General features: G+C 69.9%; 59 protein-coding genes (2 of these 59 only partly in view). 41 read left to right on the top strand and 18 right to left on the bottom strand.

All coding sequences use genetic code 11. The annotated features are described in order from the left end of the window. From JMF97_RS24245 to JMF97_RS24185, 13 genes are all read left to right on the top strand, one after another. Positions 1–52 carry the end of an SRPBCC family protein gene (locus JMF97_RS24245; RefSeq protein ID WP_203223599.1) on the top strand. Its footprint begins 404 nt before the window's first position, so the window shows 52 of its 456 coding nt (coding positions 405–456); its start codon lies off the left edge, out of view; it ends in the stop codon at positions 50–52. A 1-nt stretch (position 53) separates the two neighbouring features. Then, complete coding sequence (locus tag JMF97_RS24240; protein ID WP_203223598.1) at positions 54–518, top strand: anthrone oxygenase family protein; 465 nt, start codon at positions 54–56, stop codon at positions 516–518. Between the two features lie 23 nt (positions 519–541). Beyond that, a complete protein-coding gene (locus JMF97_RS24235; RefSeq protein WP_203223597.1) occupies positions 542–859 on the top strand; it encodes an antibiotic biosynthesis monooxygenase family protein in 318 nt (105 codons plus the stop codon). A gap of 24 nt (positions 860–883) precedes the next feature. Further along, complete coding sequence (locus JMF97_RS24230; RefSeq protein ID WP_203223596.1) at positions 884–1,390, top strand: acetyl-CoA carboxylase biotin carboxyl carrier protein; 507 nt, start codon at positions 884–886, stop codon at positions 1,388–1,390. Beyond that, the gene (locus JMF97_RS24225; RefSeq protein WP_203223595.1) at positions 1,387–2,769 is read left to right on the top strand and encodes an acetyl-CoA carboxylase biotin carboxylase subunit; all 1,383 of its coding nucleotides are present in this window, start codon (positions 1,387–1,389) and stop codon (positions 2,767–2,769) included. The genes JMF97_RS24230 and JMF97_RS24225 overlap by 4 nt, the downstream gene beginning before the upstream one ends. Further along, a complete protein-coding gene (locus JMF97_RS24220; RefSeq protein WP_203223594.1) occupies positions 2,766–3,419 on the top strand; it encodes a class I SAM-dependent methyltransferase in 654 nt (217 codons plus the stop codon). Before JMF97_RS24225 ends, JMF97_RS24220 begins: the two co-directional genes overlap by 4 nt. 25 nt (positions 3,420–3,444) lie before the next feature. Next, a complete protein-coding gene (locus tag JMF97_RS24215; RefSeq protein WP_013733365.1) occupies positions 3,445–3,765 on the top strand; it encodes a TcmI family type II polyketide cyclase in 321 nt (106 codons plus the stop codon). After that, a complete protein-coding gene (locus JMF97_RS24210; RefSeq protein ID WP_013733364.1) occupies positions 3,762–4,073 on the top strand; it encodes an antibiotic biosynthesis monooxygenase family protein in 312 nt (103 codons plus the stop codon). Before JMF97_RS24215 ends, JMF97_RS24210 begins: the two co-directional genes overlap by 4 nt. Beyond that, on the top strand, positions 4,073–5,116 hold the full coding sequence (locus tag JMF97_RS24205) for a class I SAM-dependent methyltransferase (protein WP_203223593.1): 1,044 nt from the start codon (positions 4,073–4,075) through the stop codon (positions 5,114–5,116). The genes JMF97_RS24210 and JMF97_RS24205 overlap by 1 nt, the downstream gene beginning before the upstream one ends. Beyond that, positions 5,113–5,349 (top strand): hypothetical protein, encoded by a 237-nt coding sequence (locus JMF97_RS24200; protein ID WP_013733362.1) that lies wholly within the window; start codon positions 5,113–5,115, stop codon positions 5,347–5,349. Before JMF97_RS24205 ends, JMF97_RS24200 begins: the two co-directional genes overlap by 4 nt. A gap of 146 nt (positions 5,350–5,495) precedes the next feature. Beyond that, a complete protein-coding gene (gene metK, locus JMF97_RS24195; RefSeq protein ID WP_203223592.1) occupies positions 5,496–6,686 on the top strand; it encodes a methionine adenosyltransferase in 1,191 nt (396 codons plus the stop codon). 17 nt (positions 6,687–6,703) lie between these two features. Then, entirely contained in the window at positions 6,704–8,176 is a 1,473-nt protein-coding gene (ahcY, locus tag JMF97_RS24190; protein WP_412101217.1) for an adenosylhomocysteinase, read from the top strand. Positions 8,177–8,238: 62 nt separating this feature from the next. Beyond that, positions 8,239–9,189, top strand: coding sequence for a carbohydrate kinase family protein (locus tag JMF97_RS24185; protein ID WP_203223725.1), 951 nt, complete (start codon positions 8,239–8,241; stop codon positions 9,187–9,189). Positions 9,190–9,213: 24 nt separating this feature from the next. On the opposite strand, the gene JMF97_RS24180 is transcribed toward JMF97_RS24185, so the two are convergent. After that, on the bottom strand, positions 9,214–11,364 hold the full coding sequence (locus tag JMF97_RS24180) for an APC family permease (protein WP_203223590.1): 2,151 nt from the start codon (positions 11,362–11,364) through the stop codon (positions 9,214–9,216). A 117-nt stretch (positions 11,365–11,481) separates the two neighbouring features. Between JMF97_RS24180 and JMF97_RS24175 the strand changes: the two genes are divergently transcribed. The 7 genes from JMF97_RS24175 to JMF97_RS24145 all read left to right on the top strand — a co-directional run bounded on the left by JMF97_RS24175 (position 11,482) and on the right by JMF97_RS24145 (position 18,075). Beyond that, the gene (locus JMF97_RS24175; RefSeq protein WP_203223589.1) at positions 11,482–12,072 is read left to right on the top strand and encodes a DUF6624 domain-containing protein; all 591 of its coding nucleotides are present in this window, start codon (positions 11,482–11,484) and stop codon (positions 12,070–12,072) included. Further along, positions 12,065–12,406: a hypothetical protein gene (locus tag JMF97_RS24170; protein ID WP_203223588.1), complete on the top strand. Its 342-nt coding sequence runs from the start codon at positions 12,065–12,067 to the stop codon at positions 12,404–12,406. The genes JMF97_RS24175 and JMF97_RS24170 overlap by 8 nt, the downstream gene beginning before the upstream one ends. A gap of 18 nt (positions 12,407–12,424) precedes the next feature. Further along, the gene (locus JMF97_RS24165; protein WP_203223587.1) at positions 12,425–13,219 is read left to right on the top strand and encodes an AAC(3) family N-acetyltransferase; all 795 of its coding nucleotides are present in this window, start codon (positions 12,425–12,427) and stop codon (positions 13,217–13,219) included. A 169-nt stretch (positions 13,220–13,388) separates the two neighbouring features. Then, positions 13,389–14,405, top strand: coding sequence for a tetratricopeptide repeat protein (locus JMF97_RS24160; protein ID WP_238360027.1), 1,017 nt, complete (start codon positions 13,389–13,391; stop codon positions 14,403–14,405). 54 nt (positions 14,406–14,459) lie between these two features. Further along, positions 14,460–14,738 (top strand): effector-associated constant component EACC1, encoded by a 279-nt coding sequence (locus tag JMF97_RS24155; RefSeq protein WP_203223586.1) that lies wholly within the window; start codon positions 14,460–14,462, stop codon positions 14,736–14,738. Between the two features lie 23 nt (positions 14,739–14,761). Further along, on the top strand, positions 14,762–17,020 hold the full coding sequence (locus JMF97_RS24150; RefSeq protein ID WP_203223723.1) for a CHAT domain-containing protein: 2,259 nt from the start codon (positions 14,762–14,764) through the stop codon (positions 17,018–17,020). Then, a complete protein-coding gene (locus tag JMF97_RS24145) occupies positions 17,017–18,075 on the top strand; it encodes a tetratricopeptide repeat protein (RefSeq protein ID WP_203223585.1) in 1,059 nt (352 codons plus the stop codon). The genes JMF97_RS24150 and JMF97_RS24145 overlap by 4 nt, the downstream gene beginning before the upstream one ends. A gap of 52 nt (positions 18,076–18,127) precedes the next feature. Here JMF97_RS24145 and JMF97_RS24140 read toward each other — a convergent pair whose 3' ends face one another. From JMF97_RS24140 to JMF97_RS24130, 3 genes are all read right to left on the bottom strand, one after another. Further along, positions 18,128–18,535 (bottom strand): UTRA domain-containing protein, encoded by a 408-nt coding sequence (locus JMF97_RS24140; protein ID WP_203223730.1) that lies wholly within the window; start codon positions 18,533–18,535, stop codon positions 18,128–18,130. Continuing rightward, positions 18,532–18,966, bottom strand: coding sequence for a GntR family transcriptional regulator (locus JMF97_RS24135; protein WP_203223584.1), 435 nt, complete (start codon positions 18,964–18,966; stop codon positions 18,532–18,534). The genes JMF97_RS24140 and JMF97_RS24135 overlap by 4 nt, the downstream gene beginning before the upstream one ends. 235 nt (positions 18,967–19,201) lie before the next feature. After that, positions 19,202–19,945 carry a helix-turn-helix domain-containing protein gene (locus JMF97_RS24130; protein WP_238360026.1) on the bottom strand — a complete coding sequence of 248 codons (744 nt, stop codon included), beginning with the start codon at positions 19,943–19,945 and terminating at the stop codon, positions 19,202–19,204. 247 nt (positions 19,946–20,192) lie between these two features. Between JMF97_RS24130 and JMF97_RS24125 the strand changes: the two genes are divergently transcribed. The 7 genes from JMF97_RS24125 (at position 20,193) to JMF97_RS24095 (ending at position 29,780) form a co-directional block, all read left to right on the top strand. Next, positions 20,193–21,389 (top strand): helix-turn-helix domain-containing protein, encoded by a 1,197-nt coding sequence (locus JMF97_RS24125; protein WP_307817092.1) that lies wholly within the window; start codon positions 20,193–20,195, stop codon positions 21,387–21,389. A gap of 88 nt (positions 21,390–21,477) precedes the next feature. Further along, the gene (locus JMF97_RS24120; RefSeq protein ID WP_203223583.1) at positions 21,478–22,365 is read left to right on the top strand and encodes a class I SAM-dependent methyltransferase; all 888 of its coding nucleotides are present in this window, start codon (positions 21,478–21,480) and stop codon (positions 22,363–22,365) included. A gap of 228 nt (positions 22,366–22,593) precedes the next feature. Beyond that, complete coding sequence (locus JMF97_RS24115; protein WP_203223720.1) at positions 22,594–23,061, top strand: hypothetical protein; 468 nt, start codon at positions 22,594–22,596, stop codon at positions 23,059–23,061. Further along, entirely contained in the window at positions 23,061–24,458 is a 1,398-nt protein-coding gene (locus JMF97_RS24110; protein ID WP_203223582.1) for a hypothetical protein, read from the top strand. The genes JMF97_RS24115 and JMF97_RS24110 overlap by 1 nt, the downstream gene beginning before the upstream one ends. Continuing rightward, entirely contained in the window at positions 24,455–25,819 is a 1,365-nt protein-coding gene (locus tag JMF97_RS24105; protein WP_203223581.1) for a VWA domain-containing protein, read from the top strand. The genes JMF97_RS24110 and JMF97_RS24105 overlap by 4 nt, the downstream gene beginning before the upstream one ends. A 14-nt stretch (positions 25,820–25,833) precedes the next feature. Then, the gene (locus tag JMF97_RS24100) at positions 25,834–26,946 is read left to right on the top strand and encodes an ATP-binding protein (protein WP_203223580.1); all 1,113 of its coding nucleotides are present in this window, start codon (positions 25,834–25,836) and stop codon (positions 26,944–26,946) included. A gap of 56 nt (positions 26,947–27,002) precedes the next feature. Then, positions 27,003–29,780, top strand: a complete 2,778-nt coding sequence (locus JMF97_RS24095) for a DUF5682 family protein (RefSeq protein WP_203223719.1) — start codon at positions 27,003–27,005, stop codon at positions 29,778–29,780. Between the two features lie 56 nt (positions 29,781–29,836). On the opposite strand, the gene JMF97_RS24090 is transcribed toward JMF97_RS24095, so the two are convergent. The 4 genes from JMF97_RS24090 to JMF97_RS24075 form a co-directional block, all read right to left on the bottom strand. Next, positions 29,837–31,048, bottom strand: a complete 1,212-nt coding sequence (locus JMF97_RS24090; RefSeq protein WP_203223579.1) for a PP2C family protein-serine/threonine phosphatase — start codon at positions 31,046–31,048, stop codon at positions 29,837–29,839. A 99-nt stretch (positions 31,049–31,147) separates the two neighbouring features. Next, the gene (locus JMF97_RS24085) at positions 31,148–31,576 is read right to left on the bottom strand and encodes an ATP-binding protein (RefSeq protein ID WP_203223578.1); all 429 of its coding nucleotides are present in this window, start codon (positions 31,574–31,576) and stop codon (positions 31,148–31,150) included. 136 nt (positions 31,577–31,712) lie between these two features. Next, positions 31,713–32,705 (bottom strand): DUF1700 domain-containing protein, encoded by a 993-nt coding sequence (locus JMF97_RS24080; RefSeq protein ID WP_203223577.1) that lies wholly within the window; start codon positions 32,703–32,705, stop codon positions 31,713–31,715. Further along, positions 32,702–33,040, bottom strand: coding sequence for a PadR family transcriptional regulator (locus JMF97_RS24075; RefSeq protein WP_102658937.1), 339 nt, complete (start codon positions 33,038–33,040; stop codon positions 32,702–32,704). Before JMF97_RS24075 ends, JMF97_RS24080 begins: the two co-directional genes overlap by 4 nt. 127 nt (positions 33,041–33,167) lie before the next feature. Here JMF97_RS24075 and JMF97_RS24070 point away from each other — a divergent pair, with 127 nt between their 5' ends. From JMF97_RS24070 to JMF97_RS31535, 3 genes are read left to right on the top strand one after another with little or no spacing between them, the layout of a single operon-like run. After that, positions 33,168–33,515, top strand: coding sequence for an ArsR/SmtB family transcription factor (locus JMF97_RS24070; protein WP_203223576.1), 348 nt, complete (start codon positions 33,168–33,170; stop codon positions 33,513–33,515). Continuing rightward, positions 33,512–33,979: an SRPBCC family protein gene (locus JMF97_RS24065; RefSeq protein ID WP_238360025.1), complete on the top strand. Its 468-nt coding sequence runs from the start codon at positions 33,512–33,514 to the stop codon at positions 33,977–33,979. The genes JMF97_RS24070 and JMF97_RS24065 overlap by 4 nt, the downstream gene beginning before the upstream one ends. Continuing rightward, positions 33,976–34,332, top strand: coding sequence for a nuclear transport factor 2 family protein (locus tag JMF97_RS31535; RefSeq protein ID WP_238360024.1), 357 nt, complete (start codon positions 33,976–33,978; stop codon positions 34,330–34,332). Before JMF97_RS24065 ends, JMF97_RS31535 begins: the two co-directional genes overlap by 4 nt. A gap of 45 nt (positions 34,333–34,377) precedes the next feature. On the opposite strand, the gene JMF97_RS24060 is transcribed toward JMF97_RS31535, so the two are convergent. From JMF97_RS24060 to JMF97_RS24050, 3 genes are all read right to left on the bottom strand, one after another. After that, positions 34,378–35,517, bottom strand: a complete 1,140-nt coding sequence (locus JMF97_RS24060; RefSeq protein WP_203223575.1) for a caspase family protein — start codon at positions 35,515–35,517, stop codon at positions 34,378–34,380. Then, positions 35,517–35,906, bottom strand: coding sequence for a hypothetical protein (locus tag JMF97_RS24055; protein ID WP_203223574.1), 390 nt, complete (start codon positions 35,904–35,906; stop codon positions 35,517–35,519). Before JMF97_RS24055 ends, JMF97_RS24060 begins: the two co-directional genes overlap by 1 nt. Positions 35,907–36,065: 159 nt before the next feature. Further along, positions 36,066–36,197, bottom strand: coding sequence for a GMC oxidoreductase (locus JMF97_RS24050; protein ID WP_307817091.1), 132 nt, complete (start codon positions 36,195–36,197; stop codon positions 36,066–36,068). Between the two features lie 212 nt (positions 36,198–36,409). On the opposite strand from JMF97_RS24050, the gene JMF97_RS24045 reads away from it, so the two are divergent. Beyond that, positions 36,410–37,120 (top strand): sigma-70 family RNA polymerase sigma factor, encoded by a 711-nt coding sequence (locus JMF97_RS24045; RefSeq protein WP_203223573.1) that lies wholly within the window; start codon positions 36,410–36,412, stop codon positions 37,118–37,120. A 218-nt stretch (positions 37,121–37,338) separates the two neighbouring features. Here the strand turns inward: JMF97_RS24045 and JMF97_RS32080 are convergent, their stop codons facing one another. Beyond that, the gene (locus JMF97_RS32080) at positions 37,339–38,691 is read right to left on the bottom strand and encodes a cytochrome P450 family protein (RefSeq protein WP_203223572.1); all 1,353 of its coding nucleotides are present in this window, start codon (positions 38,689–38,691) and stop codon (positions 37,339–37,341) included. A gap of 177 nt (positions 38,692–38,868) precedes the next feature. On the opposite strand from JMF97_RS32080, the gene JMF97_RS24035 reads away from it, so the two are divergent. After that, positions 38,869–39,462, top strand: coding sequence for a sigma-70 family RNA polymerase sigma factor (locus tag JMF97_RS24035; RefSeq protein WP_203223571.1), 594 nt, complete (start codon positions 38,869–38,871; stop codon positions 39,460–39,462). 7 nt (positions 39,463–39,469) lie between these two features. Further along, a complete protein-coding gene (locus JMF97_RS24030; RefSeq protein WP_203223570.1) occupies positions 39,470–39,964 on the top strand; it encodes an alpha/beta fold hydrolase in 495 nt (164 codons plus the stop codon). Positions 39,965–40,000: 36 nt separating this feature from the next. Here the strand turns inward: JMF97_RS24030 and JMF97_RS24025 are convergent, their stop codons facing one another. Continuing rightward, positions 40,001–41,404: a BTAD domain-containing putative transcriptional regulator gene (locus JMF97_RS24025; protein ID WP_203223569.1), complete on the bottom strand. Its 1,404-nt coding sequence runs from the start codon at positions 41,402–41,404 to the stop codon at positions 40,001–40,003. 477 nt (positions 41,405–41,881) lie between these two features. Here JMF97_RS24025 and JMF97_RS24020 point away from each other — a divergent pair, with 477 nt between their 5' ends. After that, positions 41,882–42,343 (top strand): acyl-CoA thioesterase, encoded by a 462-nt coding sequence (locus tag JMF97_RS24020; RefSeq protein WP_203223568.1) that lies wholly within the window; start codon positions 41,882–41,884, stop codon positions 42,341–42,343. 506 nt (positions 42,344–42,849) lie between these two features. Here the strand turns inward: JMF97_RS24020 and JMF97_RS24015 are convergent. Beyond that, the gene (locus JMF97_RS24015; RefSeq protein ID WP_203223567.1) at positions 42,850–43,473 is read right to left on the bottom strand and encodes a response regulator transcription factor; all 624 of its coding nucleotides are present in this window, start codon (positions 43,471–43,473) and stop codon (positions 42,850–42,852) included. A gap of 226 nt (positions 43,474–43,699) precedes the next feature. On the opposite strand from JMF97_RS24015, the gene JMF97_RS24010 reads away from it, so the two are divergent. Continuing rightward, complete coding sequence (locus tag JMF97_RS24010) at positions 43,700–44,146, top strand: MMPL family transporter (protein ID WP_203223566.1); 447 nt, start codon at positions 43,700–43,702, stop codon at positions 44,144–44,146. 11 nt (positions 44,147–44,157) lie between these two features. Here the strand turns inward: JMF97_RS24010 and JMF97_RS24005 are convergent, their stop codons facing one another. Continuing rightward, on the bottom strand, positions 44,158–47,514 hold the full coding sequence (locus JMF97_RS24005) for a serine/threonine-protein kinase (protein WP_203223565.1): 3,357 nt from the start codon (positions 47,512–47,514) through the stop codon (positions 44,158–44,160). Further along, positions 47,515–48,165 carry a DUF7019 family protein gene (locus JMF97_RS24000; protein ID WP_203223564.1) on the bottom strand — a complete coding sequence of 217 codons (651 nt, stop codon included), beginning with the start codon at positions 48,163–48,165 and terminating at the stop codon, positions 47,515–47,517. It abuts the gene before it with no gap. Between the two features lie 173 nt (positions 48,166–48,338). Here JMF97_RS24000 and JMF97_RS23995 point away from each other — a divergent pair, with 173 nt between their 5' ends. Next, on the top strand, positions 48,339–48,941 hold the full coding sequence (locus JMF97_RS23995; RefSeq protein ID WP_203223563.1) for a DUF998 domain-containing protein: 603 nt from the start codon (positions 48,339–48,341) through the stop codon (positions 48,939–48,941). Between the two features lie 72 nt (positions 48,942–49,013). Here JMF97_RS23995 and JMF97_RS23990 read toward each other — a convergent pair whose 3' ends face one another. Both JMF97_RS23990 and JMF97_RS23985 read right to left on the bottom strand, forming a co-directional pair. After that, positions 49,014–49,787 carry a hypothetical protein gene (locus tag JMF97_RS23990; RefSeq protein ID WP_203223562.1) on the bottom strand — a complete coding sequence of 258 codons (774 nt, stop codon included), beginning with the start codon at positions 49,785–49,787 and terminating at the stop codon, positions 49,014–49,016. Positions 49,788–49,927: 140 nt separating this feature from the next. Beyond that, positions 49,928–50,791, bottom strand: a complete 864-nt coding sequence (locus JMF97_RS23985; RefSeq protein ID WP_203223561.1) for a MaoC family dehydratase — start codon at positions 50,789–50,791, stop codon at positions 49,928–49,930. Between the two features lie 142 nt (positions 50,792–50,933). Here JMF97_RS23985 and JMF97_RS23980 point away from each other — a divergent pair, with 142 nt between their 5' ends. The 5 genes in view from JMF97_RS23980 to JMF97_RS23960 are tightly spaced (at most 59 nt apart) and all read left to right on the top strand, a layout consistent with a single transcriptional unit that may run on beyond the window. Next, positions 50,934–51,896, top strand: coding sequence for an ABC transporter substrate-binding protein (locus tag JMF97_RS23980; RefSeq protein WP_203223560.1), 963 nt, complete (start codon positions 50,934–50,936; stop codon positions 51,894–51,896). Then, a complete protein-coding gene (locus tag JMF97_RS23975) occupies positions 51,893–52,777 on the top strand; it encodes an ABC transporter ATP-binding protein (protein ID WP_203223559.1) in 885 nt (294 codons plus the stop codon). The genes JMF97_RS23980 and JMF97_RS23975 overlap by 4 nt, the downstream gene beginning before the upstream one ends. Next, positions 52,774–53,604: an ABC transporter permease gene (locus tag JMF97_RS23970; RefSeq protein WP_013733330.1), complete on the top strand. Its 831-nt coding sequence runs from the start codon at positions 52,774–52,776 to the stop codon at positions 53,602–53,604. Before JMF97_RS23975 ends, JMF97_RS23970 begins: the two co-directional genes overlap by 4 nt. A gap of 59 nt (positions 53,605–53,663) precedes the next feature. Further along, positions 53,664–55,673 carry a hydantoinase/oxoprolinase family protein gene (locus JMF97_RS23965; protein ID WP_126713251.1) on the top strand — a complete coding sequence of 670 codons (2,010 nt, stop codon included), beginning with the start codon at positions 53,664–53,666 and terminating at the stop codon, positions 55,671–55,673. 2 nt (positions 55,674–55,675) lie between these two features. Continuing rightward, positions 55,676–56,062: the 5' portion of a class I adenylate-forming enzyme family protein gene (locus JMF97_RS23960; protein WP_203223558.1), read on the top strand. The gene runs 1,179 nt beyond the window's last position; the window shows 387 of its 1,566 coding nt (coding positions 1–387); it begins with the start codon at positions 55,676–55,678; its stop codon lies off the right edge, out of view.

The following is a 56,062-nucleotide window of genomic DNA, read 5'->3' as shown; positions in this document are numbered from 1 at the left end:
GCAGATGGAGCGCATCCGTACGCTGGTCGAGTCCGCCGCACGGGCGGCCTGACGTGGCGCTGCTGCTGCCGATCGCCCTGTTCACCGGGGGTCTGGTCGCCGGGATGCTGCTCTGGTCGGCGATCGGCGGTGTGCCGTGGATGCGGCGACTGAGCGGGGCCGAGTACGTGCGGCTGCACCGCTTCTGGTCGCCGCGCTTCGATCCGCTCGGACCGATCGCCGTCGTGGTCACCGCCGCAGCCGATCTCGCCCTGCTCACCGCCGGGACGGCCCGGGAGGCCCGCCCCGCGCTGACCGTCGCCGTCGCCGCGCTGACCGGCGTGATCATCGTCTCGGCGGCCCGGGCGGCGCCACTCAAGCGGCGGGTGACCGCGCTCGATCCGGACCGGCTACCGGACGACTTTGCCGCCCGCGACCCGCGCGCCGCCTGGCAGCGTTGGAACCTGATCCGCACCGTGCTGGCGGTCGGCGCGTTCGCCGCGAACACCGTCGCCGTCGGCCTGCTGTTGCCCGCCTGAGCGGACGAGAGACGAGGAAGAAGATGACGATCGACACGACCACCGCTATCCGGGTGATCCTCTGGTACCGGACCCCGGAGCGCGACGTGGCGGGCCTGGCCGAGACGTACCGCCAGATCGGTGAACACCTTGCCGGCACCCCCGGCATGGTCAGCAGCGAACTGCTCGTCTCGCGCGACGAGCCCGGGGTGCTGATGGTGACCAGCCGCTGGCGCACCGCGGAGGACCTGCAGCGCTGGGTGCACTCCGACACCCACCGGCACACCACGCCACTGCGTCCATACCTGGACACCGGCCGCGCCCGGCCCTGGGAGACGTTCAGCGTCGTCTCCGAGACCTGATCCGCCGCCTGCGAAGGGAGTGCCGTGAACGACCAGGAAGCCTCGCTCGACCAGTTGCGCCGCACCGCCGCGGCCCTGCTCGAACTCTCTCCGCACCCACCATCCGGGCTGCGCCTGCGGACCGGGGACCTCAGCGTCGAGGTCGACTGGGCACAGCCGGCGGGTCCGGCCGGCACACCCGCTATTGCGACGAACGGCGTCGCGCCCGCCGCGGTGGCTGCGCTCTCCGCCGTCCGCGACGCGGTGGCGGCCGTGCGGGCACCCCTGCTGGGAACGTTCTACCGGGCGTCCGCCCCAGAGGCGCCGCCGTTCGTGGCACTGGGCGACCGGGTGGAGGTCGGCCAGCAGATCGGCATCGTCGAGTCGATGAAGCTGATGAATCCGGTGGAGTCGGACGTGGCTGGCGAGGTGCTGGAGGTACTGGTCGCGGACGGCGCCCCGGTCGAGTACGACCAGGTGCTGCTCACGGTCACCACCGATCGCGCCGTCGACGGCTGCGCACAGAGTTTCGGCGGGAAGGATTCGTCATGAGGTTCCGATCCGTCCTGGTCGCCAATCGTGGCGAGATCGCGGTACGCATCGTGCGAGCGTGTCGGGAGCTCGGCATCCGGACCGTCGCCGTCTACTCCAGCGCCGACCGAGACGCGGTCCGTGACCGGCTGGGTGACGAGCAGGTCCACATCGGACCGGCACCGGCCCGGCGCAGCTATCTGAACGCCGCCGCGATCATCGAGGCGGCCCTGCAACGCGGAGCGGAGGCCGTCCATCCGGGGTACGGCTTCCTCTCGGAGGACCCGGACTTCGCCGCTGTCTGCGCAGCGAACGGACTGACATTCGTGGGACCTCCCCCGGACGTGATCGGCCAGTTCGGCGACAAGGCAGCGGCACGTACCGCGATGGCCGACGCCGGGCTGCCGGTCCTACCCGGAACCGGCGCGGCCGTCGAGGAGGCCGAGGCGCGTGCCACTGCGGACGGCCTCGGCTACCCGGTGATCATCAAGGCGGTAGCCGGCGGCGGCGGACGTGGCATGGAGATTGTCACTGCGCCGGAGGCGTTCGTCGCGGCGTACCGGCGAACCCGGGACAGCGCCCGCCTGCTCTTCGGCGACGACCGGGTCTGTGTCGAACGGTTCCTGGTCGCCGCGCACCACGTCGAGGTGCAGATCCTCTGCGACGACCACGGCAACGCCGTGCACCTGGGGCTGCGGGACTGCTCCGTACAGCGGCGGCGGCAGAAGCTCGTCGAGGAGAGCCCGTCGCCGGTGGTCAGTGCGGAGCTGGCCGAGCGGATCGCCGCCGCAGCACTACGCGGTGCCCGAGCGGTCGGTTACCGGGGCGCCGGGACCTTCGAGTTCCTACTCGACGCCGACCGCCGCGACTTCTACTTCATCGAGGCCAACTGCCGTATTCAGGTCGAACATCCGGTGACCGAGATGGTGACCGGCGTGGACCTGGTCCGCGAGCAGCTGCTCATCGCGGCCGGTCATCCGCTCTCGATACGCCAGGAAGAAGTGCGCCCGCAGGGTGTCGCGGTCGAGTGCCGGATCAACGCCGAGGACCCGGACCGGAACTTCACGCCCTCACCCGGACCGCTCGCCGAGTTCGTCCCGCCCGGCGGCCCGTTCGTGCGGGTGGACACCCACGCGTACCCGGGGTTGACGATCACACCACACTACGATCCGCTGATCGCCAAGGTCATCTGCTGGGGGCCAGACCGGGAGGTCGCCCTGAACCGCATGGACCGGGCGCTCGCCGAGCTGCGCGTCGCCGGTCCCGGCGTCCGCACCACCACCGACTTTCTCCGCGAGCTGATCGCCCACCCGCTATTTCGCAAGGGCGTGCACACCACATCTCTGGTCGACCGGGTCGTCGCCGAGCGGCAGCCCCAACTCACCGGGAGCACCACATGACCTCGACACCCGACATCTCGCTGGTCCACGACGCGAACGGCGGGGTGACCCTGCTCATCGACGGCGTTCAGGCGATGCAGGGCTGGGAGGCGGAGCTGATGTGGCGCTCGGCGGACCTGCTGTGCGCCGACGGCGGGGACTTCCTCGAAGTCGGGCTCGGCCTGGGCTACTCCGCGCTCCGCATCGCCGGCCACCCCGGGACCCGTCGGCACACCGTGATCGAGAAGCATGCTGACGTCATCGATCTGTTCCGGACCGGGCACCCGGCGGTGCCAGGCAACCTGGAAATCGTCCACGCGGACTTCTTCGACCACCTGGAGCGCCTGCCGCAGGCGGCTTACGACGGCATCTTCTTCGACCCGGAGCTGCCACGTGACCTCTTCGAGGACCGCGCCCTGCTGGACGAGTTCATGCCCCGGCTGATCAATGCGCTGCGGCCGGGAGGCCGGTTCGTGCCGATGTTCGCGCTCGACGGCGCGGTGCCGGACGCCGCCACCTGCACCACCACCCCGGCCGCGATGCTCGACCGCTACCTGCGCTACTTCGACCGGGTGGAGATGGTGCGTCACTCGTACCGGGCGTACGTCGGCACCGAATACACCCCGTCGGACAGCGGCGACGCATTCATCCTCTGCTTCGGCAGGGCCTGAAGCCTCGATCTTCGGAGGAACCAAGATGGCACAACGCACCCTGATCATCGCGCGGATGGATGAGGCCGACAAGCAGGCGGTCGCCGACATCTTCGCCGAGTCCGACGCCACCGACCTGCCGGTCCTGCTCGGCGCCTCTCGGCGCACCCTGTTCTTCTACCGCGGCCTCTACCTGCACCTCATTGAGGCCCAGGACGGCCTGACCGAACGGCTGTACGACGCGCGCCGGCACCGCCTGTTCGACGATGTCAACACCAAGCTCAGCGCTCACATCTCGCCGTACGACCCGGGCTGGAAGGAGCCCCGGGACGCGATGGCGGAGCCGTTCTACACCTGGGCCCGGTGATCGGCGTGTTCCGCGTCCTGCTGACCATGCAGGTCGACCCCGACCGCAGTACGGAGTTCGAACAGGTCTGGGGCGAGGTGGCCCGATCGATCGGGCAGGAGTCCGCGAACCTCGCGCAGGAGCTGTACCGCGAGCCCGGGTCGGTATACCACGTTGTCACGGACTGGACCGACGAGGAGTCGTTCCGCCGATTCGAGACCAGCGAGTCCCACCGGGGGCACCGGGCGCGGCTCGATCCGTTCCGTTGCGCCGTACGCATGACGACCATGCGCCTGGTCCACCGCCTACCAGCCGATAGGAGCGCCTGATGCCGGCGACCACCACCCCGCCCGTCACCCGTGAACGTCTGAACGGCCTGATGCAGGCCTACAAGTCCACCAGCCTGCTTCGTACGGCCGTCGAGCTGGGCGTCTTCGATGCGCTTGCCGATGGGCCGGCGACGGCCGACGCGCTGGCCACGCGGCTCGGCGCGCATCCGCGAGGCATGCGGATCCTGCTCGACGCGATGGTCGCGATCTCGCTGGCCGGCGTCGAGGACGCCACCTACCGTCTGCCGCCCGGCGCCGACCAGTTTCTGGTCAGCAAGAGCCCGTACTACCTCGGCGACATGGCCAAGGTGATCTCCAGCGACTGGGAGTGGGACGCGTTGAAGCGGCTCGCCGACGCGGTCCGGCACGGCGGTACGGTCATGGACGAGCACGCCGAGACGGCCGAGTACGAGTACTGGGTGGACTTCGCGTCGTTCGCCTCGGCGATCGCCACGCCCACGGCACGGGTGATGACCAACGCCCTGCAGGAGTTCGCGGCGGCCCGCCCGTCGTTGCGGGTGCTCGACCTGGCCTGCGGGCACGGCATCTACGGCTACACCTTCGCGCAGCGCCACACGCAGGCCACCGTGACGAGCCTCGACTGGGAGAACGTCGTACCGGTCGCCGCCCGCCACGCAGAACGGCTCGGCGTGGCGGACCGGGTCGAGTACCGCACCGGTGACATGTTCACCGCTCCGCTCGGCGGGCCCTACGACGTGGTCATGCTGACGAATGTGCTGCACCACTTCTCCGAGGAGCGCGGCACCGACCTGCTGCGCCGCGCGCGGGAGGCGCTCAAGCCGGACGGCCGCCTCGCGCTGGTCGGCTTCACCACCGGCGACGGCACCCCGGCCGCGGACCCTGCCCCGTACCTCTTCTCCATCCTGATGCTGGTCTGGACCTCGGAGGGCGAGGTGCACTCCCGGGCGGCGTACGACCGGATGCTGACCGAGAGCGGCTTCGTCGAGCCGGAGCTACACAGCGTGGCACACCTGCCGCTGCGGGTTCTGATCGCGTCACCGGCCGAGGCTTCCCCACGATGAGCGGGCGGCTCCGCCGGCTCATCGTCGCCGTGGCCGGCACCACTTGGCGCGGCCTGGTCCTCTACGGCTCATCGATGACCGGGGTGCCGCTGGACGAGACCGGGCAGTGGCCAGGGCCTTGGACGCAGACGACCGGGCGGCTCCCCACCGCGTCACCGCCCGACCGGCCGCTCACCGCGCAGGAGCAGATGGCCTGGACGCAGCTCGAAAACCGGATCGCCCCGCCCAGCTAGGCCATGCACCACCACCGCCACGCCGGCGGCCCCCTGACCGGACGCGGGCGGGCCCGGAGGTGGACGCCGTCGCGAGACGAACGAGAGCCACGCTCCAACTGCCCCTTCTACTGTCGGCGCGCGAATCAACTGATGGGAGTCCTGGCATGCCACGCCGTCTGTTCACGTCCGAGTCCGTCACCGAGGGCCATCCGGACAAGATCGCGGACCAGATCAGCGACGCGATCCTCGATGCCCTGCTCGGGCAGGACCCGGGCAGCCGGGTCGCCGTGGAGACCCTCATCACGACCGGCCAGGTGCACGTGGCCGGCGAAGTGACCACCACGGCGTACGCGGACATCCCGACGATCGTGCGCGAGACGATCCTCAGCATCGGTTACGACTCGTCGGCAAAGGGATTCGACGGTGCGTCGTGCGGCGTCAACGTGTCGATCGGGTCGCAGTCGCCGGACATCGCCCGGGGTGTCGACGCCGCGCTGGAGCTGCATACCGACGGGTCGACCAACGTCCTGGACCGGCAGGGTGCCGGTGATCAGGGCATGATGTTCGGCTTCGCCTGCTTCGAGACGCCTGAGCTGATGCCGCTGCCGATCGCTCTCGCGCACCGGCTGGCTCGCCGGCTCGCGGCCGCCCGCAAGGACGGCACGATCCCGTACCTGCGGCCGGACGGCAAGACGCAGGTGACGGTCGAATACGACGGGCTGCGGCCGGTGCGGCTCGACACGGTGGTGATCTCGTCGCAACACGCCTCGGGCATCTCGCTGGAGACGTTGCTGACTCCGGACGTGCGCGAACAGGTCGTCACCCCGGAGCTGGAGGGCCTGGGTCTGGATACGGAGGGCTACCGGCTGCTGGTCAACCCGACCGGTCGCTTCGAGATCGGCGGACCGATGGGCGACGCCGGCCTGACCGGCCGCAAGATCGTCATCGACACCTACGGCGGCTATGCCCGCCACGGTGGCGGGGCCTTCTCCGGCAAGGATCCATCCAAGGTGGACCGATCGGCCTCGTACGCGATGCGATGGGTCGCCAAGAACGTGGTGGCCGCCGGGCTCGCCGAGCGGTGCGAGACGCAGGTGGCGTACGCGATCGGCAAGGCGCAGCCGGTCAGCCTCCTCGTGGAGACGTTCGGTACCGAGACCGTGCCGGTCGAGCGGATCGACAAGGCGATCCGGGAGGTATTCGACCTGCGGCCGGCGGCGATCGTCCGGGACCTCGACCTGTTGCGACCGATATACCGGCAGACCGCGGCGTACGGCCACTTCGGTCGGGAGCTGCCGGAGCTCACGTGGGAGATCACCGACCGCGCCGCCGACCTCAAGTCAGCCGCCGCATGACCGCCCCGGGAGGCCCCATGCCGTCGCCCCGTACCTCCAATCGCCCAACCAACGTCAGGGAGGGCGACTACCGGGTGGCCGATCTGTCACTGGCGGTGCTCGGCCGTCAGGAGATCCGACTCGCCGAGCACGAGATGCCCGGCCTGATGGCGATCCGGCGGGAACTGACCGCGGCGAAACCACTCCGCGGAGCCCGGATCACCGGTTCGCTGCACATGACGATCCAGACCGCCGTCCTGATCGAGACCCTGGTAGCACTCGGTGCCGAGGTCCGCTGGGCCTCCTGCAACATCTACTCCACCCAGGACCATGCGGCCGCGGCGGTGGTAGTGGGCCAGGGCACCGTCGGACAGCCCGCCGGCGTGCCGGTGTACGCCTGGAAGGGCGAGAGCCTACGCGAGTACTGGTGGTGCACGGAGCAGGTACTGCGCTGGCCCGACGGCGCCGGGCCGGACATGCTCCTCGACGACGGTGGAGACGCCACCCTCCTGGTGCACAGGGGCGCCGAGTTCGAGCGCGCCGGTGCGGTGCCGCCGACAGCGTCGGCCGACAGCGAGGAGTACGCGGTCGTGCTGGAGATGCTGCACACCTCCCGGACCGAGGACGACAGCCGGTGGACCCGCATCGCCGCCGGGATCAGGGGTGTCACCGAGGAGACCACCACCGGTGTGCATCGGCTCGACCAGATGCAGCGGGCCGGGAAGTTGTTGTTCCCCGCGATCAACGTCAACGACAGCGTGACCAAGAGCAAGTTCGACAACAGGTACGGCTGTCGGCACTCGCTGATCGACGGCCTGAACCGGGCCACCGACGTGCTGATCGGTGGGAAGGTGGCGGTGGTGTGCGGCTACGGTGACGTGGGCAAGGGCTGCGCGGAGTCGCTGCGCGGTCAGGGCGCACGGGTGATCGTCACCGAGATCGACCCGATCTGCGCGCTTCAGGCCGCGATGGACGGCTACCAGGTCGCCGTCCTGGACGACGTGGTCGAGCAGGCCGACTTCGTCATCACCGCCACCGGCTGCCGCGACGTCGTCACCGCCGAGCACATGTCCCGGATGAAGCACCAGGCGGTGGTGGGCAACATCGGGCACTTCGACAACGAGATCGACATGGCCGGTCTGGCCAAGCAGGACGGGGTTACCCGGATCGGCATCAAGCCGCAGGTCGACGAGTGGCGCTTCGCCGAGGGCCACTCGATCATCGTGTTGTCCGAGGGGCGGCTGCTGAACCTGGGCAACGCGACCGGCCATCCGTCGTTCGTCATGTCCACCAGCTTCGCCAATCAGACGCTTGCGCAGATCGAGCTGTTCACCAAGACAGACCAGTACCCGGTCGGTGTCCACACACTGCCCAAGCATCTCGACGAGCGCATCGCCCGGCTCCACCTCGACGCTCTCGGCGCCGGCCTCACCGCCCTGACCGAGGACCAGGCGGCCTACCTCGGCGTTCCGGTCGAGGGTCCGTACAAGCCCGAGCACTACCGCTACTGAGCTTCGAAGGGCACCCCGTGACCCGCATCCTCGTGTCCGGTTCCATCGCCACCGACCACTTGATGACATTTCCCGGCCGGTTCGCTGAGCAGCTCATCGCCGACCGGTTGCACACCGTGTCGCTGTCGTTCCTCGTCGACGGGCTCGTCGTCCGCGACGGTGGCGTGGCGGCCAACATCGCGTACGGGATGGCACAGCTCGGGATGCCGCCGACCCTCGTGGGCGCGGTGGGTCCCGACTTCGCCGACTACCGGTCCCGGCTGGAACGGCACGGGGTGGACTGCGAGTCGGTCCTGATGAGTCGGTCGTCGTACACCGCCCGGTTCGTCTGCACCACCGACCAGGACTCGTGCCAGATCGCCTCCTTCTATCCGGGCGCGATGGCGGAGGCAGCCGACATCGACCTGGCCGCCGTGATCGGCTCCGAGCCGGTCGACCTGGCCGTCATCGGACCCGATGACCCGGTGGCGATGCGGCGGCATGCCGCCGCCTGCCGTCGTCTCGGCGTGCCCTTCGCCGCCGATCCGTCCCAGCAGCTGGCCCGCATGTCCGGGCCGGACATCGCCGACTTCGTCACCGGCGCGCGGTACCTGCTGACCAACGAGTACGAGTACGACCTGCTGCGCGGCAAGCTCGGCGGAGCCGGCGCCACGGTGCTCGACGCGGTCGACGTCGTGGTGACCACGCTGGCCGAGGACGGGGTCCGAATCCGGGCCGGCGGCGGCATCACCCGGATCCCGGCGGTCACCGGAGCCAGCGTCGTCGACCCGACCGGAGGTGGTGACGCCTTCCGCGCCGGATTCCTGTACGGGGTGACCCACGGGCTGCTGCTCGACGTGGCGGCGGCACTCGGCTGCCAGATGGGGGCGTACGCGATAGGCGCACCAGGTACGCAGGAGTACCGCGTCGTGCCCGACCGGCTCGTCGCGAACCTCTCCGACACCTACGGTCACCGCGTGTCGGTGGCCGTGGCAGAGGTGTTGACGTCGTGCGCCGCAGCGGCGGCCGGGTGACCATGCCCACTGCCTTCGTGGCGCTCAGCGGGTCAGGTGGGTGGGCAGGCTGGTCACGACAATGCCGGGGTGTCGGCGCAGGGCCCGCCGCAGGCGCTGTTCGGTGCGGTAGTGCAGCATCCGCTGCCAGGGATGGTCGACCACCACGTCCGGTACGACGACGGTGATGGTCAGGTCGGGGTGGGTCAGGCCGAGTGCGCTGGCGTACCCGGCGAGCGGCTGGATGATCACGCGGTGCGGCGACAGGATGGTCTCCAGCGGGATGTGGTCGCCCCAGGTGTTCCACTGTTCGCGGAAGTGGTCGGCTTCCGTCCGTTCGGGGCTGACGTGCAGCGCCAGCGCCGGTTGGCCGAGCGAGCCGACGTAGGCGAGGGTGCGCAGCGCCGCCTGGTTGAGGCGGGCCACCGGGACGAGGAAGAGGTGTCGTACCTGCTGCGGGACGACGGCGGGTGGCGCGTCCTCGGCCGGTTCCACGCCAGCCGGATGGTCGGGGTGCAGACCGAGGGCCTGCTGGACGTGGTCGTAGTGGCGGCGTACCCGGCGGAACAGGTAGATCAGCAACGGTACGGCGAGCACCACCGCCCAGGCACCCTCGACGAACTTCGTGACCGCGGCGGTCACCAGCACGACGGCCGACAGCACCGCACCGACGCCGTTGATGCTGGCGCGTCGCCGCCAGCCGGGGTCGCGGTGGTGCCGCCAGTGGTTGACCATCCCGGTCTGGGACAGGGTGAAAGCGAGGAAGACACCTACCGCGTAGAGCGGGATCAGGGAGTGCGTGTCGCCACCGAAGGCCACCAGGATCGCTGCGGCGGCGACCGCGAGCGCGATCAGCCCGTTGCTCAGGGCCAGCCGGTCGCCCAGGTGCAGGAAGCGGCGGGGCACGTACCCGTCGCGGGCCATGAAGTACAGCAGACGGGGCAGGTCATTGAAGGCGGTGTTCGCCGCCAGCAGCAGGACCAACGCCGTCGCGGCCTGGATGATCGCGTACCAGGGGCCGGTGGGGAAGGTCAGCCGGGCCAACTGCGACAGCAGGGTCTGGTCGGCGCGCGGCACCAGACCGTTGAGGTGGAACAACAGGGTCAGCCCGACGAACAGCAGAATCAGGATGCTGATCATCCAGGTCAGCACCGTACGGGCGTTGCGCCACGCGGTGGGGCGGAACACCGGCACCGCGTTGGAGACCGCCTCGACGCCGGTCATCGAGGTCGCGCCGGAGGCGAAGGCGCGCAGCACGACCAGCAGACCGAGCCCTTCCACCGCGGGCGTCGGCGGCGGGGCCACGACGGTGAATCCGCCGGTCGCGGCCCGGACGAACCCGACGGCGATCAACCCGAGCACGGCGACGAGGAAGACGTACGTGGGCACGGCGAAGGCGTTGCCGGCGACCCGGATGCCGCGCAGGTTGCCGATCAGCAGCACACCGATGACCGCCAGCGCGAACGGCACCCGGTACGCGGCGAGGGAAGGCAGCGCCGAGGTGATCGCGGCGACGCCGGCCGACACCGAGACCGACACGGTGAGCACGTAGTCGAGGACCAGCCCGGCCGCGGCAGCCAGGCCGGCGCGCGGCCCCAGGCTGTCGCTGGCCACCAGGTACGACCCGGCGCCGTGCGGATAGGCCCGGACGGTCTGCCGGTACGAGGTGCCGACGGCGACCATCAGCACCACCAGGGCCGCCGCGATCGGCAACGACAGCCCGAGGGCGCCGCTGCCGGCCAGCACCAGCACGGCCAGCATCGCCTCCGGCCCGTACGCGACCGAGGAGAGCAGGTCGGAGGCGAGCACCGGCAACGCGACGATCTTCGACATCCGCTCGCGCAGGATCGACGCGCTGGTCAGCGGCCGACCGAGCAGCAGCCGGCGCAGACCACCGGCGACCCGCCCCTGGGCGGTGTCGGGCCGTTCCACGACCGGGGTGGCGGTGAGCTGACCCGGGGCGTCCGGCAGGAAGAGCATGGCGGCGCGGTGCGCTCCGCCGACCGCCGACGAGCGGATCTCCCCCGCCTGCGGATCCACCGGCAACGCCCGTACCGTGTCAGGGATCTGCCATCGCGCGCCGACCTGCCGCAACACGCCGAGGTCGGCCGGGGACAGCGGCGGCAGCTCGGCGGACGGGCTGAAGGTCGGCGACCCCGCGTCCTCTCCCGGGTCGTGCCCCGACCTGCCCACCATGCCTCCGCCCCGTCGGTGGCGCCAACACCGCGAAACGAGCTGGCCATGTCAGGATGGTGGATGTGACGCACGAGGCTGTCGACATTGCGGAAAAATTGTCCCGCTTCTCGCAGTACGATGCCTCCCTGCTCTGACCGCAGCCTGCCGGCCGATGTCGCCGCCGAACTGGTCGAGCGGATGGACCGGGACCAGGAGGCACGCTCCGGGGTGCCGGGCCGGGCCCTCGACGACGCCTTCTGGGCCTGGGCGTGCCAGGTCGACGCCGACAACACGGCGTGGCTCAAACAGGTCATCGACCGGTACGGCTGGCCCCGGCGGAGCGACGTCGGGCCGGAGGCGGCCACCGCCGCCTGGCTGCTCGCCCAGCACGCCGACCACGACCCGGACTTCCAACGCCGCTGCCTGGCCCTGCTCGATGAGGCGGTCCGCGACGGCGAGGCCAGACCCCGCCACCTGGCCTACCTCACCGACCGGGTGCTGCGCGCCGAGGGCAGACCCCAGCGGTTCGGCACCCAGTTCTGGTACGGCCCCGACAACGCCGGTCCGCTGCAACCCCAGCCGATCGAGGACCCGGAGCAGGTGGACGAGCGCCGCCACAGCGTCGGACTGGACACCCTCGCCGAGTACACCGAACGCCTGCGCCAGCGGGAGTCCGGACCTCAGCCGAGTCCTGAGAGCGGCGAACGATACCCTTGCCGAGGTGAGTGAAGTCCAGGTTGGAGTGCCCTCACGCGCCCGATCATGGCTCGCGGCGGCGACGGTCACCGGCACCGCGGTGGCGGCGTGGGCAGGCTACTGGTGGCTGGCGGTGCCACGCCACGACATCTGCGCGGCAGTCCTACCCGCGTCGGCCGGTTGCCGGATCGCCGACCGGGTGCCCACAGCAACGCTCTGGACGGTGATCGTCGCGGTCCTCTGGTCGGCGACCGTCGTCCTGGCCTTCGCCCGCCCGCGCGGCAGCCGGTGGCCGTTCGTCGCCGGAACCACGGTGCTGATCATTGCGGCGTTGGTCGGCTATCGGAGCGTGCTGTACCAGTCCTGACGGGTGTAGGTTCTGTCGATGATCAACACCGACCTGCCCGCCACCCGCGCCGCACTCGCCGACAACCTGGCGTCGCTCGGGGTACGGCGCGGTTCGGTGCTGCTCGTCCACTCGTCGCTGAAGGCGCTCGGCTGGGTCTGCGGTGGCCCGGTCGCGGTGGTCCAGGCGCTGCTCGACGCGGTAGGCCCCGACGGCACGCTCGTGGTACCAACCCACACCCCGTGCAACACCGACCCCGGCGGTTGGCAGAACCCGCCCGTGCCGGAGTCCTGGTGGCCGGTGATCCGGGAACACATGCCGGCGTTCGATCCGGCGGTGACCCCCAGCCAGTGGATGGGCGTGATCGCGGAGACCGTTCGCACCTGGCCGGGGGCGCGGCGCAGCGACCATCCGCAGGTGTCCTTCGCAGCCCTCGGCCCGGCCGCCGAAGCCGTGGTGACCGGGCACCAACTCGACGACATGCTGGGCGAGCGCTCTCCCCTGGGTGCGGTGTACCGGCTCGACGGTGACGTCCTGCTGCTCGGCGTGGGACACCGCAACAACACCTCACTGCACCTGGCCGAATACCGGGTGCCGGACCCGCCGCGCCGGCAGGAAAGCTCAGCCGTACGCACCGACACCGGCCAGAGGTGGGCACACTGGGAGGACGTCGCCACCGACGAGGGCGACTTCGACCAGTTGGGTGCCGCCTTCGAGGCGACCGGCCGGGCGCGCATCGGGCAGGTGGGCGCGGCCGAGTCCCGCCTGATGCGCCAACGCGAACTTGTCGACTTCGCCGTGGACTGGCTCGCCACCCACCGCCCGCACCGCTGACCGGGCGCCCTCGCCCGGCCCCGGTCGCAGGCGCAGAGACGTGATGGACAAGGGCAATACTCTGCCGTCGTCCGTGGACCTCCGGGTGGCCGGGGTGCCCAACTGCCAACTTTCGTGATCAGGGCGTCCAGGAGAACGATCCGGTGCACGCCGTCCCTGGTGTCGGATCTTGGTCGTTGCCGCCTGTCCGAACGATGTCGGCAGTATCGTGCTGGCCGATGTGGAGGGTCCTTTGATTCATGTTCCGTCGGCTGCCAGGGTCAAGCAGTGGACAGAGGTACACCGGTTGGCGGTGGCTGGCCGAGAGCCGGAGATCGCCCGGGACGTCGCTGCACGGTTAGCGAAGGCATGGCTGCGCAGGTCCATGTTCGCGGATGTCGCAGCCCTCGCGACCGCCACCCTGTCTCTCGGCCCGGACGCCGGCGCTTACTACGACCTGGGCTGGGCCCAATCCTCCACCGGTCAACCCCAACAAGCGCGGCGGAACTTCGACGAGGCTCTACGCCTGTATCGCGAGGCTGGCAACCGCGCCAACGAAGCCGCCACCCTCAACAACCTCGGCCACGCGTGCCACAGCCTCCGCGACACACAACAAGCCCTTACCCACTACCACCAGGCACTCACCATCGCCCGCGACATCGGCGACCGCACCGGAGAAGCCACCACCCTCAACAACATCGGCAGTGTGTACCACGAGCTCGGCGACCGACAACAAGCCCTCACCCACTACCACCAAGCCCTCCCGATTCGCCGGGAAGTCGGCGACCGCGCCGGCGAAGCCACCACCCTCAACAACATCGGCGGCGTGTACCACCGGCTCGGAGACCCACAACAAGCCCTCACCCACTACCACCAAGCCCTCCCCATCCACCGCGAAACCGGCAACCGCACCGGAGAAGCCACCACCCTCAACAACATCTCCGCAGTGCAGTTTCAAGATGGTGATTTCACTGAGGCGAAGCATGCGCTTGGTGAAGCTCTTGAGGTCTTCCGCGTCATCGGCGATCACGCGTCGGAGGCATCGGCGACGTTCAATATGGCCGCTCTGCTCTCCCGGATGAAGCGCCTGGATGAGGCCGTTGAATTCCAGCGTCGGGCGGTGGGTCTGGCCGAGCAGACCAGCCATCCAGGGCTGAATCAGATGCAAGCATTCCTCGTTCAGCTTGAGCAAACGAAGAAGGGATAACCGTTGGGAACTGCCGTACTTGAAGTCTCGGGGCCGAACGCCGCGCGGTGGGCTATGGAGCTGCGCGCCGCTCTCGCCGCGAACGCGGGGCCTGGCGATGAGGTCGGCCCGGTCGAGGTGCAGCGATCCGCCGAGATGGCGATCGCGGTCATCGGGCTGGTGTTCGCCGGGGTCGGCACCGCGAAGACGATCTGGGACTGGTGGCGCTCCCGCCGTACACAGGGGGTCACCGTCACGGTGCTGCTCGGCGACGGTACCCGGGTCGAGGTGTCGAATCTCAACGAGGGGCAGTTGGAGATCGCCTTCCAGCAGGCCGAGTCGCGGGAACGCTGAGAGCGGAGAACAGCGTGACTGAGATGCGCACGTACGAGCTGGAGATTTTCGACCAGACCTCCGACTACTCCGAGCTGCGCCTGTCGACAGGTGTGGGCGCGCCGAAGACCCGTGGGGTGGACCGGGCCGCCATCGGTCGGCTGATCGGGTTGGTGGAGCGTGACTACAGCCAACATGCGGTCGTGCAGCGGGTGTTCGGTGCGCCGCAGCTGCGTGATCTCGGCACGAAGCTGGCTGAATTCCTCGACGGGGATGAGCGGTGGCTGACAGCGGTCCTGGGTCGTCCGCCCGGCACCACGCTGCGTATCACCGCGACCGAGGATTTCCGGCACCTGCCGTGGGAGTTGCTCGCCGCAGACGATGGGTATCTGGCCGTGTCCGGTCACGCGCCGCTGCTTCCGGTACGGGCCATCGGCACCCATACGGCCCTCTCTGCCTCGGTCGAGCCCTCGAACCGGCCGTTGCGGGTGCTGTTCATGGCGACCTCTCCCGAGGGCGTCGAGCCGGTGCTCAGCTTCGAGGCAGAGGAAGCGGCCATCCTGGACGCCACCCGCCGCACCGGCACCGAACTGGCCGTGGAGGAAAGCGGAACCCTGGACGGGCTTCGCTTCCTCAACCTCGACTACGGCGCGGGATACTTCGACATCCTGCATCTCAGCGGCCACGCCAACATCAGCGCAGACGGTCAACCCGTCTTCCTGGTGGAGAACGAGTTCGGTGGGCTCGCCTACGCCACCGCCGACCAGATCGCCCAGGCCTTGTCCGGGCGCTGGCCTCGCCTGGTCTTCGTCTCCGGCTGCCTCACCGGTAACTCCCCCGGCGCCGGGGCGTTCCCCTCGATGAGTGAGAGCCTGGTCCGCGCCGGGGCACCTGCGGTGCTGGGGTGGGCGCTGCCGGTCGGTGACGTGTCCGCGACCGAGTTCGCCGCCAAGCTCTACCAATCACTGGCCGACGGGCAGGCCCTCGACCGGGCCATCGTCGAGGCCCGTCAGCACCTGTACGCGAACCAGCGCGCCAACTGGCACCTGCTGCGCGTGTATGCCGACAAATCTCCACTCGCCCCCATGGTTACGCCCCTGCGCACGAAGGAGCGTGCCCGCATCCAGATCCGGGCCGCCGACCAGGAGTTCCTGGATCCGGAGACTCAAACGTCCCGAGTCGCCTCCCGCGCCACCTTCGTCGGACGGCGGCGGGCCATCCAGCGGTGCCTGCGTACTCTCAAACAACCGCACGGTGACGACGGTGCGGCCGATGCCCTGGTTTTGCAGGGCATGGGTGGTCTCGGCAAGAGCAGCCTCGCCTCCCGGCTGCTGGAGCGGATGCCCACCCACCAGCGTGCCGTCTGGTACGGCCGCGTCGACCTGACCAAGTTCCGGGAACTCACCGAAAAGGTCGATTTCCCCACCAGGGATCAGCAGGTCGAAGCGAATGAGTTGCTGGAGGACCATCGGCTCTCCCTGGCCGTCCGGCTGCGCCGTCTGCTGCATGTCGACGGGCCGCTCGGGCAGACGCCCTGCCTGTTCGTGTTCGACGACTTCGAGGACGGCAACCTCGACGAACGCGACGGCGGCCATGTGCTCGCCCCGGAGATGGCCGACATTCTCCCGGCCCTACTCAAAGCGATCCGTGACACCGACAGCCCCAGCCGGGTCATCATCACCAGCCGCTACCGCTTCCCCACACCCACCGGGACCAGCGTTCGCTTCGAGTCACTGGAAACCCTCACCGACATCGAACAGGCCAAGAAGCTCACCAACCTGCCGAACCTGCGCCCCGGCTCCCCCGTCGACCCCGACATCCGGGAACGCGCCATCGAGGCCGCCGCCGGCAACCCCCGCCTGCTCGACTGGCTCGACCTGATCGTCGCCGCTCCCGATCTCGACATCGACGCCCTCATCACCGCCATCGAAGCGGAAGCCGACCGGTTCCGCCGGGAGACCATCCTCGCCAAGAACCTCCTCGACTCCCAGGCTCCTGAGCTACAGAAGATGCTCGCCAAGGTCAACGTCGTGGAACTCCCCATCCCCGCCGACACCGTCCACGCCCTCCACGACCACCCCGATGCCACCGCCCACATCAAACGCGCCGTCCAACTCGGCCTGATGGAAGAAGGCACCGACCCGGAGACCAACCAGCCCCGCTACTACGTCTCCAACGTCCTGCGTCCCCTCATCCGCCCCCTGCTCAACGACGACGAATACACCCAAGCCTGCGCCGCCGCCGCCCGATCCCTCTACAAACTCTGGATCACCGATCCTGACACGGCCGGGTCCGTGTCATGACCACCCTCGCTCAAGGGGTAGAGGTGCACCGGCTGGCGGTGGCGGGCCGGGAGCCGGAGATCGCCCGGGACGTCGGTAATCGGGTGGCGAGGGTGTGGCTGTCTACGTCCCGATTCGCGGATGTCGAGGCCCTCGCGACCGCCACCCTTTCCCTCGGCCCGGACGCCAGCGCCTTCTACAACCTGGCCGGGGCCCAGTCATTTACCGGTCAACCCCACCATCCCCTGGAGAACTACGACAAGGCCCTACGCCTGTACCGCGAGGCCGGCAACCGCGCTGGCGAAGCCGCCACCCTCGCCAGCATCGGCCACGTGTACAGCCGGCTCGGCGACCCACAACAGGCCCTCGCCCACTACCACCAAGCCCTCCCCATCCAACGAGACCTCGGCGACCGCGCCAACGAAGCCACCACCCTCAGCAGCATCGGTCGCGTGTACAACGGGCTCGGTTACCAACAACAAGCCCTCAACCGCTACCACCAAGCCCTCCCCATCCAACGAGACCTCGGCGACCGCGCCGGTGAAGCCACCACTCTCAATAACATCGGCAGCGCGTACCACGGGCTCGGCGACCCACAACAGGCCCTCGCCCACTACCACCAAGCCCTCCCCATCCAACGAGAGATCGGCAACCGCACCGGCGAAGCCGCCGCTCTCACCAACATCGGCGGCGTGTACCACGAGCTCGGCGACCTGCAACAAGCCCTCACCCACTACCACCAAGCCCTCCCCATCACCCGCGACATCGGCGACCGCACCTGCGAAGCCGCAGCCCTCAACAACATCGGCGGCGTGTACCGCCTGCTCGGCGACCCACAACAGGCCATCTCCCACTACCGCCAAGCCCTCCCCATCCGCCAGCAAGTCGGCGACCGCGCCGGCGAAGCAGTCACCCGGTACAACATTGCGATGATTTATCGGGATGAGGGGGATCTCGACGAGGCGATCGGCGAGCTTGAGATCGTTGTCGACCTCGACCGCCAAGTAGGCCACCCGGACCTCGCATCCGACACGGCCATGCTCGAGCAACTACGTCAAGAGCGAGATAGGGAGTAGCCATTTCACCCCTGGTAGCTGACTCGGAGCTGTCCGAAACCGCGACTACAGCTCAGCGTCGATCACCGTCTCTGAGGTTGCTCTCGCCGGATGGGGACCAGGGCTCGATGGGCATTTCGTAGACGAGGCGGTATCGGTCGCCGGGGAAGACGATGTCGGCGGTCTCGACTGCGGCCGGCCCGGCGTAGTAGGTGCGCTCGATCGCGATCACCCACCTGCCGTCACGCGGGTCGAGGTCGAGTGCGGTGATCTCTTCGGGCATTGCCGGTCGGGTGGTGACCTCTTCGACGAATCGGTCGATGGCCACGCCGATGAAGTCCATCCGGGCGACCACGCCGACAACCGGCCCGCGCTCGGGATATTCGACCTGCGTGCCACCGGTGACGGCGATCGGCTCGTACGAGTCCGCGAGCTGGATCGGGTTGTCGTCCGCGAGGTACCGGCAGCTGGTGTGCATCACGGTGTCGCCAGGCAGGATGCCGAGTCGTTCAGCGATGTGCGGGGGTGCTGGATCCTCACGCTCTCCGACTCCCAGGTCGGTCGTCTTCCGGCCGCTTCGCTGTCGCGGGCGAATGGAGAGGTGCTGCCGAGGCGTCTGCGCATGTCTCGGGAGTGGGCGCGGCGCACAAGCTGGGTACGGTCGCGCACGTAGTTGCCGGAACCGCGTCGCCCCTCGATGAGTCCTTCGCTGCGCAGCAGAGTGAGGGCGTGCTTGACGATCGTCGTGGAATAACCCCACCACTGCTGTAGCTCCTTCTCGGTGGGGAGCTTGTCGCCCGGGGCCAGTTCACCAGAGAGGAACCGCGAGCGCAGGTCGTCCACGACGCGCTGATAGTTCGGCGGTTCCTTGTTGGTCATGAACAGCCCTTCCGGATCGGTGCAGGTGTCCACGTCAAGTCGACCATGCACCCGAGGACTCAGCAGCGAAGGCTGTGGGGACTCATCGCCATTGGCCGATTGTGGCAGCGCAGCTGGCTCCGGCCCGGCGTGTAGGACAGGAGCGCTGCCACGCAAACGGCACAGGCGCAAAGCAGCCCCGCCAGCCCTCTTCTCGGTGCCTCATTCACGGACCTCGACGCACTGGTCGTCGCCTTTGAGGACAAGGCAAGCGGTTGTGGGCCGTCCCTCAATTTTGTGGATCGGCGGGTCTGCTGTCGGCCCAGAGCGACTCGAAGTGCTCCACGTACCGGTCGAACACTCCGCCGTCCTGCGCACGCCGCAGGTGCAGCGTCACCGAGTCCTGGCCGAGCCCAGAACCGATATGCGTGGCAACGATGGCCTCGTCGTCGAAGACCCACACGGACATGGCGATATGGCGATCTGACAGCCGGACCGGAACCGTCGCATCGACCTTGCTGATCTCCGCGCGCGTCATCGCGATGCGCGTCGCCAGCGTGAGCGGAGTCGCTTCCAGCCGGTCGCGCTCGGCGGTGACGGGACTGTCCGGGTCGCCGAGCAGGAAGCGCAGGTCGGCCCCGGCGTTGGCCTTGGCGGCGAGAGTAGTGGCCGCGTCGGGTATTTCCAGCCACAGGAAGTAGCTGGTGTATCCGCCAAACCACATTCGTGAGTTGGCGCGCTCGATCGCCTCGCGGAAAACCGCTCGGGGCAGGTCTGCGCGGCGCGGGTACATGCCGACCAGTTCCCGGTCGGTCCCTACCTTCGCAGCGCGTCGGATGATCTCAGGCCACAGCACACCTACATCTTTGCCCAGCACCGCGGCCGCACGCACCCTTGAGCGGGGGTGCGGCACGCGCCCTCGACTGACCCACCTTTCCACGGTCTTTGCGTCCACTTCGCAGCGTTCGGCCAGTTCAGCAGCGGTGAGTCCGGCTGTCGCCATCGCTTGCCTGAGGCCATCGTTGCGTGCCATGGCAGGGGGACCTTTCGTAGACGTCCCTTAATGGTCACACGCCAGCGGTGCAACCGTCCGTGACGCACCGGCAACCTTTTGCATATGTCGCGAGCTGCCACGAGCGGGCATCGATGCAGCAAGTCCGGTCCCTCGACCCCCATTACGAGATGAGAGAGATCGTGCTTCACATGGTCGTGTCGGTTGTACTCGGCGGGCTGTTACCGGGTTTCCTGCTTGGGCTGCTCGCGTTCAAGGTGAAGTCGCGGTGGTGTCCGCGGTGTGGGGAGTCCACTCACACGATGCCGCCCGCCGGGGGCAGTCGATGACCCACCGGCGGGACCACAGCTCTGTACCGCTCGGGCGGCGGGTGGCCGAGTTGCGGGCTCACCGGGGCATGAGCCAGCAGGCCTTCGCCGATCGGCTCGGCAAGTCGAAGAGCTGGGTCGACAAGGTCGAACGCGGCGTACGTCGACTCGACCGGTACTCCGTGATCCGAGACATCGCCGAGGTGCTGCGTCTCGACCCGCAGATGCTGCTCGGCCCCCGCCGACCACCGGCCCCCGCGCCCGCCGAGAACGGGATCGACGCGGTCCGGGCCGCCCTGGCCTGCAATCACCACCGACCCCAGCGCACGGTTACCGGGCAGCAGGCCGGCGGCCAGGTCGCGTACGCCTGGATGGCCTACCAGCACGCCCGCTACCCGCAACTGCTCGGCGTGCTGCCCGACCTGCTCGACGCGACCCACGGCACCCGGAGCCTGCTGGTTTCCGCGTACCGGCTGACCGCCAGCGTGTTGGTCAAGCTCGACCACGCCGACCTTGCCTGGCTCGCCGCCGACCGGGCCGTCGCCGCCTCCGCCGGTGACCCCACCCGCACCGCCAGCGCGACCATCGCTGTCGCCCAGGCCCTGCGCGCCCTGGGCCACCACCGGATCGCCCTCACCGCTGCCCTGGCGGCGGCGGACCCCGCAGACGACGACGTCGTACGCGGCAGCCTGTACGTCCAGGCCGGGCTCGCCGCCGCCGGCTACGGGGACCGCCGCAACGCTCACGACCTGCTCGATCATGCTGCCGCTCTCGCCGACCGACGGGGCAGCGACACCGACCCGCACCACACCGGCTTCGGATCGGCTGCCGTCCAGACGGCTCGGTCCCTGGCCGCGCACCGTCTCGGCGACACCGCCGAGGCGATCCTGCGCCACGAACGTGTCATCCGCAGCGACGCCTGGTCGCGCCTGCCGCCCGAGCATCGCGCCGCCCACCTCATCGATGCCGGCCGTGCCTACCTCGACGCCAGCCGCCACAGCCGAGCCGGGCAGGCGCTACTGGCGGCTGACTGCATCGCGCCCGCCGAGGTCCGCAACCGTCCGGCCGCCCGTACGCTGCTCGCCGAGATCATCCGGGGCGGACCGGCGGCGGCCGACGTCGCGCGACTGGCCACGGTCGTCGGCCTCACCCATTGAATGTCAGCTATCCGCTTGGATCGAAATGCGCGACGGAACCATTACTCTCCGCGTAACTGGTGCTCATCTGCCGTGCTAGCTTGCGTCGATGAGTTCGTCACCTGAACGCGTCTTTGTCTCCGGCCACGTTGATCGCGTCGCTGACTACTATGACGACAACACGCGTCGGTTTCTTCTGGTTGCCGAGAGCCCTGGCGGTGACGCTATCCACCGGGGTGTGTGGACGCCGGATGTCGTGAACGCGGCGCAGGCAATGGACACGGTCAATCGCCTGATGATCGAGCGTTTGCGCGGGCACATTCCGTCGGGCACCGCACAGGTGCTTGACCTTGGCTGTGGCGTCGGCGGGACGATGGTGCGCCTGGCCCAGGAGGTGGACGGGTTCATTTCCGGGGTGACCATCAGCCGTGTGCAGGCCGAGATCGCCGCGAAACGGTTCGCCCGCGAAGGATTGACCGACCGCTGCCAGGTGATCTGCGCCGATTTCGCCGAGCTTCCTGCGGAGCCGCATTACGACGCCATGGTCGCTGTCGAGGCGGTCGTTCATTCGCCGTCGTTGGAGAAGCTGCTTCCGTCGCTGGTGGATCGTCTGCGTCCTGGCGGTCGCCTCATTCTGTGCGACGACTGGATGACCGACAAGGATCGCGGGCTGGCCGCTCGTGAGCGTTGTCTGGACCAGTTCCGCGCCGGGTGGCGGGTCGGAAGTCTGCACACTGTCGGCGAGTTGGTCGCCATGTCTGAGCGCGCCGGCTTGCGCCTGGTCGAGGATCTGGACCTGACCGCATATCTGCATCTCGGTCGGCCACGCGACCGCCTCATCAAGGTGGCGGTGGGCGCCACCGCGGTAGTCCCTCGGCTTCGCGACCGTCTTGTGGAGATGCCGTTCTGGGCCAACATGATCGGCGGATCGGCGTTGCAGACCGGATTGTCGCGGCGGTGGCTGGAGTATCGCCTGATCGTGCTGGAGAAGGCCTGAGTGTTCGTCCGGGGCGTCGCCGCCGGGCCGCAACCCTGGTCGCCCCGGTAAACGTCCCGCGACTCGGACGGCGGCGCTGAAGTGTCGTAGCCATCCGTCATGATCCTCCCGTCATGGCGGTGCCGACATCGGTCGGTGCGGCTTCACCACGCGCGGACGGTGTCCGCGACGGGGGCGGGGAGGACACAGGTGACGGACGCTGACGGGACGGCCTGGCGGCGCAGTAGCGTGCTGGCGGTGGTGCCGCCCGCCCGGCCGCGCAAGTTGGCGAAGGTGCCCTTCGTCGAGTTGGCCGACGGGCGGCTACAGGGTGTGGTCTCCAGCGGTTCGGACATCGAACGGGTCTATGTCTCGTCCGTGGCCGCCGGCAGCCACGCCTACCACTGCAGCACCAACAACAACCGGCCCTGCGGTGGGCTGCGCGGCGCGCCCTGCAAGCATCTCGAAGCCCTCGCCGAGGAGGCCGTCCTTCAGTACGGCGTGGACCGGGTCGCCCGCTATCTGCGGGTCGACGCCGGTGAGGGGGTACGCGGCGGAGCCGACCTGCTGGCCCGGATGGACACCCGGCACGAGCCGACCCCGGCCGCGGTGGTGTTCAGCCGGTTCCTGCGTCACCTGGCGTACCTCGAACTGCCGGACAGCACCACCGTGCTGCCCGAGTTGCACTGGTTCCCGGCCACCGGGGCGGTGCGCTGATGCTGAGCACACAGCTGGCGCAGTTGCAGGAGAACGTGCCGGTGGGGCTGGCCGACGCCGATGCGGTGGTCGCCGGGTTCGACGACGCCCTGGTCGGTGGGTTCGCGCGGGTCGGTGACGAGGCTGCTGCCGCGCTGGCGGCCCTGGCCGGAGCGGTCGCCGGCACCCCGCTGCACGACCGGGTGGCCGAGGCGGTGGCCAAGGTGACCGCCGGGTCGTTCAGCCAGGAGGATCTGGCCGCCCTGGCTGGTGCCCGGTCGGCCCTGCTGGGTGCGGCCCACGACGCGCTGCTGGGCCAGTTCGACGCCGCCGTCGGGCGCGAGCGGACGCCGTGGTCGGCGTCGGTGGGCGTACCGGCGGAGGTGTCTGCGCCTCGTGGCGCGGCGCGGGCCTGGTTGCACGAGGCGGCCGTGGCGGGGTGGCGGGGGGTCGACCACGACCTGCTGTCGGCGGTCGGGACGCCGGTCGAGGCGGCCCTGGCCGAGCCGGGGCTGCGCCGGTTGGCGGTGCTGCTCGACGGTCTCGCCGCCGAACTGCGGGCCAGCCTTCCGGTGGCGATGATGGCGCAGGTGCCGGCGCGGCGCTGGGCGGATCTGTGGTCCCGGGCCGTGCTGCTGGCCCAGGACTGGTCGGTGCCGGACGGCGACGTCGAGACGATCACCGGTCGTCTGTTGCCGCTCGGCGTGGACATCCGCGAGCACGGCACGGCCATCGGGGTGCAGGTGCACGGTGTTCTCGAACCGGCCGAGGGCGGAGCGGCCCGGCTGGTGCGTACGACGGTGGTGGCGGCGAAGGTCGAGACAATCACCGGGCCGGCGGTGTGGCGGCTGTTGCAGGCACATCCGGTCCTGCTGGCCGCGTTGGCGCAACGCCGCGCGGTGACCGTGACCGACCTGCCGATGCACGGCGGTGACCTGCGGTGGATCGACGCTCAGGCCCGCGTCGGTGAGCCAGCCGACCCGTTCGCCACCGCCCGGTTGCTGCTCGCTCCGGCGGTCGCGGCGGCCACCGCGCCGTTGGACCGGCACCCGACGGCGATCGCCGAACCGGTGCTGTTGGAGGGCTACACGGTGCGGCAGGACGACGACGGGCTCACCGTCGAGTGGGACGGCCAGCAACTTCCGGTCGCCGTCGACCGGCTGCCGGCGGCCGGTCCGCTCACGCCCGCGCTGGTGGCCGCCTCCTCGTGCTGCCTCGGGTTGCTGCGCTTCGACGGGGGTCGCTGGCTGGTGCAGCCGTTGGCGGTGCAGGCCACCGTCAAACGCAAGCCCGTCGAGGCGCACAACGGTGACTGGTCCGAAGGGATCACCGACCCGAAGGTGGCGAAGGTCGAGGCCAAGGCGGGCGACGCGGTGGCGGTGCTGCGCGAGCGGGCGGGACGGTTGCTGCGCCGATGACCGACTCCGACCTCTCCCCCGACGACATCAGCCCCGGCGACCTGGCCGCCGCCAACCGCCGCCAGGTGCTCTACTGGCGGCTGCTGGGCCGTATCTTCGACCCGGACGAGCAGCCCGCCCTGGAATCGGCGAGCATGGCCGTGGTCGAGGACCTGGGTCTGCCCGCCATGCTGCTGGACCCGACGGTCTCGGTGGACAACGTGGTCCAGCGGTTCCCGCAGCTCGCCGACGAACTACGCGGCCTGCTCGCGGACACCGAAGCCGACCCCGCCGACGAGGCCGCCGGGCCGCACCGGCCGGGCGAGGCCGAGGTACGCCGGGCTGCGCTGGTGTCGAAGCTGCTGCTCAACGTCTTCGCCACCGGTGCGGGGCCGGTCAGCGCCGGGCAGTTGGCCCGGTGGCAGTCCGACGCGGGCTGGTTCGAGCAGGCCCTCGGTGGCGAACCCGGCGAGTTGCGTCGGCAGGGCACCGGGCTGGGCTCCACCCTCGCCGGGATCGAGGGTGACCTGGTGAACCGGATGCATCTGCGGGAGGTGCTGGCGGATCCGGCGTTGGCCCGGCAGCTCACCCCGAGCATGTCGCTGATCGAGCAGCTGCTGCGGGACAAGGCCAACCTGTCCGGGGTGGCGCTGGCCAACGCCAAGTCGCTGATCCGGCGCTTCGTCGACGAGGTCGCGCAGGTGCTGCGTACTCAGGTGGAGCAGACCACGGTCGGGGCGATCGACAGGTCCGTGCCGCCGAAGCGGGTGTTCCGCAACCTGGACCTGGACCGCACCATCTGGAAGAACCTGCCGAACTGGAGTCCGGAGGACGAACGGCTCTACGTCGACCGGCTCTACTACCGGCAGACGGCCCGCAAGACCACGCCGTCGCGGCTGATCGTGGTGGTGGACCAGTCCGGGTCGATGGTCGACTCGATGGTCAACTGCACCATCCTGGCGTCGATCTTCGCCGGCCTGCCCAAGGTCGACGTGCACCTGATCGCGTACGACACTCGGGCGCTGGATCTGACCCCGTGGGTGCACGACCCGTTCGAGGTGCTGCTGCGCACCAACCTGGGTGGTGGCAACGACGGGCCGGTGGCGATGGCGATGGCCCGCCCGAAGATCGTCGAGCCGAGGAACACCGTGATGGTGTGGATCTCGGACTTCTACGAGTTCGACCGCTCCCAGCCGCTGTTCGACGGCATCGAGGCGGTGCACCGGTCGGGGGTCAGGTTCATCCCGGTCGGCTCGGTCAGCAGCTCCGGTCAGCAGAGCGTCAACCCGTGGTTCCGGCAACGCCTCAAGGACCTGGGCACCCCGGTCATCTCCGGCCACATCCGCAAACTCGTCTTCGAGCTCAAGAGCTTCCTCACCTAGGAGAGACACCCCTCATGTCCGAGATGTTGCGTGCCCCCGCCGAGGTCAAGTACGCCGACGAACTCGCCTACCTGGAGTCGGTGGACACCGGCCCCAAGCCGTACTCGTGGCGGTTGAGCCCGCGCATGGTCCGGTTGTTCGTGCTGGGTTCGGAGCGCGCCGACGGCCTGGACCGGGACATCCCGCAGAAGTGGTTCGGTGACCGCAGCTTCGTCGAGCGCAGCATCGTCACGCTGGCCTCGGATCGGGGTCTGCTGCTCATCGGTGACCCGGGCACCGGCAAGAGCTGGCTGGCCGAGCTGCTGGCCGCGGCGATCTGCCGTAACTCGACCCTGGTGGTGCAGGGCACCGCCGGCACCACCGAGGACCACATCAAGTACTCGTGGAACGTCTCGATGGTCATCGCCAAGGGGCAGTCCCGTGAGTCGATGATCCCGTCGCCGATCATGACGGCGATGGAGCAGGGGGTGATCGGCCGGTTCGAGGAGCTGACCCGCTCCACGAGCGACGTGCAGGACGCCCTGATCTCGATCCTGTCGGAGAAGTACGTCTCCATCCCCGAGCTCAACGACGACAACATCGTCTTCGCCAAGCCCGGTTTCTCCATCATCGCCACCGCGAACAGCCGGGACCGGGGCGTCAACGACCTGTCCTCGGCGTTGAAGCGGCGGTTCAACTTCGTCCGCATTCCGGTGGTCACCAACAAGCGCAGCGAGGCGGAGATCGTCCGATTCCGTACGGAGGAATTGCTGCGCCGCCACCACGTCGAGCTGGACGTACCGCCGACCCTGCTGGACATCCTGTTGCAGAGCTTCGCCGACCTGCGGGCCGCCGCCACCTCCGCCACCAGCGACGACGAGAAGCTGGAGTCGGCGCTGTCCACCGCCGAGCAGATCGGTGTGCTGGAGGACGCCATCCTGCACAGCCAGTTCTTCGGTGACCGCACCCTGCGGGCCGCAACGCTGGCCGGGTCGCTCGTAGGGTCGCTGGCCCGGCGCAGCCCGGAGGACCTGGCGATCCTCAACAAGTACCTGCACGCGGTGGTGGAGCCGCGGGCCAAGCAGGACGGCGGCGAGTGGAACGATTTCCTCGACGGTGGCCGCCAGACGATCGCCGCCCTGTCGTGACCGCCCCCACCACCGCCTCCGCCGCCACTGCGGCACCGGCCTCCGCTGACGCCTCCGTGGGCGCGTTCGCTGCGTTGCGGGAGCAGCTCACCGACGCCGCCGCCGCGTTCGCCGGTGGCCCGGACGCCCTCGCCGACATCCTCACCGGGATCGTCGACGACGTCGACCGGGCCCTGGGCGAACGGCTGGAGATCTTCCCGGTGTGCCATCACTCGCCGGCCTCCGCGCTGGCGATGGTGCGCCGGCTGCGGCAGAAGCAGCCCCGGGTGATCTACCTGGAGCTCTGCGAGGATCTCCAGCCGGTGCTGACGGAACTGCGCAACTGCCGGCTGCCGGTGGCGGTGCAGGCGTTCGCCTCGGAACTCGACGGCTTTCCGGCCGCGTGGGCGCCGCTGAGCGTGATCGCGCCGGTCACCGAGGCGTCGGCGGAATACCAGGCCATCGCGTACGCGCTGGAGACGCCGGGCGTGGAACTGGTGCTGGTGGACCGCTCCACCGACCACGTCTTCCAGTGGTCGCCGCGTGACGAGTCCCCGGCGTCGGAGGAGTCCACTGCCGACGGGGCCGACGACCAGGCCGCGCTGCACGGCGACGCGGTCGGCGTGGAGATCGGCGACCTGCGGCCCGGCTTCGCCGAGTTGGAGGCGTACCTGCTGCACCACGGCAAGGTGCGGCACTGGTCGGAATGGTGGGACAGCTACGTCGAGCGGCCGCTGGCCGCCGCCGACCACGACACCTACCGCCAGGTGATGGTGCTGATCGGCAGCCTGTTCCGGCGGCTGCGTCCGTCGTCGTCGCAGCGTACCGACCGCGACGAGGACCGCGAGCGCTACATGTGGACCAGGATCCGGCAGCACCTCGCGGCCACCGGGGCGGACCCGGCCGACTGTCTGTACGTCTGCGGGGCGTTCCACGCCGCCAGCCGGGTCGAACAGTTCGGCCTCGACTCCCCCGCCCCCGACTTCGACATCACCGACCGCACCGCGACCAGGTGGCAGTACGGGCTGATCCCGTCCAGCCACTCGGCGATCGAGGCGCAGTTCGGTCTCGCCCCCGGGTCGGTGTCGATCGCCGCCGCCACCTGGAGCAAGGCGGTGAGCGCCTCGGGTGTGACGCCGTACCGGTTGGGGGGTCAGCGGGGCGCGACGAGCCGTAAGCGACGTGGCACGCCGGAGGCCGTGCCGGTCGGGCCGGTCACCGACCGGCTCTCCGGTTTCCTCGCCGCGCCGCCGACCCCGGACGGGCTGGACGAGGCGGAGCTGCGCAGGTGGTGCGTGGACATCGTCCGGTTGGCCCGCCGCAACGGGTACCTGGCCAGCACCGCCGACGCGATAGCGGTGTTCGAGACCTCGATCCTGCTGGCCGGGCTGCGCAACCGGGCCCGACCCACCCCGTACGACTTCGCCGACGCGGCGGTGACCTGCATCGAGAAGGACGTCGTACCGGGTCGGCGGGACGTGCGGCGGCTCTGCGAGATCCTGCTGGGCGGGGACCGGATCGGTCAGGTCGGCTACGACGCCCTGCCGCCGTTGGCCCGGGACGTACTGCACCGCCTTGCGCCGCTCGGGCTGGACCTGGAGAAACGCACCGTGCAGCGGGCGTTGCTCGACCTGCAGGGCAGCCCGGAACTGGCCGGCTGCTCGGATCTGCTCTGGATGCTGCGGCACCTGCTGCCGCCGGGCGCGGTCCGCCCGATCATGGGTGAGCGTCGGCTGGGCCACCGGTCGATCCAGGAGAGCTGGGATCTGGCGCTGGGTCGCCACCAACGGGCGCTCATCGAACTCGGCTACGAGGGGGTGACCGTCGAGCAGGTGCTGGAGCAGCGCCTGCGTCGGGCGGCGCACGGCCCGGAGGCGACGGCCGTCAGCGCTCTCACGGCGGTCGAGGACGCCATCACGCTGTTGAACAGCCCTCGGCTGGTCGAGGAGTTGGGCAGCCGGGCGGTCGGGTTGCTCGCCGGCGAGCGTACCGTCGACGACGCCCCGGAGGTGCTGCGCCGCATCCGCCGCCTGCTCGCCCACCACCAGGCCACTGCGGCGGGGCTGCCGGCCTGGTGCGAGGCGTTCGTGACCACCGGGTACGCCCACTACTGCACGTTGCTGCCGACCGCGTTCGTCGACGGCGAGACCGGCGTACGGCAGGTCGGGGCGATGCTCGGCTTCCTGTTCAGCCTGGAGAGCCTGGCGCTGTCCCTGGGCTGCGACCGGTCCCAGCTCGAACTCGCGTTGGGTCAGTCCCACCCCCAGGCGCCGCCCAAGGTCGCCCTGCTCTGGGCGGCCCACCACCAGCTCGGCCTGCTGCCGTTGCCGCAGTTGCGGCAGCGGTGCCGGGAACTGCTGTCCAACCCGCTGGTGGTGCCCGCCTTCCCGCAGTACCTGTCCGGTTTCGTGCACGCGCTGGAGCCGGTGCCCGGGCTCGCGCCGTTCGTGGTGGAGACCATGTCGACCGCGTTCGCCCGGCTACCCGACCCGGTGCTGCTGCCCTGGCTGCCCAACCTGATCACCGCGCTGCGTGAGCACGGGCCGGAGTTGGTGCCGTTGCTGGTCCGGGAGGCCGGGCGGACCTTCCCGGGCACGCTGTCCGCGCTGGATTCCTGGGTGCCGCCCTGGTCGGGCACCGCTCCCGCGGCCGCGCCGGTCGTCCCGCAGCGGCCCGTGGGGCAGGTGCACGGCCTGCTGGCCGAGCACCGGGAGCCGGTGGACGCGGTCGCCGCGCTGCTCGGTGTCGAGGGTGGTTGGCGAAGCCCCGACGACGGCGGGACGGGTACGGGCGTCCTCGTGCAGGCCCATCCGGGATCCGCCGAGGCGATCGCGACGGTGTTGCGACTGTCGTGATCCGTCGCCCCGACAGCGGACGGGGTGATTCGGGCAGACCCGACGGGTCCGCCCGCTCAGTGGGGGCGGCGGATGGTCAGCAGGGCGACGTCGTCGGTCGGGGGCTCGTCGACCGCTGCGGCCATGATGTGGTCGCACAGCGCCTCGGCGGGCCCCGACTCGATGGCGTCGGCGAGCCGCGCGATGCCGGTGTCGATCAGTTCGCCGCGGCGTTCCACAAGTCCGTCGGTGTAGAAGACGAGCGTCGCGCCGGGCGGCAGCTCGACCACTGTGGTGTGGCGGCTGGCCGGGGGCGTGCCGACACCGAACGGTCGGTCCACGACGACGTCCACCAGGCGGGTGGGTTCGCCGGGCACGGCCAGCAGCGGCCGGAGGTGACCTGCGCAGGAGAGGTGCACCGTGGCGCGGTCGGGTGCGATGAGGGCGTAGAGGGCGGTGGTGAGGGTGCCCGCCTCGAAATGGTGGATCTTGCGGTCGAGGGCGGTCAGCACCTCGGCAGGGTTGTCGCGGTCGAGGGCGTAGGCGCGTAGCGCACTGCGGATGCGTCCCATGACGACGGCGGAGGGCAGTCCGTGACCGGAGACGTCGCCGATGACCGCGCCGAGCCAGCCCGACGGCAGGCTGAACACGTCGTACCAGTCGCCGCCGATGCCGAGGTCGTGGCCGGGCACGTACCGGGCGGCCAGGTCGAGGCCGGAGATGTCGGGCAGCCGGCTGGGCAGCAGGCTGCGTTGCAGGGCCAGCGCCGCCTGCCGGTCGAGGATCTGCGCCCGGACCTGCCCGGCGGAGCTGGCCCGGTCGGCGACGAGTTGCAGCAGCTGCACGTCGTCGGGGCCGAAGCGCCGCAGGGTCAGGGAACCGACGTGCAGCACACCGACGAGGTTGCCGTTGGCGAGCATGGGCACGCCCAGCAGTGCGCGTACGCCTGCGTCGAGCAGGATGGGGTTGACCACGTCGTTCGGGGTGACGTCGTAGATCATCACGGGGGCGGTGGTGGACGCGACGCGGCCGGCGAAACCCTCGCCGACCCGGATCCGGAATCCGCGACGTACCTCTTCTTCCAGGCCTTTGGCCGCGGTCGCGACGAGTTCGCCGGAGTGCCCGTCCAGCAGCAGGATGGTGGCGGTATCGACCTTGAGCAGGTCTCGGACCCGCTCGAGCAGTTCGTCGAAGAGATCGACGATGTTCAGACCCGAGAGAGCCCGGTCGGTGATCGCCTCGAATCGGCGCAACCGCTCCTCGTTTGTCATCAACTCGTCATCGGCCACGCGGAGAGCCTAGCCGCCGGGAGGCCGTCGATGCCCGTCAGGAGCCTGTGCGCAGGCTCGGCGTGGCACAGCGCCCGGGGCCGTCGCGCCCGGGTTCGGCTACCTCTGCCCGTCGTCGTGCGCTGCCGGTTTCCCGGCTGGCAGGTCGGCCCGCCGCACCGCGAAACGCAGGCGGACGATGGTGCCGCCGGACTCGGCGTAGGCGGTCACCTCGTCGCAGATGCGGGCCACGATGGCAAGTCCTCGTCCCCGCTCCGCATCCGGCGTCGGCATGGCGCGGCGCACCGTACGCATCGGGCCACTGTCGACGACCTCGCAGTAGACCGACGCGTCGTCGTACCAGATTCGGACCTGCCCGCCGCCGCTGGTGTGCTGAAGGGTGTTGGTGACCAGTTCGTTGACCGCGAGCGCCAGCGCGTCGGTCGAGTCGGCCGTCAAGCCGAGACGGTGTGCCTGCTCCCGTACGAAGGCCCGGACCAGGGGAAGATCGTCGACGACGCGGTAGGGCATCACGGTGGCGTTGCGCATGGTCTCGTTTCGAGCGCCTTCCCGGAAGCAGGAACCTACCGTACCGCGCGGATCCTGCCAGGATCTTCGGCCTGCCTCGGCACTGTCAACCGGGACCGGCCGGTTCCCCCACCGCCCCAGCCGATCGGGTGATCGTTCAGCCGGGCGAGGTCGAGGTGAGTCGGCCTCGACCCGCCGGAGGTCGCGGCTCGCGGTGGCGCCGCCGGGCCCGGGCGGTGACGAAACCGCTGGCCCCGATCATCAGGTACAGCCCGCCGAACAGCCAGAAGGCCGCGAACAGCAGGCCCCGGTCGACCATCGCGAAGACCATGACCAGCGCGCCGGCCAGCGCGGTCAGCGCGTACCCGGCCCGGAGGCCGTACGCACACAGCGCGCCGACGACGAGCGGCCCGACGATCCACAGCAGCACACCCACCCATTCGACACCCACCGAGCCGGTGGCGGCCGAGAACGCGAGCAGCAGCGCGGGCAGCATCACCACCGCCGTGGCGGCCAGGCGCCAGGACCGTACGGCGACCCGGCCGGGGTTTCGCCGCATCACCCACGGCACGACCGTCGCCGCCCAGAGCATGAGCACGAGGGGTACGTAGTAGAGGCCGATCTCGCCGCCGGCGCACGCGAGCGCCGTGAGCACTCCGGCACCGGCGAGCCCTGCCCCGCCGCGCAGCCGGGCGGGCAGCACCAGGGGCGCAGCCGCGATCAGTGCGGGCAGCAGGGTGAGCAGGGCGAATCCGGGGCCGAAGCGCTGCATGATGCTCTGCCCGTCGGGACCGGCCTGGGTCAGGTCCGACGGCAGCGCGGCCGACGGCAGCAGGAAGCTCACGCAGACGGCGGTCAGTACGCCGAGCGCCACCGCGATCGACCGCAGGGTCCGCCCGGCCCGGCCGGCGCGGTCCGCGGTGCCGTCGGCGAGGGCGAGTTCGTCGCGCGCCTGCCCCGCCACGTCCTGCGGGCTGCCGAGCCCGGCCAGGGCCTGGTCGATGCTCCGTCCGCTGTCCAGGGCGTCGACAAGGTGCGCGCGAACATCCTCGATGATCTCCTGCACCGTGTCGGGTGGCGCGTCGGCCAGTTCCGTGCCGAGCGCCCGCAGGTAGCTCTCCGCCGCGTCGGGCAGGGCGCCGTTGCTCATGTTTCCTCCGCTATCAGTTCGTCCACGTGCGGCTGGATGTCACGCCACACCGCCGCGAACACCCGCAACTGCGCCCGACCCTGAGTGGTGATCGCGTAGTACCGCCGGGCGTGCCCCTGTTCGGGGGTCAGCCAGTGGGTCTCGACGCTGCCCGCCTGTCGCATCCGGGCCAGCAGCGGGTACAGGCTGCCCTCGCTGGCGATCAGACCGCGGGCGGCGAGCCAGTCCGCCAACTCCAGGCCGTACATGTCGCGCTGCGAGAGCAACGCGAGCACGCAGTACTCAAGGACGCCCTTGCGGATGTTCGTGGTGATCCGCTCGCGCGTGTTGTCCATGGTTACAAGATACCTTGCGTAGCAAGACCTCTGGCGACGAGGGGGTGGTCAGCAATCCGAAGATCACCAACGCTGGGTTAAGCAAACCATCGTTTGCGCAAACAGAGGTTTGCGTTAGGGTGGGTTCATGGCACCCCCGCTCGTCGCATCCGGGCCGGAGCTCGACTCGGCCTTCGCCGCCCTCGGTGACCCCGTCCGCCGCGCCCTGGTGACTCGGCTCGCGCGTGGCGACGCCACCGTGGGCGAACTCGCCGAGCCCTTCGACCTGACTCCACAGGCGATCTCGCACCACGTTGGCGTCCTGCGCCGCTGTGGCCTGGTCGAGCAGCGGCGCGAGGGCACCCGACGCCCCTGCCGGCTCAGGGTCGACCAGCTGACACGGCTCGGCACCTGGATCGACGAGCAGCGCCGCGCCTGGGACGACCGCCTCGACGCCCTTGAACAGCACCTCAACCAGGACGGAGCGACCCGTTGACCGCCAGCGCCGAACGTCGTGGCGACGAACTCATCGCGAGACGTCGTCTCTCCGCCGAGCCGGAGCGGGTCTGGGCCGCCCTCACCTCACCGGCAAGCGTGGCGGCCTTCTGGGGTGGCTCGCATGCCACCGTGCCGCCCGATTCGGTGACCCTCGACCTGCGCCCCGGCGGGGAGTTCGCACTCGACACCCGCGCTCCGGACGGCACGACCCGCCGGCTCCGGTTCGTCTACGTGAGCGTCGCCGCACCACACGAACTCGTCTTCGACGAGCCCGTCACCGGTCTGCGCACCAGCATCGGCCTGCGGCCTGTCGACGGCGGCACGGATCTCACCGTCCACCAACGTCGACTGCCACCCGAGCTGCAGACCGCCCAGGCGGCCGACGGGCTCGCCGCGATCCTCGACGCCCTCGCCACACACCTGACGCGCAGCGACGCCGCACCATCAGAGAGAAGACGATGACTCAGCAGACCCAACGCCACCTCGTCGCGGAATACTTCGAAGGCTTCCGGACGAGCGATCATCAGCGCATCCTCGCGACCCTCACCGACGACGTCCAGTGGGTCATCCACGGCCACCGGAGCACTCACGGCAAGGCGGAGTTCGACGCCGAGATCGAGAATCCGGCCTTCACCGGCAGTCCCGATCTCGACGTCTTACGCATCCACGAGGACGGCCCGGTCGTCATCACCACCGGTGAGGGCCGCGGGACCAGCGTCGACCACGGGCCGTTCCGGTTCGCCTTCAACGACCTGTTCACGTTCCGCGACGGGCTCATCGCCCGCGTCGACTCCTACGTCGTCCCGCTGCCCTGACCGGGTGACCCGACCTGCCGTCGGTCACGCCCCGACCGGTGCACCTCAGCCGTCGTCGCCGCCGAAGATGCGGTGTTCCAGGGTGTCCGCGCTCACCGCGAGGTGGTAGCAGTGCGCCGCCAGTTGCTGGCTCGACGCCCCGGCCAACGGGGTGAACGACTGCGCGACGACCTGCGGGACTCCCGTGTCTGCGCTGACCAGCGCGATACGGCCGTAGCCGGGCCGGGCCGCCCCGGCGAGCAACTGCTCCGGGGTGATCAGCATCGACAGCGGCCCGACTTCGGCCTCCATCCCGCAGAGCTGCACACCCTCGATGAACGGCTCGGCGCCCTCGACGGCGAAGATCCGCACCAGGTGGCTGCGGTCCTCCGGCAGCGGAACGGTCAGCTCGTAGTGGGTGTCGTACTCCTCCCACTCCGCGCCCAACTGCGCGGCGATCGTGGGGATCCGTCGTTTCAGCGGGCCGCTGCGCCCGCCGGTCACGGCGGCCGGCGACAGCCCGGTCGTCACCACCGGCGCCGGGATCGGGTCGTCGGTTAGCAGCCAGCGCTCGATCAGGTCGTCCAGGCCGATGTCGTTCTTCCGCTCCGCGTCCAGGAACTGCACCGCGCGTTCGATCGTCACCGGACGACCCCAGCCGGCGATCAACGGGTGGCCACCCAGCGCGGTACGCCAGGCCGGCGCGTAGGCGCCGACGTAGCAGGCACCGAGGACCACCAGTCGCAGCCCGGCCGAGACGGTGCTCGGGTCGATGCCGTCGGGCGAGATCATCGCCCCGTCGCAGCACTCCAGGCTGCCGTCGGCACCGCCGTGGGAACTCCAGTAGATGCCGGCCGGGACGAGTTCCTCGACGCCGGCGCCCGTGCCCGCGACCGCCTCCCGCAGGTCGTCCCCGGTGGCCTGGGTGTCGACGACCACTGTGTATCCGGCGGCGCGCAGGGTTTCGATGTCGTCGTCGATCTGGGCGAGTTCCTCGGCCAGCATCGCCCGGTCCTGCCCGCTGCCGGTCTTGAACCCGAACAGGAACAGGAAGGACTTCCCGTCGCCCGGACCGCTGCCCGTCGGGGGATGCAGCACGCGGGCCGCCGGGTCGTCGGTGCGGCCGTCGTCGGTCCAGCGCTTCGGGCCGTTGCGGACGTTCTCCCAGCCGGGCGGCAGGAACACCTCGTCGGCACGCTCGGACATCAGAACTCGTCCCCGGCGGTGAGCTGGTGCTCCAGTTCGTCGGCCGTGGCAGCGATCGCCTCCAGCGGGATGGCGAACTCGTCCGGGTCGAGCGTGGCGAGCAGCGCGTTGTAGATGAGGGCGTAGTCCCCCTCGTCGTCGAGCGCGAGCGCACCGAGATCGAAGTCGTCGTTCTTGCGCAGCGCGACTCGCGGCTTCATGTCCTTGCCCTCGCAGACATAGCTGCGGAACTCGATCCACTCCCGCTCGTACGCCTCGTAACGGCTCACGGTGATCCTCTGGGTCCGGCCCGATTCGTACGTCCAGACCAGCGAGAACCAGTCGTCCTCCAGATCGTCCAACTTGTACTTGGTTCGTGCATGCTCGCACAGTTCGTACCAGGTCGGCATGATGTCGAATCTCCTGTCCGCTGAGCCCCGAATCAGGGCCGGTGACACCTTAGCGGCATTCATCCTTTATAGACAGATGCGTGCGGCGGGACCACGACACTGTCGACGACGCATCGCCAGGCCGCCGGTTCACTGCCGACGGACCCGGCTCGGAAATCCCTAGAAGTACCTGGTGCGGATCAGGTCGGCGGCCTTCTCCCCGATCATCATCGTCGCCGGATTCGGGCCTACGCTGACGATCCGGGGCATGACCGAGGCGTCGGCGACACGCAGCCCGTCCAGGCCGTGCACCCATTGCTCACCCCGACCGCCGGTGATTGACGATCTCCGCCCGCGCCGTTGACCCGTTCTGCCTGAACTTCCGCGTTCCGGCACGTCGGTAAGGGTGTGACTGCAGGCCCGGTACGGGGTGGTGCCGTCGAGGGTGCGGCCGCTCGGGCAGGTCCGGCATGCGGCCCTGGTCGGCGGCCATCACCGCGTGCGGCAGCAGAGAGAGGGCATCGATGAGGCGGTCGGATGACCACCGGGCGGCGCCGCACGAGGCGCTGGTCAGGCAGATCTGGCAGGAACACAGCCGGGCGATGCTGGCGTACGCCGTGCAGGTGACCGGGAACCGCGCGGACGCCGAAGACGTCGTGCAGGAGACGCTGATCCACGCCTGGCGTCAAGCGCACCACCTGTCCGCGCGGCAGGATTCCACCCGAACCTGGCTGCTCACCGTGGTGCAGGACATCGTCGCTGCCCACCTGCGTGCCCGGCCGGCCGGCACCCGCCGAGCCGACCCGGAGCCGACAGACGTCACGGCCTTGAACGACCACGCCGAGCAGGTGGTCGACGCCATGCTGGTGGCCGAGGGCGTGCGCCGGCTGATACCCAAACATCGCGTCGTGATCGAACTGATCTACCTGCGCGGCTATTCGCTGGCGGATGCGGCCGACGCCCTCGGTCTCTCGACGGAGACCGTCAAGACGCGGGCGTACTACGCCCTGCGGGCACTTCAGGGAATGTATCCGGATCTTCCGCATTCCGACTCCCGCCGGCGACCGCTGGTCGAGGACGCCGAAAGCACCGTCGATCGCCACGTCGCGGGTCGGTGTCTGCGCGCCCGGCCGCTGCCGGGACGGCCGGCGATCCGGCGCGTCACCGGCGGACGCCCTGGCCGGTCGGTGACGCCACCGATTCCTCGCCGGACACCCGTCGACGGCGGTGCTTGACGACGACGTGCCAGTAGAGGAGGCCGACGCCGCGCAGAATCCAGGCGACAGCGATGACGACGAGGGTGCGCATACCGTGATCGACGTGTCGTCCGGACGCCCGTTCGCAGCTGTGAGGCAACGAACGGGGGCTGCGGGCCGCGGTGTCGACACGAAAAGGGTCGCCGTGCTCGATCACGGCGGCCCGATCTCGTCCCTCCTGTGCCCGGTACGGATCCTCAGGTCGTTGTCACGAGGAGTTCGTCGAGTCCGTGCATCAGCGCGCTGGCCCGCCAGCGGGGGGCGAATCCCTCGGCCAGTCGCAGCCCGGGTAGCCGCGCCGCCAGCCTGGTGAAGGCGATTCGTGCCTCCAGACGGGCCAGCGGGGCGCCGAGGCAGTGGTGGATGCCGTGGCCGAAGGCGAGGTGCGGGCTCCACTCGCGGCCCATGTCGAAGGCATCAGGATCGGTGTACCGACCGGCATCGCGGTGCGCGGCCAGGATGGAGAGCAACACCGTCGATCCGGCCGGGATGACCTGATCGCCGTACGTGACGTCCTCGGTGGCCATCCGGTGGGTTCCCAGTTGTACCGGGCTCTCGTAACGCAGCACCTCTTCGATGACCTGGGGCAACTGGTCCGGGTCGGCGCGGATCCGGCTCCACCGCGTGGGGTCGTCCAGCAGCATCCAGGCGCCGTTGCCGATGAGGTTCGCCGTCGTGTCGTAGCCGGCCAGCAGCAGCAGGTACACCGTCGAGACGAGTTCGTCCTCGCTGAGCTGATCACCGTTGTCGCGCATGGCGATCATGGCGGAGATCAGATCGTCACCGGGATGCCGGCGTTTGTTGCCGACCAGGTCACGGATGTAACCGATCATTCCGATCATGGCGCCGGGCAACTCGCGGATCCGGTTCGGGCCCGAGACGATGATGCTCGCCGCCTCGATGAAGCTGCCACGGTCGTCGGCCGGGACACCGAGCAGCTCGCAGATGATCGTGATCGGGATCGGGAACGCGAACTTCGACATGAGGTCATGCGAGCCCGGTGTGCTCAGCTCGTCGATCAGCTGATCGGCGGTGGCGGTGATGGCGGGCACGAGACGTCCGATCCGCCGCGCGGTGAAGGAGCCCTGGATCAGCCGACGCAGGCGCGTGTGGTCCGGGGGGTCGACGGTGAGCATGTTCTGCGCGGTGGCGGCGTAGATGTCGGGCGGCAACTGCGGCCGTAGTCCGAGCGGGGAGAGCTGACCGTCCTTGACGAGCCGAGGATCGGCCAACGCCTTGCGCACGTCGTCGTGACGGGTCAGGAGCCAGCCGGTCCGCCCGTCGGGCAGACGCAGCGGCGTCACCGGCCGTTGCTCCCGGTGGTTGGCCAGTTCGCGGTGCACGTCACCGCCGAAGAAGCCCAGGAAGGGCTCCTCCTGCATCGGTGCTTGCGGGGTCTGAGGCTCCATACCGATGCCGACGTAGTGAGCCGCGGTGGGTTCAGCCGTCAGCCCACCGCAGCCGAAGCGGACGTCGCCGCCGTCGCTCGCCGGGCGGATGAACGTTCCCGGCGAGCCATCGTCGAACAGAACGTGATGCGCTTTGGGCACGGCGTCCGAAAACCTTCGACTCCGTTCGGATATTGGTTATTCACCGAGTGTTGGATAAGCGACAGACGCTCCGTGATTCCCATCACTCACAACGAAGTAACAAGCAATAAAGTCGTCTTCCACTCACCCCTCATAGGCTTGCCACCCGATCTGCTGAAATTGCTGAGGGGATGAGCCGTGACCGTCGCCACTGCGCCCAGGAGCGCAGAAGTACCCGCATCCGAGCGCAGCCCGACCAGCACCGAGTCGCCGGCACCAAGCGCTGAGATCTGCATTCAGGAAATCCACCGCAACAATGGCCGCGCCCTGCTGCGTTTCCTGCGGAGCCTGGTGTCGTCGGATTCCGCCCACACCGCCGAGGATCTGGTGCAGGAGACCATGCTGCGTGCCTGGCGCAGCCTCGACGCGGTGCCGATCGAGCCCGAGTCTCAGCGCCGCTGGCTGTTCACTGTGGCCCGACGGTTGGCCATCGACGCGTACCGCAAACGACAGTCGCGACCGGCGGAGATCAGCCTGGTCGACACCGAACCCGTCGGTGTCGGGAGCGAAGCTGCGGAGACCGTGATCGCCAAGCTGACGTTGCAGCAGGCCATCGCCGGACTGAGTCCCGCGCACCGGTCCGTTCTCGTCGAGTTGCACGTGAAGGGGAACAGCCTTGAGCAGGCCGCGGCACGGCTCGGCGTTCCCGTCGGTACCGTCAAATCACGCGCGCACTACGCCATGAAGTTCCTTCGAGAGGCGCTCGACGGCACCGAGGCATTCCGCCGGTGATCGACAGATGAACCCGACTGTCGTCCTGGTGCACGGCGCGTACACCGATGCCACGTGTTGGCACCGGGTGATCAGCCGGCTGCGCCGATCGGGCCATCGGGCGATCGGGGTCGCCAACCCGCTGGGCGACCTCTCCGGGTACGCCGCTCATCTGTCGTCGGTGCTGGCGAGCATCGACGGACCGATCGTGCTCGCCGGGCACTCGTGCGGCGGTGTGGTGGCCACCGACGCCGCAACCGAGCACGACAACGTCAAGGCGCTCGTCTATGTCGCGGCGATCGCGCCGGACAAGGGCGAGAGCGTGCCGGCCTGGCGGCTCATCCCGTCCTGGTTCATCTACAGCCAGCGCGACCCCGTCATTCCGGTCGAGGTGTCCCGTTTCATGGCCGACCGGGCCGGGGCCCAGGAGTCCGTGGAACTCCCGGGCGCCTCGCACGCTCTCCCGGCGGCACAGCCGCAGGCGGTCGCCGACATCATCCTGCGGGCTGCCACCGCCGTCTGATCCGTCGGACGGCAGCCGGCAAAGGTGTCCCCCGCCCTACCTCTGATCACCACGCTGCGGTTGGTCGCTGTCGGAGCTTTCGGCGAGGTCGACAACCGCGAGATCCCGCAGGAAAACCGCCCAGGCGGCGGCCGCGTCGTCGACCAGTCGCCGCTGCGCGATGTCCATCAGTCCCGTCACGCTTGTCACCACGGCAGCCAACGCTCCGTCGGACCGTCGGAACATCGACTGGACGAGCCGGACGATCTTCGGAGACGGGTACTCGAACCGAGTCACCACATCCACCTGGTCGCCGAGAACCAGCTCGCGCAGGTATTTGATCGACACGTCCAGTTCCACGGGCCCGAGGCCGGCCGCCGCGAGTTCCTTGATGGACAGTCCGGCATCGGCGAGCGCCGCCCACCGGGCCTGGATCGAATAATCGAGGTATTTCGAGCTGCGCACATTTCCGTTGGTGCCGATGTCGTCGGCACCAACGGCGATCGACGCGGTATGAGTGACGCCGTCATAATGTGATTGCAGTTTCCGGTCGGGCGATTCGCTCGGTCGAGACGTGGAGTGGCAGGTGTCCGGTCTCTGCTGCGCCGTGCCGGATATCTGTTGGCGCTGCCCGGTCTCCTGCGGTGCGCTGGAGTGCTGGAGAAGCTGGCGATACGCCATCTGCAGTTCGGGGCCAGGGTCGACACCGAGTTCTTCCCGGAGCTTTCGACGGAGCATGTGAAAGCGGGCGATCGCCTCCGCCTGCTGACCGACGGCGGACAGCACCATCATGAGCCTGGCTTGGAGCCGCTCGTCATAGAGGTGATGCGTCGCCATCCGCCGCAACGGAAAGAGCATGGCGTGACCGGACCCCAGGCGCAGCGACAGGTCCCCCGCGTCGATGGCATGCCCGACGCACTCCTGGTCGACGGCGCTGAAGGCGTCGAACTGCTCCGCCAACAGATCGGGGGCTCCTGCGCACGGGCCCCGCCACATCTCCAGGGCCTGGGAGTACGCGGCCAACGCCGAGTCCGGTCGTCCGGCGCCGATCGCCGCGCGTGCCTCCAGTCCCAGCCTGCGGAAGGAGAGCAGATCGAGGTTCTTCTCGTCCACCTGGATGCGGTATCCGGATGCGTCGGAACAGAGCCACCGTCCCCGCACCCGAGGCCCGATCTCCGGCTCGAAGAGGCGGCGCAGATTGCCCACGTAGCGGTGGACGATGTTGACAGCACTCGCCGGCGGCTGGCTGCCCCACAACATCGAGACCACCTCCGCGGTGCCGACGGGCTCACCCCCACGAGCGAGCAGCAGAGCCAGGATCAACCGCTGCTGACGGGGGCCCAGGTCAAGCTCCTGGCCGTTGCGCCGTACCCGGACGGGGCCGAGAACCTCGAACAGCAGGGGTGGGGACCTGTCAGCGTCGTTAATCACGGATAAACCTTTCTGCCGTGGATCCTGCACGTATGGCAGGGTCGTCTGATCGGCTGTGACCTGCCCCGGCATCGTCTTCGTTCCCGTTCGGGGGCCGGTCCATTTCATCGGTCCTGAGCGGTGCGCGTACGTCTCATCGGTGCACCTGACGCTCCAAGCAGAAGTGGTTGCTGTGCTTGTCGATGTCGGCAACGCGCTGGTCGAGGCAACCCTGACCCACCGACTCCGGCTGTGATGGTCGTCGCACGCCGCAGGCCGGGACAGGGACTTCGACACCGGCCCTGGACCGGTGTCGCCGAGTCACGGGTGAAGAGGGCTTCGTGCCCGGTCCACGAAGGTCGTGGCCTCCTGCGTGGTATGTCCCGATGTCCGCATCAGTCGAGGCCCTGGTCGCAGCCGTGCGTCGACGCCACGGCGCCGGACCGGGCCGCCGCTGAACCCGGGCGCTTCCCACACGTTGGTACAGGTCAGAGGACCATTCGATGCCCCCCTGACGACGGAGACACCATGCCGCACTCAACACACATCGTCATTCGTAGCGACGACATCGATGTGAACGGTCACGTGCAGAGCGCCCGATACCTCAACTACGCCCAACACGCCCGTTGGATCGCCGTCGCGCAGGCAGGGCTCTCGATCAGGAAGCTTGCCGGCGCGGGTTTCAGCCCGGTCGAACTGGATGTCTCCATCAAGTACCTGCACGAACTCATGCTCGGCGACGAAATCGACGTCGAATCGCGGTTCGAGTTCCCGTCACCGAAGACCATCCGGGTCGTCCAATCGATCGTCCGACGCTCCGACGGCGCCCTGGCTGCCACGGTGACCAGCCTGACCGGCCTGATGAACCTCACGGAACGCAAGCTCGTCGACGATGCTGCCGGCGTCTGGCGTACGTTTCTCCGTGAGCCGTCCGTCGTCGACCTTCCGCCCCTGGATGAGGTGTTGAGGCCGGCTGGGGCATCGGCCTGACCCTGATCGCGGTCACCGCGGTGAGCGACAGCGTCGCGGCCCTACTCGTCCTGATCGGCGTGCGTGTGCGGAACCGGGCCCCCACCCGATGACACGCTGGCGTCCGCGGTCCGGCCCGCCTGGAGATGCACAGTGGAGACGTCGCCGGCGAACCGCTTGGTCATCCCTTCACCATTCGGCACGTGCAGGCTGTCGGCGCTACCGGTACTGACGTCAATCCCGAAATTGGAAATGCTCACGAAACCCCCCTGACAAAGGCGTTGTTCACCGGAGCAACGGCGGTGAACTTGCTCCAGGAAGCGTAGTGGCGATCGCCACCGACAGCCATATTTCGCGAATGCTGAGAGCGGTGAGAAGTCACACCGGCCGGGCCGTGAACCAGAAACCACCGTTGTCCGTTTAAGCACGAACCGGCCCCACCGACAATCAGCCCGGAAAAGCGTACCGTCGGTGACGGCTACGTCCCCTCCGGTATTCATCCGATACGCCTCAGTGCCCGCGGGTCCTCAGATCAGACCCGCGCGCACCGCGTACGCGACCACATGTGGCCGGCTACGGAGCTGGTACCGGTCCATCACCCCGTAGATGATCGTCTTCACCGTCCGTACGGAGTACCGGATCTCCTCGGCGATCTCGGTGGTGTCCAGTCCGTCGGCCATCAACCGCAGCACCTCGATCTCGCGGGAGGTCAACCCGGTGAGGGTCAGCCCGTTGGGCAGCAGCACCTCCCGCTGGAGCCGCCGGAAGTGTTCGAGCAGGCTGCCGATCAGGTGCGGCGGCATGATCCCCGCGCCCGCCTCGGCGGCCTGGACACTCTGGACGAGGCGTTCCTGGTTGACCGAGGCGCGGGGAAGGATGGCAACCACCCCGCACTCCACGGCCGTGATCAGCTGTAGCTCGTCGATGTCGGAGATGACCAGCACCACGGGCCGCGCGGCGGTCGCGGCCGTCAGGCGCAGCACCCTGACCGCCGCGGCGGTGAATCGCTCGGCCGCCACGACGGCGACGTCGAACGAGTCCGGATCGTCCGCCGACACGACGGTGATGTCGGGAGCCCCGGCCAGGTAGCTGGACAGTCCGACGGTCGACAGCGGGTCGGTCGCCTGCACCAGAACACGCGTCTCCGCCACGACCAGCAGCCCCCAACGGTAGTAGGTCTCGTCTCCTGTGAGGACGCGTGCTCTCGGCCGAAGTTCACTGGCGCTCGTCCATGACGGATTGCCGACTTGTCACCCTTGGCCGCGTTGACAACTACTGAAATGTCAAGTGCAATATACCGCAGGACGATCTGAGCGCTGCTGGCGCGCTCGCCGCTCCGCACCAAGATCCAAGACGCGCACCCACGAACGAACGTCGATGACCTTCCGCCTCCGCGGCAGCCGCTCCATCGACGGTCGACCTCGCACGACCGCGGGCCTCAGCCGCACATCCCCCGCTCGGCCTCAGTCGACGGGTCACCCGACGGCCGCCATGCGTGGTCTGGCCGCCACCGCCCGGACCATCACCGCGGCGGCACTGATCATGGTGGTGGTGTTCGCGGGCTTCATGACGAACGCCGACATCGTCACGAAGATGATCGGCGTCGGGCTGGCCACCGCGGTCGCTCTCGACGCCACGATCGTCCGGCTCGTGCTGGTGCCGGCGACCATGATGCTCTTCGGTCGGGCCAACTGGTGGCTACCGGGATGGTTGGACCGGCTGCTGCCGAACCTGGACCGGCGACGCGCACCCTCCGGTGCGCCGGTCGACAAGGGTGAGACGGACGTGGCGGACCGTCCGGTGGAGCCGGTCAGCGCCGGTTGATCCGCGCGGCATCACCGGCCCGGGGCGTCGTGTCCGGGGCCGGTGATGCCCGTTCGCATCCGGTGATCCCAGTCCAGTTCCCAGAGCTGGATGTGGAAGTGGCCCAGGACAGCCAGGAAGCCGCTACCGTCGGAGGCCATCTCCACCGCCAGGACGTCCCGGCTGCATTCGACCTCGGTGACGAGCGTGCCGGTCGGCAGGTGCCACAGGCGGATCTGTCGGCGGGATGCGACCAGCAGGAGATCACCGTCGGCGGTCAGCGCCATCGACACCACTGCTCCGTCGGCCGCCTGGAGCACGGTGTCGGGGCGTCCCGCCACGCACAACGCGACCTCGCCACCGTTTGCGAACTCGTGCCGGGTCGCGGCGATCACCCGGCCGTCGGCGCTGGCCACCAGGGGCCCTTCGGCGGTCACCTCGACCGCATCGTCGGGGTGCACGCGCCGCACCTGCACCAGCCCTCCGGCGGGAAGCAGCGTCCGACGCACGGTGTTCAGGTCGGCGTCGAGGACCCGGGTACGTCCGTCGTCGGCGACCCGGAGCACGACGTCACCGCAGAGCACCACCCGCTCGTCCGGGTACGCCGACCAGCCGCACACCCGCTGGCCGGTGACCCGGTTGGCCAGGACACTGATGCCGTCCCGGCGGACGAACTCGAAGGTGGGGTTGGGCACCTCCAGTGCCGGGTCACCGCCGTCGTCGCGCACCACGACGCCGACCCGTCGGGCCGTCCTGAGGTCCCACAGTGTCTCCGCCTGATCGTCCCTCGTCACCAGCACATGCCGGTCGTCGGCGCAGGCGGTCACCTTTTCCACCGACGTCTCCCGGCCGTCCCGGCTGTCCGACACCGCACCGGTTCGCAGGTCGAGCACCCGCACTCCGTGATGGAACGACTCGAGGAAGGCGTGGCGCAGGTTCCGGGTGACCGCCCAGTTGCCCCGCGACTCCTGCTCGAAACGGCGCGTGGGCCACACGCCTGTGAACGCCGTCCGCTCGCTGAACGCGCCGACGCGCCGCCAGAGCGCCCGCAGGCGCGGATGCCGACGGTAGGCGGGCATCCGGCGCACGATGTCGAGGTGGCGCCGGGCTTCGATCAGCCGGCCGGTGTCGAGCAGGTCGTCGGCCAGGTCGAGGTTCTCCTCGGCCACCAGCGCGTCACCGACGAGACGATCGGCGGGTTGCGGACGGGCGTAGCTCCAGGGCGCGGCGGGCCCGGGCTCAGGGACGTGCACGACGCTGGTGGTGCGCTTCGCAGCGCCCCGGCCGAGCTCGACGAGCGCCACCCGGCCGTACGCATCGAGGGCGACGTGCATCGGGTCGCGGGACCCGATCGGTGTGGTGAACGCGCACCGCACCTGGTCGAGGCGCCACACCTGGACGACGCGCTCGAACGCGTTGACGGCGGTTCGGCCGTCGTCGCTGACCGCGAGCCAGCTGAAGCCGTTGTTCCACAGTGCGGCGCTGCCGAGGTCGGTGACCTGGAAGGCGGTCAGGTCCAGCAGCCACATCCGGCCGTCGTCCGTGGCGGACAGGGCGAACCGCGCGCCGGCACTGACGGTGCCGTGCCACCGCAGGCCACCGACCGACCACAGCAGCTCACCGGTGCCGACGTCCAGGACCTGAAGGTGCCACGACCACTCGTCGAAGACGACCACCCGCTGGTTGTCGGCGGTCACCGCCACCGTCGTGCCGTGGCTGAACATGGACGAGTCGGCCGGCGCGACGGTGGCCCGACCGACGACGTGGATCGGGTCGCCCAGCAGGCGTACGACCCTGTCCTGCCCTACGGCGACGACCACCGTCCCGTCGGGGCTCACCGCGACCGACCCGGCCACGGCCGGCGGTACGTCGACACGGCGGGTGCACCCGCCGCTGGTGGTGTCCCACACCCGTACCTGTCCGGTGTCGTCCGCGGACACCAGAACCCGGCCGTCGGCGCTGAGCGACACCGACGTGACGGCGCCGGTGTGGCCGGTCAGTTCGTGCCGTATCCGTCCGGTCTGAAGCGACCACACCCGCAGTTCCCGGTTCCGGAAGGTCACCGCAGCCAGCCGGCCGTCGGCGCTGAGGGCGAACGGGTGCTGCTGGTCGAGGTACACCGGGCTCGGTCCGGCCGGGACCGGGCGGTGCGGTACGGCGTCGGCTGCCGCCCGCGCAGCGGCGACGTCCGGCCCGTCCGGCAGATCGCGCAGCAGGCGCAGAGCGGCTTCCTTGTCTGCGCGTTCGATGTGCACGAGCGCCAGCAGATGGTCGACGATCCGGTCGTCCTTCTGGCTCAGGCGTGCCGCGTCCAGTTGCATGATCAGCTCGCGGTCGGTCTGCTGCCCCGACCGCCAGATGCGCAGGCCGCGGTTGTAGGTGGCGTGCGGATGGTGCGGGTCGATCCGCAGCGCCTCCTCCCACAGGTGGTCGACCTCGTCGGCGTGCCCGAGGTCCAACAGGGACAGGGCGCGGTTGGACAGGGCGTCGGCCAGCAACGGCGCCTCGTCGGGAGGCTGCCGTGGGTACGGTGTGAACACCGTGTCGAGGTAGATCGCCGCCAGTTCGTCGGCGATGACGTCGAAGCCCGCCGGGCGGTCTGCGGTGTCCTCGGCGAAGCAGCGTCGCAGCAGGTCGGCGACGCCCGGCGGTAACGCGGGAATTGTCGGGTCCGCCGCGCCCGTGTCGAGAAAGCGCGCGAGCGCACCGGCTGCCGCATACCCGAACAGGGTCGGCGGCCGGCCGGCGAACATCTCGAACACACTCACCGCCCACGACCACACGTCGGTCGCGGGACCGAGGCGCTCACCCCGTGCCTGCTCCGGTGAGCAGTACTCCAGGGTCATGCCGTTGACCGTGGTCAGCCTCTCCTGCCCGGGGCGGGGTGGCCGGACCGTGGCGAGCCCGAAGTCGGTGATCTTCGCGGTGCCGTTCCGGTCGAGCATGACGTTCGCGGGTTTGACGTCCTGGTGCACCAGGCCTCTGCGGTGCGCGTACCCCAGGCCCCAGGCACACTGGATGGCCACGTCGAGGATGCGGCGGACCGCGCGTGGGTGGCCGCCGCGGTAGAGCGAGCGGTCACCGACGGCCTGGGCCACGCTGCCGCCGTCGACCCATTCGGCAAAGACCCGGGGGATGCCCTCGATGCGGCGTACGTAGGCGCAGCTGACCACCTGCGGGTGCCCGCCCAGACCGACCCAGGCCTGGGCCTCGGCCTCGAACCGCCGCATGTCGTCCGGGGAGGTGACCAGTTCCTGGCGTGGTGTCTTGACCGCCAGCTCCATCCCCCACTGGCGGTGCCACACCCGGTAGACCAGGCCCATGCCGCCGGTGTCGATGACCTCGCGGACCTCGTACGCCCCGAGCAGCACGTCCCCCGGGGACCACATCTAGTCGACCAGTGCCACGTACAGCGGGGTGCCGAGCAGCACGTCGAGGCCGTCGGCCGTGGGGCTGGGCCCGTGCAGCAGGCGTTTGGCGACGAACTCCAGGTGCTGGTGGGGCCCCGGCATCAGCTCGTTGGCCCGATGCACGGCGGTCAGGGCGTCGCGTTCCTGCGCCTCGTCCTCCTGGGTGATCGCCTCGGTCAGCGCGCTGATCTGCGGATCGGTACGCAGCCCGGCCAGCAGGGACGGGGTCAACGACCGGGGCATCCCGGACGCCGTCGCGGCGGGCGCGCCCAGCACGTGGTGACCCGAGCCGCCGAGCCCGAGCACGGTGCGCTCGGTGGCACCGCCGAAGTAGACCAGGGTCGGCTCGGTGGGAAACGGTCCCCAGCGCAGCGGCAGCAACCCCCAGAAGAACTGACCGGGCTCGTCGACCGTGCCGAGGTCACCGTGATCCTCCAGGTGGCGTACCACCCGTTGCAGGCGCGCCGTACGCTCGCCGCCCTCGGGTGTCTCCGAGGCCCGCTTGCCGGCCAGGACGGTCAGGTTCAGACTCAGCTCGGTGGTGCGTTTACGGGTGAACGCCGGGTCCACCTGCGCGAGCAGCATGTCGACCTTGCTGTCACTGACGTAGAGGTAATACCGGATCGACACAGGCGCTCCCCGTACGCTTTGCCACCACGGCGATCCTATCGGTGATTGTGGTCATCGAGCGGCCCCCGCGTCCGGCCGTGGTTGCCGTGACCATCGGCACTGTGCCCGGCGGCAGCTCGCTCGATGTACTGGAACCGCCGGAGATTCCGGCACGCAGCGGGAAGAGGACACACGTGATCTTGTGGGCGGGTGCCGTCGGAGCGGTGTTGTTCGTGCTGGTGTTCCTCGTCGACGGCGGGAGCCGTCCGCACTACGCGTCAGCACGCCACCCGGTCAGCGCGCTGGCGCTCGGCAGCCGAGGCTGGATCCAGACGGCCAACTTCGTGGTCTGCGGTTCCGCCATCACGGCGGGGGCCGTCGCAGTGATCGTCGAGGGCCCGAGCGTCCTGCTCGGTGTGGTGCTGAGCATCTTCGGGCTCGGGCTTGTCGCCTCCGGGGTGTTCCGGATGGACCCGATGCTCGGCTACCCGCCGGGTGCCCCGGCCGGCATACCCGAGCAGCACAGCACCGCGCACCGGGTCCACGACATCGCCGGTGCCGTCGTCTTCCTGTCCCTGCCCCTCGCCGCGGCCATCAGCGCGTTCACCCTGTCGGCGACGTCCTGGCGAGTCGCCTCGGGTTGCGTCGCGGTGGCCCTGTTCCTCGGGCTCGGTCAGTTCGGCAGAGCCTGGGAGCATGTGTCACCGCGCATCGGCCTCGTCCAGCGCGCTGTGATCATCCCGGGGTGGGGTTGGCTCGCCGCGCTGTTCGCCGCGCTGGCGCTCGGGCTGAGCTAGTCAGGTGGCCGACCCGCACCTCGGGCGGGCGCGGGTCGGCCACCTGTCATGCCTGCGGACCGCGCTGCCGGGTCAGCAGCCGATGCGCTTGGTGGACAGCGCGATGTCGTCGATCCAGAGGTCGAACTCGCCCGGGGTGGTGCCGCCCTGGTAGAGCTGCCAGCCGATCTTCACGGTGTTCACCGTCGGCAGGATGAACGGCACGTCGTTGCCGCCGTGCCGGGTGGTGGAGGCGGTCAGCTCCGGGTTCGCCACCCCGTCGATCCACACGACGACGCGGTTGTCCTTCGGGTCGAGTTGCCACTCGAAGCACTGCCAGGTGTCTTCGACCACGGGCGCCGACTCCCGCCAGTTGGTCCAGTCGCCGGTCGGGCCGCCGTCGGCGCCCACGCCCCAGAAGATGCCGGGGACCGTGGGTGCGTACTGGCCGCCGATCGGCCGGACGATCTCCGAGCTGCCGGTGCCGGTCGCCTCCACAAGCGTGAAGTGCGCCCAGTCGGGGGCGATGGGGAAGGCGTCGACGCGCAGCCGCATCCGGCCGTAGAAGCCGTTGCCCGGTGCCGCGAAGTCGTCGACGCGCAGGAAGGCGCGCCCGTTGTCGACGGTGTGGATGTGCAGCACCTGATTGCCGCGGCGGGCGCGTTCCACGGTGAGGGTGCCGTTGCGCGTGTCGATGCCCCAGTCCAGGGTGCTGGCGCCGCCGGGCCGTAAGCCCTCGAAGTCCTCGCAGAAGAGCAGGTGCCGAGGGCAGGAGTTGCGGTGTGTGGCGTTCGCGGCGTCGGTGGGCACGCTGCCGGCCGTGACGCCGAGCATCAGGGCGGTCAACGCGGCAAGAAGGTTACGCATGGTTCCTCCGTGAGTTGGTTCCCAGCGTGCCGGGGACAGGCCGCCCGTGGAAGCGTTCCCATATATAGCAGATATTCGATGCCTTGGTGGCCCGTCACCGCTTCGGTGCACCGCCCTCACGGTGCGGCAGGTCCGGCCGGCTACCGCACCCCGGCGGTACCCCGGTCGAGCACGACCCGGCCGGTGGCGTCGACGACCTGGAAGACGACGCCGAGGCGACGCCGCCAGATCCGGATCGTCAGGGTGGTGCCCGGATACACGGGTGCGGTGAAGCGGGCGTCGATGCCGCGCAGCCGGGCCGGATCCGATCCGGCGACCGTGTGCAGCAGGGCGCGTCCCGTGTAGCCGTAGGTGCAGAGTCCGTGCAGCAACGGCTGCGGCAGACCGGCGCGTACGGCGACCGTCGGGTCGCTGTGCAGCGGGTTGCGGTCGCCGCTGAGCCGGTAGAGCAGCGCCTGGTCGCGGGGCACCGGGTAGTGGATCTCGTGGTCGGGCGCCGCGGTGGGAGTCGGCCAGGCCGGGGCGGGTGCCCGGTCGCCACCGAAGCCGCCCGCGCCGACGACGAAGAAGCCCGCCCGGGCGGTGGCCAGTGGGCGACCGTGCCCGTCGCTGACCCGGGAGAGCACCCGGACCAGAGCGCCGCTGCCCTGGTCGTGGACGGCGGTGACGGCGGCGGTGACGCGGGCGACGCCTGCGACGGGTAGGGCGCGGTGCAGCAGCAGGGACTGTTCGGCGTGGCGGACGTTCGCCGGGTCGCCCAGGGGCGGCGGGTCGGCGGCGAGCAGCGCGGCGAAGGTCGGCAGCGCGGCCTGCGGGTGGCCGGCGGAGTTCTCGGTGGCGAAGCGCAGCTCGGCGGTGGGGTCGGGTTGGCCGGCACCGACGCCGAGGGCGTACAGCAGCGAGTCGGTGCCGTCCCAGTGCCGTTCGGCGGTGCACCGCCAGCGCAGCAGCGACGCGGGGTGCGGGCGGTCGTGGAGCGCTCCGGGGTCGGCAGTCAGGGCCATGGGACCTCGTTTCTGGGCCGGTGCCAACAAAGTGCTGGTCAGCGCCTTGGGAATCTCTTGACGCTGTGGTTGGCAGCACAGTACCGTCCCACATTAAGCAACACGGACCACCATATGAGCCAGTCGAAGGACTGAGGTAGCCATGAAGATGCGCACGTTGCGGGTAGCGGCCGCGGCCCTGTTGATTACGGTCGCCGGGGCCGCATGCGCGGAGAACCAGACGGCAGACGGCTCCGGTGGCTCCGCCGCCGAACCGTCCGCCAACGTCACGTTCGGTGTGGGGGTGGACCCGGCCTACTCGCCGATCTACCTGGCCGACCAGGACAAGCTGTTCACCGCGTCGGGGGTCAACGTGACGGTGACCCAGTTCCAGGAGGGCACCGGCGGCCTCGACGCGATCCTGGCCAAGCAGGGTCAGTTCACCGCCAGCACCGAGTCCAGCCTACTCAACCGGGCTACTCGCGGTGACATCAAGGGCCTGGCCGTCTTCTCCCAGTCGCCCAGCTTCATCAAGCTCGTCGCCCGCGACGGAATCTCCGACGTGAACGGCATCAAGAAGTACGGCGTCGTGCCCGGCACGGTCAACGAGTACGCCACCAACAAGGTGCTCGCGGCCAAGAACATCAGCCGTGACTCCGTCGAGTTCGTCAACGCCTCCCCCGCCGAGATGCCGGCGCTGCTGCAGCGCGGCGACGTCGACGGCTACATCATGTGGGAGCCGTGGCCGTCGCGCGGCGTCGCGAACGGCGGCAAGATCCTGCTCACCAGCGGTGACATCGGCTACGTCTACAACCTCGTGATCGGCGTGGACGGCGCCTGGTACGAGGCGAACAAGGACGCCGCCAAGAAGGTCGTCGAGACCATCGGCAAGGCGTGCGAGCAGCTCACCGCTGACCCCGCGAAGGCCGGTTCGGTCACCGAGAAGGCGATCAAGGTTCCGGCCGCCGAGGCGGAGAACCTGCTCAAGGGCGTGGAGTGCAAGGTCCGCGACTTCACCGACGAGGACCTGAAGCGCTACGCCGAGATCGCCCAGTTCCAGCAGGACAGCAAGATCGTGGAGAAGGCGGCCGACCCTGCGTCGGTGATGATCAGGGGTCTGGTGTGACGCCCCACAGCACCCGTACGACAGCCCCGACCGGCCGGTCATCGTCGACCGGCCGGGGCGGGGCCCCCGTCTCCCTGCGCGACGTCGACATCCGCTTCGGCGACTTCGACGCGGTACGCGGGGCGACGCTCGACATCGCGGCAGGCGAGTTCGTCTGCCTGCTCGGGCCCAGCGGTTGCGGCAAGTCGACCCTGCTCAACGCGGTCGCCGGGTTCGTCACTCCGGCCGGCGGCGAGGTCACCTGCGGCAACGCCCCGGTCACCGGGCCGGACGTGTCGCGCGGTGTGGTCTTCCAGAGCGCGGAGGCACTGTTCCCCTGGTTGACCGTGCGGCAGAACGTCAGCTTCGGTCCCCGGATGCGGCGCATGCCGAAGGCGCAACGCGCCGCCGTGGAGGACCGCTACCTGGCGATGGTCGGGCTCAGCCACAGCGCGGACAAGTTCCCCAGCCAGCTCTCCGGCGGCATGCGGCAGCGGGCGCAGCTGGCCCGGGTGCTGGCCAACGAGCCCTCCGTCGTCCTGATGGACGAGCCGTTCGGGGCCCTGGACGCGCAGACCCGGCTGGTCATGCAGGTCGAGCTGGACCGGATCTGGCGCGACACCGGCGCCACCATCCTGTTCGTCACCCACGACATCGGCGAGGCGATCCTGCTCAGCGACCGCATCGTCACCATGACGGCCGGCCCGGCCGCCGCCATCAAGAACGTCTACCCGTGCGACCTGCCCCGACCGCGTGACCTCACCGACCCGGCCAGCGCCGCCCTGTTCCGACAGCTGCGCGAGGACATCGGCGAGGAGGTGGCCCGGACCCTGCGGGCCCAGGGGCTCGACGACGGGCACGACGGCCGGTCGACCGGCGATCAGAAAGGGGCGGGACGATGACCGTCGACGTACGCACCGACCCGGCGCCGGCCTCGGTCGCGCCGCGCCGCCCGGCACGGCGCCGTAGCGCCAAGCCCCGGTTGACCCGGATCGGGCTGTCGGTGCTCTCCGTGGCCCTCGGCATCCTCGTCTGGGACCTGGTCAGCCGCAACTACACCGCGTTCTTCCTGCCGTCGCCGATGCTGACCTGGCAGGGCGCCGTCGACCTGGTCCGGGACGGCACCCTGTGGGACTCGGTCACCGCCTCGTCGACCCGCATCCTGACCGGTTGGGCGCTCGGTGTGGTGATCGGTGTGCCGGTGGGGCTGCTCATGGGATGCATCCCCTGGCTGCGGCTGATGCTCGACCCGTACATCCAGTTCTTCCGGTTCGTGCCGCCGATCGCCTTCGTCACCCTGGCGATCATCTGGCTCGGCCCGGGCGAGGCGTCCAAGGTCGCGCTGATCTTCTACACCACCGTCTTCATCGTCGCGCTCAACACCCTCGCCGGTGTGCTGGCCGTCGACGATCTGCGGCTGCGGGCCGCCCGTGCGCTGGGCGCCTCGCCGCTGCGCACCCTCGTGTCGGTCGTGCTGCCGTCCACGGTGCCGCACGTCGTCACCGGTGCCCGGCTCGCCATGGGCAACTCGTTCCTGACGATCGTCTCCGCCGAGATCGTCGCGGCGCAGAGCGGGCTGGGCTCGCTGATCTGGACCGCCCGCAACTACGCCAAGACCGAGTGGGTCTTCGTCGGCATCCTCGCCCTCGGACTGCTCGGCTACCTCTTCGACTGGATCTTGCGCACCGTCACGCGGACCACCCTGCGCCGCTACGGCGTCACCTTCTGACGCCGCCGCCGCACACCGCCTGACGGTCGGTCTCCCCTCTCCACGAAAGGCACTTCCGCATGCTCTGCATCGGCGTCGACATCGGCGGCACGTTCACCGACGTGATCGTCTACGAGCCGGCCACCGCACGGCTCGCCGAGGCGAAGACGCTGTCGACGCCGCACGATCCCGCGGCGGCGATCTTCGAAGGGCTGGCCAAGCTCGGCGTCTCCCTGGACGCGGTGGACCGCTTCGTGCACGGCACCACCCGGGTGACCAACGCCCTGCTGGAGGGCTCCGGCGACCCGGTCAGCGTGGTCACCACCGACGGCTTCCGCGACGTGCTGGAGATGGGCCTCGGGCACCGGCCGCAGCTCTACAGCGTCAAGGAGGCGGCCCGCCCGTCGTTGGTGCCCCGCTCCCTGCGGCACACGCTGCGGGAGCGGGTCGCCGCCGACGGCTCGGTCATCGAAGCGCTCGACACCAGCCACCTGGACGAGGTCCTGGACCGGGTCGCCGCCGCCGGTCCGGGCACCGTCGCGGTCTGCCTGCTGCACTCGTACCGCAACCCGGCTCACGAGCGGGCCGCGGCGCGACGGCTCGCCGAGCGCTACCCGAACCTGGTCTGCACGGTCTCCTCGGACGTGGTGCCGGAGCAGGGCGAGTACGAGCGGTTCGCCACCACGGTGCTCAACGCCAGTGTCCGGGGCACCGTCGCCGACTACCTGCGCGGGCTCGGCACCGCCCTGGCCGGTGCCGGCTACCTGCATCCACTGTCGATCATGACCAGCAGCGGCGGCGTCGTCTCCACCGACGAGGCCAGCCGGCTGCCCATCAACCTGGCGCTGTCCGGCCCGGCCGGCGGTGTCGCCGCTGCCGTCTACGTCGCCGGTCTGGCCGGCCACTCGAACGTGATCACCTGTGACATCGGTGGCACCAGCACCGACGTCTGCCTGATCAAGGACGGCGCGCCGCTGATGACAAGCGACGGGACGATCGCCGGCTACCCGAACCGCACGTTCCAGGTGGAGATCAACACGATCGGGGCCGGCGGTGGTTCCATCGCCTGGCGTGACCTCGGCGGCGAGCTGCGGATCGGCCCCCGCAGCGCCGGCTCCACACCCGGCCCGGCCTGCTACGGCCGCGGCGGCACCGAACCGACCACCACCGACGCCCACCTGCTGGTCGGGCACCTCGACCCGCAGGAGAGCCTGGGCGGCGAGGTGCAGCTGGACCCGGCACCCGCGCAGGCGGCCACCGAGGTGCTCGCCGAGCAGCTCGGGCTGGACGCGATGGAGCTGGCGCACGGCATCCTGCGGCTGGCCACCATCAAGATGACAAGCGCGATCAAGGAAATCTCGGTGGCCCGCGGCCACGACCCCCGCGACTTCGTGCTGATGCCCTTCGGTGGCGCCGGTCCGATGCACGCCACGGCGCTCGCCGACGAACTGGGCATCAGCCGGGTGCTGGTGCCGCCGGTGCCGGGCAACTTCTCCGCGCTCGGGTTCGTCACCGCCCGCGCCCGGCACGACTACGTGCGTACCGTCCTGGCCGCCGCCGACGAGTCCGGCCTGGCCTCGGCGCGGGCCGTCGTCGCCGAGTTGGAGGACGCCGCCCGGGCGCAGCTCAAGGCGGAGGACGGGGTCGAGGCCGACCAGGTGTCATTCGCGCTGACGGTGGGGATGCGCTTCCGCGGCCAGAGCCACCACCTGGCCGTCGCGGTCGACGGCCTGCCCGCCACCGCCGAGGACCTGGTCGCGGCCTTCCACGCCGCGTACGCCGAGCGGTACGCCTACGTGCGCACCGACCACCCGGCCGAGATCGTGAACTGCCGGCTGACCGCCTTCGGGCCCAGCCCCGTGGTGCGTTTCGCCGCCCCCTCCGGCGGCGAGGCCCAGCCGGAGCGGACCCGGCTGTACGGGCCGGACGGCTGGGTGGACGCCGCCGTGTGGCGGCGCAGCGAGCTGGGGCCGGGCATCCGGGTGACCGGCCCGGCCGTGGTGCGGGAGAACGGCAGCACCACAGTCGTCGGGGCCGGCTGGAGCGGCGCGGCCGACGAGCACGGCAACCTGCTGCTCACCCGGGACTGACCATGGCGCCACTCGCCCTCGACGCCGTGCTGCTCGACGCGGCGGCGCGGCACCCGGACCGGCCGCTGTACGCCTTCGCGGAGCTGGACCACCCGGTCACGTACGCCGAGTTCGCCGCGCTGGCGGGCCGGGGTGCCGCCGTGCTGGCCGCCCACGGCATCGGCCGCGGTGACCGGATCGCGGTGTGGTCGGAGAACAGCCTCGCCTGGCTGACGCTGCTCGCCGCGGCGGCCTGGCGCGGCGCGGCACTTGTCACCCTGCACCCCGGTCTGACCGGGGCGGAACTGGCCGAGGCGGTGGCCCGCGCCCGTCCGCGCCGACTGTTCGTGGCCGGCCGGATCCGTGACCGGGACGCGGTCGCCGAGGGGTTCGCCGCGCTGGCCGGAGCG

Origin of the sequence: Micromonospora fiedleri (assembly GCF_016774385.1) — a bacterium.
GTDB lineage: Bacteria > Actinomycetota > Actinomycetes > Mycobacteriales > Micromonosporaceae > Micromonospora > Micromonospora gifhornensis.
The sequence above is the reverse complement of the archived record's forward strand: the minus strand, read 5'-3'. Positions and strand labels throughout refer to the sequence as shown.

What these genes read in the sequence shown, in the direction of transcription:
- JMF97_RS24235 (WP_203223597.1), top strand. Translation starts at nt 542, where the DNA reads ATGACGATCGACACGACCACCGCTATCCGGGTGATCCTCTGGTACCGG.
- JMF97_RS24225 (WP_203223595.1), top strand. Translation starts at nt 1,387, where the DNA reads ATGAGGTTCCGATCCGTCCTGGTCGCCAATCGTGGCGAGATCGCGGTA.
- JMF97_RS24220 (WP_203223594.1), top strand. Translation starts at nt 2,766, where the DNA reads ATGACCTCGACACCCGACATCTCGCTGGTCCACGACGCGAACGGCGGG.
- JMF97_RS24215 (WP_013733365.1), top strand. Translation starts at nt 3,445, where the DNA reads ATGGCACAACGCACCCTGATCATCGCGCGGATGGATGAGGCCGACAAG.
- JMF97_RS24205 (WP_203223593.1), top strand. Translation starts at nt 4,073, where the DNA reads ATGCCGGCGACCACCACCCCGCCCGTCACCCGTGAACGTCTGAACGGC.
- JMF97_RS24200 (WP_013733362.1), top strand. Translation starts at nt 5,113, where the DNA reads ATGAGCGGGCGGCTCCGCCGGCTCATCGTCGCCGTGGCCGGCACCACT.
- metK (WP_203223592.1), top strand. Translation starts at nt 5,496, where the DNA reads ATGCCACGCCGTCTGTTCACGTCCGAGTCCGTCACCGAGGGCCATCCG.
- ahcY (WP_412101217.1), top strand. Translation starts at nt 6,704, where the DNA reads ATGCCGTCGCCCCGTACCTCCAATCGCCCAACCAACGTCAGGGAGGGC.
- JMF97_RS24185 (WP_203223725.1), top strand. Translation starts at nt 8,239, where the DNA reads ATGACATTTCCCGGCCGGTTCGCTGAGCAGCTCATCGCCGACCGGTTG.
- JMF97_RS24180 (WP_203223590.1), bottom strand. Translation starts at nt 11,364, where the DNA reads ATGGTGGGCAGGTCGGGGCACGACCCGGGAGAGGACGCGGGGTCGCCG.
- JMF97_RS24175 (WP_203223589.1), top strand. Translation starts at nt 11,482, where the DNA reads ATGCCTCCCTGCTCTGACCGCAGCCTGCCGGCCGATGTCGCCGCCGAA.
- JMF97_RS24165 (WP_203223587.1), top strand. Translation starts at nt 12,425, where the DNA reads ATGATCAACACCGACCTGCCCGCCACCCGCGCCGCACTCGCCGACAAC.
- JMF97_RS24155 (WP_203223586.1), top strand. Translation starts at nt 14,460, where the DNA reads ATGGAGCTGCGCGCCGCTCTCGCCGCGAACGCGGGGCCTGGCGATGAG.
- JMF97_RS24150 (WP_203223723.1), top strand. Translation starts at nt 14,762, where the DNA reads ATGCGCACGTACGAGCTGGAGATTTTCGACCAGACCTCCGACTACTCC.
- JMF97_RS24145 (WP_203223585.1), top strand. Translation starts at nt 17,017, where the DNA reads ATGACCACCCTCGCTCAAGGGGTAGAGGTGCACCGGCTGGCGGTGGCG.
- JMF97_RS24130 (WP_238360026.1), bottom strand. Translation starts at nt 19,945, where the DNA reads ATGGCACGCAACGATGGCCTCAGGCAAGCGATGGCGACAGCCGGACTC.
- JMF97_RS24120 (WP_203223583.1), top strand. Translation starts at nt 21,478, where the DNA reads ATGAGTTCGTCACCTGAACGCGTCTTTGTCTCCGGCCACGTTGATCGC.
- JMF97_RS24110 (WP_203223582.1), top strand. Translation starts at nt 23,061, where the DNA reads ATGCTGAGCACACAGCTGGCGCAGTTGCAGGAGAACGTGCCGGTGGGG.
- JMF97_RS24105 (WP_203223581.1), top strand. Translation starts at nt 24,455, where the DNA reads ATGACCGACTCCGACCTCTCCCCCGACGACATCAGCCCCGGCGACCTG.
- JMF97_RS24100 (WP_203223580.1), top strand. Translation starts at nt 25,834, where the DNA reads ATGTCCGAGATGTTGCGTGCCCCCGCCGAGGTCAAGTACGCCGACGAA.
- JMF97_RS24085 (WP_203223578.1), bottom strand. Translation starts at nt 31,576, where the DNA reads ATGCGCAACGCCACCGTGATGCCCTACCGCGTCGTCGACGATCTTCCC.
- JMF97_RS24080 (WP_203223577.1), bottom strand. Translation starts at nt 32,705, where the DNA reads ATGAGCAACGGCGCCCTGCCCGACGCGGCGGAGAGCTACCTGCGGGCG.
- JMF97_RS24075 (WP_102658937.1), bottom strand. Translation starts at nt 33,040, where the DNA reads ATGGACAACACGCGCGAGCGGATCACCACGAACATCCGCAAGGGCGTC.
- JMF97_RS24070 (WP_203223576.1), top strand. Translation starts at nt 33,168, where the DNA reads ATGGCACCCCCGCTCGTCGCATCCGGGCCGGAGCTCGACTCGGCCTTC.
- JMF97_RS31535 (WP_238360024.1), top strand. Translation starts at nt 33,976, where the DNA reads ATGACTCAGCAGACCCAACGCCACCTCGTCGCGGAATACTTCGAAGGC.
- JMF97_RS24060 (WP_203223575.1), bottom strand. Translation starts at nt 35,517, where the DNA reads ATGTCCGAGCGTGCCGACGAGGTGTTCCTGCCGCCCGGCTGGGAGAAC.
- JMF97_RS24055 (WP_203223574.1), bottom strand. Translation starts at nt 35,906, where the DNA reads ATGCCGACCTGGTACGAACTGTGCGAGCATGCACGAACCAAGTACAAG.
- JMF97_RS24045 (WP_203223573.1), top strand. Translation starts at nt 36,410, where the DNA reads ATGAGGCGGTCGGATGACCACCGGGCGGCGCCGCACGAGGCGCTGGTC.
- JMF97_RS24030 (WP_203223570.1), top strand. Translation starts at nt 39,470, where the DNA reads ATGAACCCGACTGTCGTCCTGGTGCACGGCGCGTACACCGATGCCACG.
- JMF97_RS24020 (WP_203223568.1), top strand. Translation starts at nt 41,882, where the DNA reads ATGCCGCACTCAACACACATCGTCATTCGTAGCGACGACATCGATGTG.
- JMF97_RS24010 (WP_203223566.1), top strand. Translation starts at nt 43,700, where the DNA reads ATGACCTTCCGCCTCCGCGGCAGCCGCTCCATCGACGGTCGACCTCGC.
- JMF97_RS24005 (WP_203223565.1), bottom strand. Translation starts at nt 47,514, where the DNA reads ATGTGGTCCCCGGGGGACGTGCTGCTCGGGGCGTACGAGGTCCGCGAG.
- JMF97_RS23990 (WP_203223562.1), bottom strand. Translation starts at nt 49,787, where the DNA reads ATGCGTAACCTTCTTGCCGCGTTGACCGCCCTGATGCTCGGCGTCACG.
- JMF97_RS23985 (WP_203223561.1), bottom strand. Translation starts at nt 50,791, where the DNA reads ATGGCCCTGACTGCCGACCCCGGAGCGCTCCACGACCGCCCGCACCCC.
- JMF97_RS23980 (WP_203223560.1), top strand. Translation starts at nt 50,934, where the DNA reads ATGAAGATGCGCACGTTGCGGGTAGCGGCCGCGGCCCTGTTGATTACG.
- JMF97_RS23970 (WP_013733330.1), top strand. Translation starts at nt 52,774, where the DNA reads ATGACCGTCGACGTACGCACCGACCCGGCGCCGGCCTCGGTCGCGCCG.
- JMF97_RS23965 (WP_126713251.1), top strand. Translation starts at nt 53,664, where the DNA reads ATGCTCTGCATCGGCGTCGACATCGGCGGCACGTTCACCGACGTGATC.